This window comes from Streptomyces sp. NPDC005794 (assembly GCF_042871445.1).
Lineage (GTDB): Bacteria > Actinomycetota > Actinomycetes > Streptomycetales > Streptomycetaceae > Streptomyces.
On sequence record NZ_JBIAIN010000002.1, the window covers coordinates 219,688 to 277,358 of the forward strand.

Below are 57,671 nucleotides of genomic sequence, written 5' to 3' on the forward strand. Positions count from 1 at the left end.
TTGGACGCCGCGGTGGCCGCGATCGGACACGATGTGACCGGTGTGGTCGGTGACGTCGGCGAGGTCGCCCACGTGGTCCGCCTGGCCGATGTCGTGGCGGCCGAACTGGGCCGGGTGGACGTCCTCGTCGCGAGTGCCGGGGCCTGGACGTGGAACGAGCGCATCGGCGACGTGACCGAGGAGTCGTTCGACGCCGTGTTCGGCGTGAACGTGCGCGGGACGTTTTTCACCGTGCAGAAACTCCTGCCATTGCTGTCCGACGGCGCCTCGATCGTGCTCATCGGGTCGGGCGCCTCGGAGAAAGGTGATCCGGGAACCACGGTCTACGCAGCGAGCAAGGCTGCGCTGCGGTCGTTCGCGCGAACCTGGACCACCGGCCTGAAGGAGCGGGGGATTCGCGTCAACGTCCTCAGTCCCGCCGCGATCGACACCCCGGCGTTCGCGAACCTTCCGCCGGGATTCAGGGACCGGATCGCCTCGCTGGTGCCCCTCGGTCGCCTTGGCGCCGAACAGGAGATCGCCACCGCGGCGCTCTTCCTTGCGTCCGCGGACTCGAGCTTCGTCAGCGGAATTGACCTTCCTGTCGACGGGGGGATCGGCCAGGTCTGACACCACACCGGCTCACGGCCGTCATTCAGCGCGGAGTCCGCACCGGGCCCTCTCCAACCTGTCGTCTACGACCATCAGGAGTGCGACGTTATTATCACCGCTGTGGCGTTGGCTGGATCGATGGTCGAGGTGGCTGGATCCGGCAGTATCGGTTCATTGACCAAGCGAAGCATCCTTCCTGGAACTCTGCCGGTGCGTCTGCTCCAGAGGTCGGTGAGCGTCTTCGTGTCGTTGTCCTGGACGACTCGCGAACGCCTCCACGTCTCAGTGCACTTCAGCAAGATATCGAGATCGCAAGGGTTCTGCGGGAACGTGAGGCTCGCGACTGACGGCCTCGCGCATGGTTGGTGGAGATGTCAAGGCGTCGGTGGCGCTCCGCATTCACCTCGCTCCGGGTTGAAGACCCAGGTATGTCGGCCAGGGAGAGGCTGACGGATTCGAAGGTCCGCGCGCGGCACCGGACCTCGACGTACGCGAAGGTCGCGGAATCGCCGCTTCGTGCGCGGTGACCCAGGCCCAGACCCTCCGTGCGCAGTCGTTCCCGGTGGCGGTCGCCATGGTCGCGTCCATGCCTCTCCGAAAGTTTCGGAAGCCGCGCACATGCTTGCGTTCCGCCCCTCCGGGATTCCGTTCCATCCTTGACGCCGGTTCGTGTGAATGGTGGCTTGACCAGCAAAGAAGCACTCGGTAAGGCTTCTTCTGGTAAGGAAAGATTTCCGAAAGATTGCCGAAAGTGTTGACAGGGTCATGAGGAGCTACGAAAACTGTGGCCACTGAACGACAGGGGTCCGTCGTTCCCTTCGCGTCATGTGACCGGGGACGGCGGTCGGTTCGTTACCGCACGACGACGGGCGACCCCCGTCGTGTCCATGCAAGGCCTGGGCAGCAGAAGCCGCCCGGTCCCCATCAGCCTTCATCGGGAGGATGCATGCAGCAGGACGGCACGCAGCAGGACCAGATCCAGCAGAACCCCGCTCCCCTCAACGGCTGGAGCCGACGAGGCTTCCTCGGCGGCGCCGGCACCGTCGCGCTCGCTACCGCGTCCGGGCTGCTGCTGCCCGGCACCGCCCACGCCGCCACCACCATCACCACCAACCAGACCGGCACCGACGGCATGTACTACTCGTTCTGGACTGACGGCGGCGGCTCCGTCTCCATGACGCTCAACGGCGGCGGCAGCTACAGCACCAACTGGACCAACTGCGGCAACTTCGTCGCCGGCAAGGGCTGGAGCACCGGCGGACGCAGGACGGTCCGCTACACCGGCTACTTCAACCCGTCGGGCAACGGCTACGGCTGCCTCTACGGCTGGACCTCGAACCCGCTGGTGGAGTACTACATCGTCGACAACTGGGGCAGCTACCGGCCCACCGGCACCTACAAGGGCACCGTCTCCAGTGACGGCGGCACGTACGACATCTACCAGACGACCCGGTACAACGCCCCCTCCGTGGAAGGCACCAAGACCTTCCAGCAGTACTGGAGTGTCCGGCAGTCGAAGGTGACCAGCGGCTCCGGCACCATCACCACCGGCAACCACTTCGACGCCTGGGCCCGCGTGGGCATGAACATGGGCCAGTTCAAGTACTACATGATCATGGCTACCGAGGGTTACCAGAGCAGCGGAAGCTCGAACATCACGGTCAGCGGCTGACCTCTGTCCGGCGAACAACCGGCTGCGGGCCCCGTCCTCGTGGCGGGTCCCGCAGCCGTGGTCGTTGCGGACGGCGGGGTGGGTGCATGGCGGCCGCGAACTACGGCGAAGCGGACTTCGCCGTCTGCCTGAGCAGACCCCGCTGTGCGTCAGGGTGTGCGTCAGGTCCCCGGTGTTCGCGCGGCTCGTCGAAAGCGGGGTCCCGACCGAGACCGAGCAGGGCTTGTTCACGCAGCCGTGGCCGCAGGCCGAGCCGCCGTGGCCTGCCCGCTCACCCAGGACGAAGTGGCGAATCGGATATCACGTCTCGTACCGCCCTCCGACAGCCGTCCCGCTGGGTGCCCGGCCTGCCTCCGCGAGGCCCGGCAGGGGGCCCGGTCGCTCCCCCTCGTGTGGGTGATCGGGCCCCCTGCCGCGCGGCCGCACTGCGGCGTCTTTGGTGCCGGTCTAGTCGGAACCGATTCCCAGTCCGAATGTTTCGAGCACCCCGTACACGCCGAGGAAGGCGATGGCGGCGCTGCTGATCACCAGGGCTGCGGTCAGCCACGGGTTGGCGCGGAAGCGGGGGTCGACGCCGGTGGTGCGCAGGCGCCAGACGGCGACGACTACAGCGAGCAGGAAAATGCCGCCACCGATGCCGCCGATCTGGACCATGAGGACCGGGGACTGCACGAAGAGGAAGAAAACGGCCCAGATCGGTGGGAGTAGGCAGGTGAGGACACGGATGGTGCGCGTCCTGGTGCGGAGGTCGGTCCAGTCGATGACGCCGAGCAGGCCGAGGGTGGAGGTCCACAGGCGGGGCACGCTGGCGGTGGAGCCGATCAGGGTGGAGTAGAGGACGGCGATGGCGCCGACCAGGAAGGCGTACTCGGCCCAGGGGCCCATGGTGTCCGTGTAGATCCGTGACAGGGTGGTGATCATGTCGTTGCCCTCGGGAACCAGCTTCTGCGGGTGCAGGACCGCGGCTCCGATGACGTAGAACGAGAGCGTGCACAGGGTGCAGATGACCCAGCCGGCGGCGATGTCCAGGCGCATCACCTTGAGCCACCCCTCCGCACGGCGGGCGCGGGCCTCGGTACCGTCGTCCGTGCCGGCCCAGCGTGCGTAGCCCTTTTCGACGCACCAGTAGGTGTACGTGGTCATCTCGTCGGCGCCGACGCCGGTGATGCCGAACATGGCGAGCGCGATGCCGATGGTGCCGACAGGGATCTCGAAGGAGAGTCCTTGGACGAGATCCTGGCCGCCGTATCCGAAGTCGGTGAAGGGCAGGCCGAGAGCGAGCGCGACGGTGGCAAGGGTGAAGACGAGCACCGACAGGCCGCAGGCTCGCTCGATCAGGCTGTACTTGCCGCCGTAGAGCAGTGCGACGGCGCTGAGGGTCACCAGCGCGGTCCACAGCGCGAGCGAGGAGAAGGAGAGGGCTTCTCCGGTGATCGGCCAGAGGATGGAGAAGGCGGCCGCGGTGCCGCCGATGATGCCGCCGCGCTGGAACATCTTGGCGAAGTCCATGCCGATCCAGAGCCAGTTGATCCAGCTCACGCGGCCGACACGGGGGCCGACCTCACGGTAACCCTCAAGTGCTGGGCGGCCGTTGAGGATCGTCCAGCGGGCGAGTTCCATCTGCACCCAGACCTTGACGCCGGTGGAGATGATCACCAGCCAGAGCAGGGCGAAACCGGCCTGGGCTCCCATCGAGGTGGTGACGATCAGCTCGCCGGACCCGACGACGGCGGCCGACAGGATGAAGCCGGGGCCCAGGTAGCGCAGGCGTCCGCGCAGGGTGGTGGGCGCTTCGCGAACGTCCTCGATGCGCAGTGCGTAAGGGTCGGTGGGCGCGGCGGGCACCGTGCTCACCCCGGTCTCGGTGGTGGTTTCGGGCATGGCGGTTCCTCGGACTTGTCCGGCACCGTCGCCGGATGAGCGGAAGGGGAGGAAAAGCGGTGGCTCGGGCGTCAGTCCGCCCGGTGGACGGGCGGCTGTCCGGTCAGGACACGTACGACGTCCTGTGCGACCTGGACTCCCATGGCGTGGTTGGCCTGGGGGGTGCAGGCGGCCATGTGGGAGGTGAGCAGGGTCCGGGGTGCGGTGCGCAGGGGTGAGGCGCCGTCGAGGGGCTCCACGGCGTAGGCGTCGAAGGCGGCGCCGCCGAGCCGGCCGGAGTGGAGTAGGCCGGCCAGTGTGTGCTCGTCGACCAGTCCGCCGCGGGCGGCGTTGACCAGGAGCGCGCCGGACTTCATGGAGCTCAGGCGGGCGTGGTCGAGGAGGGGACCTGCCGTGGGGTCTCCGGGCAGGTGCAGGCTGACGACGTCGGAGCGTACGAGGAGGTCGTCGAGGCCGACGGGAGTGGCGTTCTCGCGTTCCACGGCAGCAGGGTCCAGGTGGGGATCGTGGGCCAGGACGGTCATGCCGAAGGCACGGGCGTAGCCGGCCAGGAGACGTCCGATGCGGCCGAGTCCGATGATGCCGAGGGTCTGCCCGGCGAGTTCGGGGCCGAAGATCTTGGGCCAGCCGCCGTCGGCGACCGCCTGGTGGGAGGCGGTGATGGAGCGGCGGGCGGAAAGGATGAGCCCGAAGGTGTACTCGGCGACCGCACGGGAGTTGCTGCCGGGGGCGAAGACGACGGGGATGTCCCGGCGGCGTGCGGCGTCGAGGTCGATGGTGTCGGTGCCGACGCCGTGCTTGGCGATCACCTTGAGTCGTGGTGCGGCGTCCATGACGTCGGCGGTGATCGGGTCCATGCCGACGATCAGCGCGTCCGCTTCGCCGATTCGCTCGAGGAGTTCGCCGTGCGGCAGCGCGGCATTCTCCTCGGGGCGAAGAGGGCCGGCGTCCGCGCGCAGGAGGATGTCCCAGGGTTCGCTCGAGTGCCGGGCGAAGGTGGGAGTGGTGATCAGCGTGGTGGTCATACGCCCGGCTCCCGGTTCTGACCGTGGCGCGCGGCCGTGAGGTGGGCGGTGGCGACCTGCTGGAGGTGCACGATGTCGCACGCGACGGTGGCGAAGGTGAAGCCTTCGGCGAGGCGCTTGGCGGCGCTCGCGCCGTCGGCGTTGTGGATGCCCGCGGCGATGCCGGCCTCGGCGGCGGCTTCACGGATGCGCGTGACGGCCGCCTCGAAGGCGTCGCTGACGGTGGGGTCCTGGGTGGTGCTGCCCCCGATGGCAAGGCGCAGGTCGGAGGGACCGATGTAGACGCCGTCGAGACCGGGGGTGGCGCAGATCCGCTCGACGTCGGCGAGCCCTTCGGCCGTCTCGATCATGGCGAGGACGACCGTCTGCTCGTGGGCGGCGGCGGGGTCCGGGCCGATCCTGAGCTGGGAGCGCATCGGCCCGTACGAGCGCTTGCCGAGCGGAGGGTAGCGCACCGAGGCGACCGCATCGGCGGCGTCCTGGGCGTTGTCGATCAGGGGGACGATGACGCCGGTGGCGCCCGCGTCCAGGGCCCGGCCGATCGCCGCGGGGTCGTTGGCCCCGACGCGGACCAGGCCGACGGCGGTGGATCCCTTGGTGTCCGTGGCCATCAGGTTGTTCAGCATGCCCTCGTAGCCGAAGAGTCCGTGCTGGGCGTCGAAGGCCAGATAGTCGTAGCCGAGGCGGGCCAAGCGCTCGGCGGCGATGGGCGAGTCGAGCAGCGACCAGTAGCCGATGAGGTGCTGGCGGGTTCGCAGGGCGGTGGCGAAGTCGGCTGAGTTCATTGGAAAGTCGGTCCTCACAGGTTGGGGCTCATCGGTTGTATGCGGGCATCGGGCCGCGCAGGGCGGCGCCGGTCCGGTCGCAGGCGATGGTGACGTCGGTGGGCAGCGGGCCGGCCGCCACGGCCCCGATGTTGGCCAGCAGGTGCTCGGTGCGGGAGCCGCCGAGCAGCAGCGCATGGGTGGAGGGCCGGTCCAGCAGCCAGCGCAGGGCGAGTTCGGTCAGCGAAATGCCGGCGCCCTCGGCGATGCGGGCGAGGTCACTCACGGCGGCGAAGAGCTGCTCGTCCCAGTAACGCTGCTTGTACATGGCGGCGAGCTTGGAGTCTCCGAAGCGGCCGGTGGCCGGGTCCTGCCCGAAGCGGTGGCGGCCGGTGAGCAGTCCACCGCCGAGCGGGTTGTAGACCATGGTCGCCAGGCCGGTGGAGGCCGCGAACTCCACGTACTCCTCCTCGATCCGGCGGGCCAGGAGGTTGTGCAGCTGCTGAGCGACGACTGGGCGGGGAGCGCCCACCTGCTCGGCGGTGTGCTGGATCTCGGCGATCTGCCAGGCCGCGAAGTTGGAGACGCCGAGGGCGCGTACCTTGCCTTCCTGGACGAACTCGGCCACGGCGGTGAGTGTCTCGGTGATCGGCGTGGCGCGGTCCGGCTGGTGCAGATAGAAGAGGTCCACATGGTCGGTGCAGAGCCGCTTGAGGCTGCCATCGAGGGCAGCACGCATGCCGGTGGCCGACAGCGGAGCGTGGTCGCCCTGGTCGGGGTGAGGGATGCCGGCCTTGGTGGCGAGTACGACTCGGTCGCGGCGGTCGGGAAGCAGCTCGCCGAGGATGCGCTCGCTCTCGCCGCCCGCGTAACCGTTGGCTGTGTCGACACCGGTGATCCCCGCGTCCAGAGCGGCATCCAGCATGGCCGCGGCGCCGACGCGGTCGACGGTGTCGCCGAAGGTCATGGTGCCCAGGACCAATCGGGAGAGCGGAACGGGGGCTCCGGGAAGCGGAATGCCGGTGGTCACGAGTGGTCCTTCCCTAGGGACGGCAGGGCGTCGGTGCGTGCCGTCGAAGGATGCAGGACCCGCGCCCGGCCACCGTGCGGCCGGGCCGTTGCGGCCGCGCCCGTCGGCGGGTCGCTGCGGACACGTCGCAGGGACGCACCACGACGAACACCTCGCCGCGGACGGGGAAGGGGTGCGGGCGAGCCGCCGCCGTTCCTCGCCGCTCCTTCGCGGCTTCGCACAAGGTGGCATGGTGTGCGCGTTTTACGCAAGGGGTCTCGCGCAGATCGCGCAATCCATGTCATGCTCTGGCATCGAGGCGGTCCGACCGGGCTGCCCGAGGAATTTTCCGTCCTGCTGCACGAGGAGGTGCCCGTGACACCTGGTGCGTACGTCCCACACGTCACGCCCCAGCGCGTACTCGCCCTGGCCGACGACCTGTCCGGCGCGGCCGAGACAGCGATCGCACTGCGGGTGCCCGGCCGGCTGTCCCTTGGTGTTCCGACGTCCCCCGGCCCTGCGGACGCGTCCCTCGTCATGGATCTCGACACCCGGCAGGCCGGGCCGGACACGGCGGCCGAAGCCGTCCGCGACGCTCTCGCGCTCACCGCCGGACATCGGCTGCTCTTCAAGAAGGTGGACTCGCTGCTGCGCGGGAATGTGGCGTCGGAGGCTGCGGCGTTCGCCGTCGGCGCGCGAGCAGTGGTCACCGCGACGGCACTGCCCGTGCTGGGGCGAACGGTCCGGGACGGCATCGTTCACCTGCGGGGCGCCGCGCTGCACACCACCGACGCCTGGCGGGCCGAACACCGGCCCCCGCCGCAGTCGGTCGCCGCGGTGCTGACCGGCCTGCACACCGCGGGTGTCCCGCTGTGCACGGTACGTTCGGGAGTCGGCCACCTCTCCTCCCACCTGCGGGATCTGGCCGAGCAAGGCCGGCACGCGGTGTGTGACGCCGAGACGGACGACGACCTGGACGCCGTCGCCGCAGCCACGCTCGCCCTGGGGCCAGGCTTCCGGGCACTGGGCTGCGGCGGTCTCGCGGCGGCCTTCGGGCGGCTGCTCGTTCAACGGGCCCCTGAAGCCGACGTTCCGTCAACTCCGCGTTCCCACAGCCCGAAACGCCCGCTGCTCATGGTGGTAGGAACAGCCGAACCCACCGCTGTTGCGCAGATCGCGCAACTCACCGCCCTGGGTGCACATCATTTCGTGCTACCGACGCGCGACCTCCTCGACGGCACCTGTACCCTGCCCGCCACCCTCGCCCCGAACGGGATCACCGTCCTCAGTATCGGCAACACCCCCGCGGTCACGCCCTCTTCGTCCCGGCGTCTGGCCGACGCCCTGGCCCGCACCGCCGCCCGGCTGTCCGCCGAAGGGCCCGCACCCGACCTCGTACTCACCGGCGGCGAGACGGCCCGCCGCACGCTCGACGCTCTCGGCGTCGCCGAACTGACCCCGCTGGGCCAGGTTCACCACGGCGCCGTGCTCTCCCGGACCGCCGACGGCCGCTCGGTTGTCACCCGGCCGGGCAGCTTCGGCGACACGCGTTCCCTGCTCCGTATCGCCCACGCCCTGCGCCCGGCCGCCACCGCCCACCTCGAAGGAGAACACCTGTGACCACCGCCCCCGCCCCGCTCCCGCTGATCGCCCTCACCATGGGCGACGGCGCCGGCATCGGCCCCGAGGTCATCGTCCCCGCCGTACTCCACCCGGACACCCTCGCCCGCTGCCGCCCGGTCGTCATCGGCGACGCGGAACGACTGCGACAGGCCGCCCGCATCCTCGGCGTCGACTGCGCCGTCGTCTCCGTTCCGACGCCGACCGAAGCCGAGTTCACCCCCGGCCGCATCAACGTCGTGGACCTGGGTCTGCTCCCCGCCGACCTGCCGTGGGGCGCACTGTCCCCGGCGGCCGGGAACGCCGCGTACGCCTACGTCGAGCGGGCCGCCGGCCTCGCCGTGAACGGCGAGGTCCAGGCCATCTGCACCGCCCCCCTCAACAAGGAGGCCCTGCATGCGGCCGGCCACCTCTACCCCGGGCACACCGAACTCCTGGCCCACCTCACCGGAGTCGAGGAGGTGTCGATGATGCTCTCCACCCCGAAGGTGAAGGTCATCCACGTCACCACCCACATCGGCCTGATCGACGCGGTGAACCGCATCGAACCCGGCCTGGTCGAGCGCACCGTCCGCCGTGGCCACCAGGCCATGGTGCGGGCCGGAGTCCCCGAGCCCGTCATCGGGGTCTGCGGCATCAACCCGCACGCCGGTGAGAACGGACTCTTCGGATACGGCGAGGAGGAAGAGAAGATCGTCCCCGCCCTCGAGGTGCTGCGCCGCGACGGAATCGACGCCCGGGGCCCGCTCCCCGCCGACACCGCCTTCTTCCTGGCAGCCCGCGGGGACTACGACCTCGTCGTCGCGATGTACCACGACCAGGGCCACGGGCCCGTGAAGGTCCTCGGCATCGAAGCCGGCGTCAACCTCACGGTCGGACTCCCCGTGATCCGCACCTCGGTGGACCACGGCACCGCCTTCGACATCGCCGGAACCGGCAAGGCCGAGGCCGGTAGCATGATCGAAGCTCTGCGCCAGGCCTCCGAGATGGCGACGGCCCCGGTCAACTGACCACCCACCCCTCACACTTCCCGACTCCCACCACCCACTTCCCGTACGACGCGTAAGGACGTACTCGAGATGGCAGTCCTGGGATCCCAGGCCCGGCGTGACCGTATCGAAGAGCTCGCCACCACCACCGGCCTGGCCAGCGTCGAGGAGCTCTCCAACCTTTTCGACGTCACCGCCTCCACGATCCGCCGAGACCTCGCCAAACTCACCGCGGACGGCCGACTGGCCCGCACCTACGGCGGTGCGATGGCGCTCACCGCGCACCCGGAGGCATCGCTTCGCCAGCGCACCGGCGAGGGCTTCGAGGCCAAGCGCGCCATCGCCCGATGGGCCGCGGCCCGGGTACGGGCCGGCGAGACCCTGCTGCTCGACGCAGGGTCGACGGTCGGCGCCCTCGCACACGAGCTGCGGACCGCGAAAGACCTCACCATCGCCACCACCGGCCTCACCGCACTCCAGGAACTCTCCGACATCGAAACCCTCCACGTGGAGTGCCTCGGCGGCACCCTGCGCCCACTGAGTCAGGGCTTCGTGGGCCCCCTCACCGAGGCGGCCCTGGAACGCATGACCTTCGACCGGGTCTTCCTGGGCACCGACGGTATCTCCCCGGAGCACGGCATCTGCGAGGCCGACCTGCGTCAGACCCGCCTCAAGGAGCTGATGGCCCGCCGGGCCGAACACGTCTATGTGCTCGCACACGCCGCGAAGCTCGGGCGCCGCCCCTTCCACGCCTGGGCGAAGCTGCCACCAGGCTGGACCCTCGTGACCGACGCCGAGGCCGATCCGGACCTGGTATCCGCGCTGCGGGCGCGCTCGATCGACGTGGAGACCGTCACGGGCGGCGAGCAGTGAGTACGCGTTTCGCGGGCTCCTTGCCGTAGAGCCCTGACAGCAGGATGAACAGCCTTCCCTGTCCTGGACCGGTGGAATTCCCTGCGCCTGACCTGGACATCGGCGACGGGGTCCAGCCGCGGCGGCTGCTCGGAGAGCTCAGCGTGTCCGTCGTCGGGTTCGCCACCGGTTCGGCCTCGACGCCCCGGTCACCGAAGTGATCACGCCGGCTCCTGACCATTACTCAATGGTGGCTCGGTACCATCGGGTTGTCCTCACGGAGTCCGGTGGATACGACCGTCGATCATGCCGGACATGCGAGCCCGCTCCCCGCGCGCCGGTGCGCGTCACCGCCCGCCGGTCTCCCCGTGCACGTACGTCTCCTTCGGCAGTGCCCGCAGGGTGGTCCGGGCCTTGAGGAGCATTTCCTCGTACTCGGCCTCCGGGTCGGAGTCGAGCACGATGGCGCCGCCCGCGCCGATGGTCAGTCCGCCGTCGTGGCGGACCGCGGTGCGGATGGTGATGCTCAGGTCCGCCGTGCCCGCGTAGCCGACGAAGCCGATGGCGCCGGAGTAGACGCCGCGGGCCTCGCCCTCGAGTTCGTCGATGATCTCCATGGTGCGCAGTTTCGGCGCCCCCGTCATGGAACCGCCGGGGAAGCAGGCCCGGACCGCGTCCACGGCGGAACTGCCCTCGCGCAGTGTGCCGGTGACGGTGGAGACGAGCTGGTGCACGGTGGCGTAGGACTCCAGCGCCATGAGCGAGGGGACGGTGACGGTGCCGATCTCGCAGATCTTCCCGAGGTCGTTGCGGAGCAGGTCCACGATCATCAGGTTCTCGGCGCGCGTCTTGGGGTCCGTGCGCAGGGCGCGGCGCGTGGCCTCGTCGGTGTCCGGGTCCGGATGCCTCGGCGCCGTGCCCTTGATCGGCTTGGCCTCCACCGTACGGGCGGCGTCCACCTTGAGGAACCGCTCGGGCGAGGAGCTGAACACCGCGAGGTCGCCGAGGCGCAGCAGCGCCGCGTAGGGGGCGGGGTTGAGCCGCCGCAGACGCCGGTAGTAGGCGAGGTCGTCGGCCGGTGCGGGCAGGTGCAGGTTGGTGGTGAGGCAGATCTCGTAGCTCACGCCCTCGCGCAGCTTGCGGTCGCACTCCTGGATGTCCGCCAGGTACCGTGCGCGCGGGCGGGCCAGCCACGCCGAGGCGTCGTGCTGCGTGGGGAGCGGCGGGGCGGAGGCGTCCCGGTGCGCGGCGGGGAGCTCGGCCAGGACCGGGACGACCGTTCTGATCCACTTCTGCGCGGCGTCGGAGTCCTGCTGCTCGCAGACGGCTACGACGTACGTGCGGTTCTCGGCGTGGTCCACGGCGACGAAGCGGTCCGCCTGGAGCCACACGGCGTCCGGGGTCGTCGACCGGTGGGCGCGCCGCCCGCCGAGGTCGGCCTTCAGCTCGTAGCCGAAGTAGCCGACGTAACCGCCGGTGAAGTCGAAGGGCAGCTCCCCGGCCCCCTCGACCACGCGGCCGGTGCGGCGGTCGAGCGCGTCGAAGACGCTGCCGTCCTCCCTGCGCGAGGCGCCGTCGGGGTGGTCCACGACGGTGTGCCCGTCCTCGACGCGGTAGGTCAGCATCTCCGCGCCCGGCTCCTCGGCGGCACCGAAGAACGAGAAGCGGGCCAGACCGGGTTCCACGCGCGAGCTGTCGAGCCAGAAGGCGCGGGTGCTCGTCCCGTACAGCGCCAGGTACGCGGCCTCCGCGTCCACGGCCTGGTCCAGGACGTCGTACTCCGCGCGCAGCCGCGACGGTGACGTGTGCGACGCCGCGACCGGGACGGGCACGGCGTCGGCCCGGCCCTCGTACGGACCCGTGACGCAGCCGCGCCCCGCCAGCGCCAGGTCCCGGAAGTTGGCCACGAGCCGGGCGCCGTGCTCCGTGCAGATCGACTCCGGGTGGAACTGCACGCCCCACCACGGCCGTTCGCGGTGGGCCAGGCCCATGATCACGCCGTCCTCGGCGCGCGCGGTGACCTCCAGGTGCGCGGGCACGGGTTCGGCGACGCTCAGCGAGTGGTAGCGCACGGCGGTGAAGTCCTGCGGGACGCCGGCGAAGAGACCCGTGCCACTGTGCCGGATCGTGGACAGGTAGCCGTGCCGGGGCTCCGGCGCGGGTACGACCGGCGCGCCCGCCAGCAGACCCACCCCCTGGTGCCCCAGGCACACCCCCAGGACCGGCAGCCCGGAGTTCTCCAGGACATCGCGGGAGCGGCCGAAGTCGCGGGGGAGTGCCGGGTGGCCGGGGCCCGGGGAGATGACCGCGGCGTCGAAGGCGTGCGGGTCGAACCGGTCCCGGTCCTCGGCGTCGTTGCGTACGACGACGGGGGCGACGCCGTACACCTTCGCCAGCAACTGGTACAGGTTGTAGGTGTAGGAGTCGTAGTTGTCGATGAGCAGGACGCGCATGGGTCAGCACCTTGGGTGGGGTGGTGGTCAGGGGGTTCGGGTCGACACCGTTGACCAGTCGAAGGGGAGGGTGTCCAGGACGTCCAACTCTTGGCAGAGCTGCCGCAACCCGCTGAAGTCCTGGAGGAGCCGCTTGCCGCCGGAGGCGCTGCTGATGTCCCGCAGCATCTCCCCGCCCCCCTCCACGCCGAGCAGGTCCAGGATCCTGGCCCAGGTCGTGAAGTCGTGTGCCGCGAAGGCCTCCATCCCATCGGCCAGCGCGGCGAGGAAGTAGTCGCGCTGCCCGGGGGAGAAGTGCTTCCACGCCTCCTGGGCGAGGGTGTCCGCGATCGAGGCGTGGCAGTACTCGTCGCGGTTGTGCAGGACGGCCGTCATACGGTTCACGGGCTGGATCTCGCGGTTCTCGGCGATGAGGTCCAGGTGGGCGTTGACCGAGATCTCCGCGACCGTGGTGAAGGCGAGCGATACCAGGGCCCGCTCCTCGTCCGTCCCGGCCGTGGCGAGCCGGTGCGCCTGCCTGCGCGCCTTGTACGCCAGGGGCAGCGCCCTCTCCGCCATCTGCCAGCCGCGCTTTCGGCGCGTCAAGGCGCTCGCGTTGAGATGCATCAGCGTGTGGTACTGCTCGTCGACCATGGCCTGGGTGACCGCGAGCGTCATGGACTCGCTGTCGATGCCCGTGTCGAAGACGTCCTGCGTGACCAGGGCGAAGCCCGGGTTCACCACGTGCTGCTCGATGTCCATGATGTTCTTGTTGAACGAGATCCAGCCCCACGCGAGAATCCGCGCCTTCATCCCGTCGTCGAGCGCGAGGTAGGTGGGGTGGCCGCGGAAGGGCAGCAGGGCATCGGGGAAGTCCGGCCGGTCCAGTTCGAAGACGTCATCCAGGTTCGGCTCCTCCTGCTTGACCGTGGCACGCCGGTGCCAGTTGCCCGCGAGCCTGCTGAGGACGGCGTTCTCCACCGCGTCGTGCGGGTCGTGCTCCGGGAGCGACCGCAGTCGCCGCGCCACGGTGGCGCAGGGATCCGCCTCGTTGGGTATGTCGTTCATGGTGACCTCGGTCCAGGTCAGAGCCGTCCGGCGCGCACGGCACCGGCCTTGGGCCTGAGGGATTCGATCGCGTCCGGTTCCAGCGCGACGCAGAAGACCTTCTCCGGGGCGGAGAGGACCTCTTCCACGCCGAGCTCGCGGTGGGACGCCACACCGGCCCGGATCTCGGTGAGGATGTTCCCGATGGGCATGTGCCGCACCGCCGACTGTGTGCGCTGGAGGGCCGGCCGGTGGTGGAAGGGCGAGCGGGGGTGGCGCAGGCGGAAGTGGTCGGGGAGCTCGAAGTCCGCGGGACAGCGGTTGTCCAGAAACGAGGTACGCATCACGGACCGCCCAAGAGCTTCTGGAGTGTCCGGATGTCGCCCGGTTCCAACGTGATCCCGAAGATCTCCTCAGGAGCGGAGAGCAACTCGTCCTTGTCGAGTTCCCGGAAGGTCGCCGGCCTCGCGGGACGTATTTCCGTGAGAGTGCTGCCGGCGAGGAGGTGCCTCACTTCGGGCTGTGTGCGCTGGAGGACCATCTGGTGGTTGAACGGTGAGCGCGGATGCGTGAGGCAGAAGTGGTTGAGGAGTTCGAAGTCCGAGGGATAGCGCACGTCCGTGGTGAAGCCGTAGAGCTCGGCCGGTCCCTCCGGCCTCAGGAACCGCAGCACGTGTTCACCGGACGGCTCCCGTACGAGGTCGAACGGCCAGTCGCCGTCCAGCCGCGCGTTCTCCGCGAGTCGGATCGGCTCGTGCGGTCCGTAGGCACCGAAACTCACGTCGTGGAGCCAGCGTTCGCCGTCGAGCTCCACACACAGGGCCACGTGCAGGGCCGGACCGAACCTGCTCCCGGTGCGGATACGCGTTCGGCCTGCGAACGCCGTGAACGCGAACCCGATGCGGTCGAGGACGGCCGCCATCAGTACGACGTGTTCCAGACACCAGCCGCCGCGGCCCTGCCGCACGAGCTTGTCCTGGACGCTGTCCAGGTCGAGCGGTACCGCGGTGCGGCCGAACAGCGCGTCGAGGTTGTCGAAGGCGATCGCGTCGACGTGGGCGGCGTGCAGGCCGCGCAGTGTGGAGAGGTCCGCGGCCACGTCGCCCTGGTGGCCCACGCGGGCCAGGTAGGCGTCCAGGTCGACGCCACTGCCCTGCCACATCGAATCCGTCATACGTAGCGCACCCTTCATGTGAACTGCCCGGCGACCATGGCCGCGAGAATGAGCCAGCCGAAGTAGGTGTTGGAAACGAAGGCGTCCCAGCACGATTTCGGGTCGTCCAGGTCCACACGAACGATCAGGTAGGACAAGAAGACTCCCGCGAGTGCGACGATCAGGTAGAACGCCCACCCCAACGACGTCTGGGAACCCGCCCACAGCACGCCGCCGACACTGATCACGGCGAACGTCGCCAGCCACGCCTTGGTGGCCTTGCCGAACAGCAGAGCGGAGGACTTGACACCGATTTCGCGGTCGTACTCCTTGTCCTGATGGGAGTAGATCGCGTCGTGAATCAGGGTCCAGAAGGCTCCTCCGGCGTACAGGCCGCACACCGCGAGCGGGTAGTCGGCGCTTCCGGTCGCCGCTGTCCAGCCGATCAGCGCGTAGACACTCATCACCAGCGCCAGGAACGCCGAGGGCCAGAAGAAGACGCGCTTCATGTAGGGGTACGCGACGATCAGCGGGTACGAGGCCGCGGCGACCAGGGGTGTCTCCACGTTCACCACCGCCAGGACCAGCAGCGCGACCACGGCCTGTGCGGCGGCGAACAGGAGGGCGTCCTTGACGCCGACCGTCCCCGACGCGACAGGTCGCGACACGGTGCGGGCGACTTGGGCGTCCACGTCCCTGTCGATCACGTCGTTGACCGCGCAGGCAGCGCCGCGCACCAGCACCGCAGCGATGGCGAGAAGCACCACCGTCAGCGGGTCCGGTCGCTGCCCGGAGGCGAGGGCGACGGCCCACAGTCCTGGGAGCAGGTAGAGCACGTACCCCGTGGGCCTGTCCAGCCGCATCAACAGGAGATACGGGCGGACTGACGCGGGGCTCTTCGTGACTACACCACTGGATATTCCGTGCAGCATCAGGATCCAATCACCATGTCACCGGAAGGTGGATCAACCCGCCGATCAGCGTGTTGAGGCGCAGCCTCAGCTCGTCCACACCGACAGCCAGGCGCATGGTCGGGAATCGCGCGACGAGCTGGGTGAGCACCACCTGCAGCTGCATCCGGGCCAGCGTCGCGCCGACACAGTGATACGCACCGTGCCCGAACGCGAGACTGCCCGTGGTGTCGCGAGTGATATCGATGCGGTCGGGGCCGGCGAAGGCCGCCTCGTCGTGGTTGGCCGCGATGATGTTCAACAGCATGAAGTCGCCGGTCCGGATGGTGACCCCGTCGATCTCGAAGTCCGTCAGTGCGTATCGGGGCATGCCGCCGCTGTGCGGATTCGGCATCGACATCCGCAGTGTTTCCTCGACCGCGCCAGGGATGAGACCCGGGTCGCGCAGCAACGCCTGCCACTGCTCGGGGTTGGCCAGCAACAGCGACACACAGGTGCCGATACGGGCCACCGTGGTCTCGTAACCACCGAACAGCAAGAACGCCGTCAGGCCGATGATCTCGTTGTCGCTGATCCCCTCGGTCGCGCAGATCCTGGAGACCGCGTCATCGCCCGGGTTCCGCCGCTTGTCAGCGACGAGTTGCTTGCAATAGGCGAACAACTCACCCAGCCCCTGCTTGGACCTGACCGGGTCCCCCACGCCGGCGGCGTCCTGGATCCAGCCGCCGAACCGGTCCTTGTCCTCCTGGGGCACGCCCAGCCACTCGCACATCACCTGGATCGGCAGCGACAGCGCCAACGCCTCGCGCAGGTCCACCGGTGGCTTCCGGCCGGCGACTCCGTCCAGGAGTTGCCCGGTCACTTCTTCGACGTAGGGCCGCAGCGCCAGCATCCGCTCGGGTGAGAAGTGCGGATCCAACAGCGCGCGCAACCGGGCGTGGTCGGTCGCCAGATCGCCCAGCAGGCCCGCGAGAATCGCAGAACCGCTGTCCTTCGCCGCAGCTCGCGGATCGGGATTCGAGCGGCTGAGCCGGTCGTCGTCGAGCAACTGCGCCACCCAGGCGTGACCGGTGACCAGCCACGCCTCGGCGCCCTCGGCAGTACGAACCCGATGGACCGCGCCCTGGGACTGGAGCGTGCGAAGCCCTGGCGCGAGGTGCAGCACATTCGTCTGCTCGAAAGGCAATTGAACTGGGGTACTCACTGACGGCCTCCGCCGGAATCGAGGTTCGGACCACTGCGTCGGAGACGGTCACGACGTACTGGAGTTCGGCGTCCCGGTGTCCGCGTACAGGATGTATTCGGGCGCTCCGGCAACGCAGCGCGGTGCTACAGCTGGCGTCGTGCGCCCGCCAGGGATTACGGGACAGCTGCGCGGCCGCGCGCCGGCCGCCGGATTCCACGACGAGGCCGGCCATGTCCTGCAGGTGCGTCGTGGCGGCGCCGTCGCCGCGCCACAGCCGGCGCAGTCGTTCGCCGACCGGGCCGCCGGCGGACACGGCCGCCGGTCCGGCCGCAGGCCGACTTCCTCAGCTACCGCCATCATGAGGGCGGGGCGAGTCAGCTTGTCGCTCATCTCACCGTCGGCGTCACCGTGTTCATCGATGAAGCGGGGGTGGTAGTAGCAGGCCCGGGCCAGGGGCGGCTCCATCGCGGAGACCCGCCGCCGCACCACGGGCAGTACCGTGGAGCGCGCCGTGTTCGGCGAAACGAGGGTGCGGGGCTTGGTCGACGAGGTGCCGAGTGCGCTCATCGGGATTCTCCTCCGGTCGTGCTCCTTCCCTCTTACCGGTCAGAAGCCACGCGCATGGGGTTCGCGAATTGCACCACTGAAAATTGTTGTGCTGGATATGCTGCGCAAATATCCTTTCAGCCCTTACCTCATCTCGCCGTGCGGTGAAACCCCGGCGAACTGTTGATGGATGAACGCTGACCTGAAGCTTGTGATCACCTGGAATCGCTACAGGCCGATACGTAGGCAACTCCCGCGTCTACGCGCAAGGTGAACCCAGGTGACGCGCCGGAATTTTCGTGATCGTTCTGATTGCTATCCTGGTGGGCAGCCCTGGACGTGTCAACGATGCGGGGTGCGCATCTTCGGGTTTAGGAAAAACCCCAAAGAAGGCGGCTCGGGGCAGGATTTGGACTACTCTGCGGATTGGTAGCCGCTCAGCGGCACCCAAGGACGTACTTCGAGTCCGGCCGTTAAGCCGGCGTCCAACGGCGGATAAGACTTCCTGAGAAGGGATCGGTTTCCACCGGCCGGCGTGGGTGTCCTGTCCGGCGTCACGAGCCAGGCGTTCCGGCGCGGACGTCGCCCGCGGCGGGCGGGCGGCTGCTGCTGACCGGCCACGCGGACCACGAGGAGGTCGAGGGCGCCTACGGGCGCGCTCACGACCGGACGGTCATCGTCGAAACGGTCGCAGGGGCGGAGGCACGGCACCTCCCTCGAAGTGCCACGGAGACGGAACGGCGAAGAACTGCCGCGCTTCGGCCGGGCCGGCCATGCCGAGGCCGCTGAACAGCTCCCAGGCCGAGGGGAATCACACAATGCCACTGATCATTGCCGGGAATGGCTCACGGAAAGCCTGAGAGGCGGAATGGCCGATGTCTATTGATTCGGGGCAATTGCAAGAGGACAGGTCGTTCGATCCGTATGGCGCGCATCGCGACGACCCGTATTCATTTCTGGCCGACATCGGAGAGACGGAACCGGTGTTCTACGCCCCTTTGCTCGACGCGTGGTGCGTCACCCGGCGCGAGGACATGGTTGCCGTGCTGCGGGACGATCAGAACTTCTCGGCGCGTGACCACAATCCCCGTTCCGCGGTCTCTTTGCCCGAGGACGTGAGCCGGATGCTGCGCACGTGGCGCGGTGCTGATGCGCTGGCCGTCGGCTCGCTCGACCCTCCCGAGCACACCAGGATCAGGGAAGTGCTCAACGTCGGGTTCACGCCTGCCAGGGTCAGAGCCTTCGAACCCACGATCCGCGCTGTCGCCACCGGTCTCGTCGAGCGGGTCGCTGTCGCGGAGGAGTTCGACTTCATCACGGAGTTCGCGGTTCCGTACTCCCTTGAGGTGATCGGCCGGCGCCTTGGGATTCCGGACGAGTACCTCGACCGTTGCCGCACGTGGTCCGAGCAACGCATCGAACTCATGATGGTGCGGGGCCACACCGATCTCGACGGGCTGCGTGAATACGCCCGCGGGCTGATGGATTTCGGAGCGTTCTGCCGGTCACTCGTGCAGGAGCGGCTCGCCTCGCCGCAGGACGACTTGATCAGTGAACTGCTCCACGAGGGCAAGGCCGGCCGCACGCTCACCGCCGACGAGGCTTCCGTCATGATCCCCACACTGATCTTCGCGGGACACATGACCTGTGCCGAGGCGCTCGGCACCATCCTCTTCCAGCAGTTCCAGGCACCCGGCGGCTGGGCCGAGGTGGCCGACGGGACGATCGCCGCACGGGATCTCGTCGAGGAGGGGCTGCGGTTCGACAGTCCGCTGGCGGGCATGTACCGGACCGCGGTCGATGACGTCGTGGTCGGGGACGTCCACCTGGCCGCGGGGAGCCGACTGCTTCTGCTGTACGGAGCGGCCGGCCGGGACAGCCAATCCTCCGTGTGTCCGGCCGCGTTCAGTCCGGGCAGCGGGTCCGCCTCGCACCTCGCGTTCGGGCACGGCATCCATTTCTGCCTCGGAGCCGGATTCGCCCGCTCGGAACTGGAGATCGCGATACAGGCCCTGGCCACCAGGATGCCAGGTCTGACTCTGGCGCCAGGGCCGCTGCCGCGTCACCGGCCGGTGTTTCCGCTTCGGGCGTTGACCGAGCTGCGGGTGCGGCAGCGGTGACACGGGTATCCGGGCGGTCGTCGGGAGATCCGGAGGACACGCCGCCTCTGCTGAGCTCACCTGTCCGTAGGCGCCGAAGGGGAAAACCCTGGCTTCCACAGATCAGGACGCGGAGGGTCAAGACAGCCGTTCCCCGTCTGTCGGACTGTGGCAGGGGGATCACGGCGTCGGAGCTGTCCCGGACAGACCGTCTTCTCGGGACGACGGTGACGGCTCTGCGACGGGAGGGTGTGGAAGCGGTCCGCAAGGGGCCGGCCGGGGAGCTCCGCTGGAGGACCGTGCACAGCTGGTCGCGGCCTGCCGGCACAAGGACCTGACTGTGCGGCAACTGGCTGCGTCGTTCGGCTGATCCGGTGGGTACGAGCGACGGTCGGACCGTGGGCGCGGCCCGGCAGGGCGGGGACCACAGCGGCCGGCCGCTGGCGTCCGTGATGACCTGCGCGTTCACCCCGTGGCAGTGGTATGGGTCGGCTCGTTCGTCGCCGACCCGGCCGCATCGGGCGAGAATACCGCCGAGCAGGACGACCTCGGGTTCGTGCGCGCTCGGCGTCGCCCGTGGACCCGCCGCACGCTCGGCGGGCAGGTGGATGACTGCGGTGGCGCCGGCATGGGCGGTGAAGTCGGCGCTCCCGAACCCGCCGGCGATCTTCGCCGAGGTGGTGTGTTCGCGCGGGTACAGCGGTGCCCCTCGCGTGTCGGGACGAGCGGAGCTTGCAGCGCCGGCCGCCCTCACCGATGGCGACGAGCGGGGTGGCTGATTCCACGCGCGCGTGGGGCGGGCCGAGCGCGTCAGGGACGGAAACCGAAGAGGCCCCCGAGCAGAGTGAGGGAGACGTCGGACATCTCGGTCAACAGCTCGGGAGCCTCGCTCGTCGCGCCTCATCGGCCGTCACTTGACCGGTGGCCGGCTCGAAGCAGATCACGTGTCCATGAAGCGACAGAAAGTACCTCGGCCTCAGCCTTACGCCATGGGACGCCGGGGGGCGGCCCTCGCGGTCAGGCGCGGACCGCGGTCAGGAAGAGGTAGCCGCTCTCCGGGACGGACCCGAACTTACGCATGAAGTCGAGGAGCGAGGTGGCCTGTTCCTCGCCGACCAGTTCGGCCAGCTTGTCGCGGACCGTCTCCACGGCGTCGGCCATGAGCCCAAGGGTGCGGATGACGTTGTCCGTGATGTCGGTGATCTCCACATCGACGAAACCGTTGTCTCCCAGCGCCGTCCGATATTCGTCCACAGTGCCCAAGGAGCGCACCCCGTAGTGCTTGACGACGTGGTCCAGGACCACGCGGCCCTCAGGGCTGATCGGGTCGCGCTGGATGACGTCGGCGACGGCGAGGCGGCCGCCGGGGCGCAGGACGCGGGCGGCCTCGGAGATCACCTGGCCGCGGTCGGGCATGTGCCACATCGACTCGAACGCCCAGGCCGCGTCGAACGAGCCGTCGGGGAAGGGCATGTCCATCGCGTCCCCGAACTGGAACGTGGCCCGGTCGGCGAGCCCGGCCTCGGCCGCGAGCTTCGTGGCATCCGTCACCTGGATCCGGCTGATGGTGATGCCCACCACGTCCACGTCGGAAGTGCGGACGAGCCGCTGTGCGGGGTAGCCGATGCCGCAACCGATGTCCAGGACCCGCTGGCCGGGCTGTGCGGCGAGACCTGAGATCATCAGGTCGGTCAGGCGGTCCGTGGCCGTTTCGACGGAGCTGTCGTCGGCGTCGTTCTCCCAGTAGCCGTAGTGGATGTTGGGGCCCCATGCGGAACCGTAGATCCGGCCGAACCCGTCGTACACGTTGAGGACTTCGCTGTGAGCGGGAGACTGTTCGAGTGTCATGAAGAACTCCGTATCCTTGTCAAGGCGGCGGGAATCCGGCGGAGGTTCCGCTCTACCGGCGCTGAGCCCGCGAATGATCGTGCCGGTGCGCCACCGCAAATCCTGCCCGTCGTCACCAGGGCTCTCGTGGTACGGCGACTCGCAGCCCTACCGGCGGGCTGCTGCCGTTCACTTCGACGGTGGGCTTGTCCGCGATGCCTTTCGTGCATCAGCGGCTGATCACGAACTGGTCCATGCCGGCCCCCTGTGGCGAAAAGCCTGGTAAACCACCCTGGAATTCGGCGGGCATGTGGAAAGGCGGGCGGAAACCCGCTGGGGGCTGGGCTGCCCTGGACAACGCCAGCCCAGCGCCTGCTTGATCTCCTGCCAACCACGTAAGCCATCAGGCGTCGTGAAGGCCCCGGCGGGGTGCGGATTGCGGCGGATTTCTCGTTCCTGGCTTGGAGGTCGCGCGGACAGGTGGGGCGGCGTCGCGTTGCCGATGGGCGGCGCCCGTCGGCGTTGTCGTCACTCGACGACGCTCCGCGTCGCCTCCTCCGCCTTGCCGGACTTGCCCCTCGCCCCGTTCCTTCCTCCACCCCACCTATCCGCGCGACCTCTTACTTCAGTTCGAAGCGCAGGAAACCCAGCCGCACGCCCCCGGCTTGCCATTCAGTACCAAGCGCCTGATTCGCCAGCAGAGATATCCTCAGCTGCCTGCGGTCAACCGGTGAGAGGCTGCTGTCACTGTCCAGTACCGCCTTCGTCCAGGCGGCACTCTCCTCCCAGAACGGTGCGGTTTCTGACGTGGCGTCGACGTCATCGACCAATTCAAAGCCCGCGGCCTGTGCGGCCTTTACGTAGTCGAGCACCGTAGCCGGTTTTGTGTAGAAGTATTCGGCCCACACATCGGCCCCGTGAGGGCGTGTGATGAATACTTCCTCGATGCACACACTCGCGCCAGGACGTAGCGCACGCGCCAGACGCTCGAACCACAGTGGACGGTCGAAATATCCGCTGCTCTCGATTGCTACCGCTGCGTCGTAAGGGCCGCCGTCCAGGGGAAGACGCTTCGCATCGCTGACGAGCGTGTGGACCCTCTCGCCCACACCGCATTCCCGCGCGAACCCGTCGACCACCGGGGCGTGTTCCGGCGCGTTGGTGACCGCCGTGACGTCGGCGCCGTATTCCTGCGCCCAGAAGAGCGAGCCCCCGCCGAGACCGCAGCCGACATCCAGGATCCTGCCCGACAGTCGCTGTTCGGCGTCCCAGATCTTGGCCGCATACCGCAGCAAACCTTCTTGATGCAGCCGTATGCTGCTGCGAATGGCATCCGGTGTCACATCGTCAGCACGCAGCGGCGCTTCGGAGGAAGGGTAGTGACCCACATGATAGTGAATCCTGGGCCCAGGCCCGTATTTGCGAACAAGCCTGTCTGTCTTGTCATCGTAGTATTGGCCAACTATTTTCACCTCATCCTGAGGGTCCAGCGCTGTTTGAGGTGAACTTGTAAGCTCATCCAGATTCGACACGGGTCACTCCTCCAGAGCTCGGATGCCGACGGCGTTGGCGAATGGCCTGCTGTGAACACTCCGTTCCGCGCTCGCCGCTATTTCTGCGAGGAAACCTGGTTCGGTAGGGATCCCGGACCGGATCCATTTTCATCAACTGTGCCGGCACCTTTCACATGTGCGAGAGTCGCCCGGCACTGCGGCAAGTAGGCGATCCATGAAGCCGCCTGCCTGATCCGGAATCCTGAGCGGTGCCGAAATCGAGTGGCAGCCATTGGTTTCCATCCTGAAGGGCAGTCCTGGTCGTGTCAACGATGTGGCGTGCGCATACTCGGGTTTGGGAAAAACCCCAAAGAAGGCGGCGTGGCACTGTATTTGGACTATTCTGTGGATTGGTGGCCGATGGGCGGCACCCGAGGCCGTACATCGTGTCCGGTTGTTAAGCCGGCGTCCAGCGGCGGATAAGGCTTCCCGAGGAGGGCTCGGTTTCCACCGACCGGCCTCGACGCCCTACCGGCGTCGGCGGGCATCGACGACCCCGGCACATGCACGGTTCACCAGAGAGGGAGGAGCATTGACGACCGCCGATGCGGGAATGCTTGCCGCGCGAGGACGAGGCCCTGCTCTCCGTGGCCGCGTGCCGGACCTCCCGTCAGGTCATGGCGGGCACGGTGCCGTTCGGCGGCGTCGCGCCGGTGTCGGTGCGGTCGACGACCACAATGTCCACCGCCTACATCGACGCGACGCCGCAGCAGATCGCCGAACTCGCCGCGGTGGGCTGCCGGATCGTGCGGGTCGCCGCGCTGTCGGCGAGCGCCCGCAAGTGTTAATCCACAGTTTCCCAGGCGATGCGCGGGGGCCACGCATCTGTTCGCAGAATCTGGAGGACGAACGCCCTTGAAACTAACGCGACACGATTCGGCGCCTGAAGCTTGTCGGACATGACGCGGATGTGGTAGTCGATGGTCTTCGAGCTGAGGTACAACTCTCTCGAAAGCCTCCCGCTGGTGAAGCCGGCGGCAACACCTTCCAGGATTCTGACCTGGATCGAGCTGGGTACCCAGCCACCGGCCGGCTGGGACACTTCGCAGCCATTCTGATCAATATCCATGGCACTCATCCATTCCGTACAGCCCGGCTGGGCCGTGTCCTTCGGATGACCTGATCGTTGGTTGATGTGTGTCGTCGGGTGATGCGCGACGGGCGAGCACCGAGTGGTTATCGCCGGGCCTGACACCGAGGTGGGGGCCGGTGGTGTGATCACCGGCAGGTGATCGACATGATCGCGGTCAAGTACCGCGCGGAGTCGCCATGGATGACCTCCACTGCCCTGCTCGCCCAAACCGACGCCGAGAAGGCCCTCGATTCCACCGCAGTCCGCTCGCGCTCGGCATCACGCATGGGGGCGCGTTGGCGCACCCGCATTCCGATCGGCCGTGGTCCCCGGCCGATCGGTCGGCCAGGGCCACACCGGACGTGGTCCGTAGCCACAAGGCGCACTCGTCCCGGGTGATCCGCGACCACCTGCGGCACGGTACCCGCGCGGTGATCCCGCAGCCGGTCGGCCAAGCAGCCCACCGCAAGCGTCTCGGCAGGCAGTCGTGGAGGCAGACCGCCGGCCTTCGGCTGCGGCACCTACGAGCAGCGCACCACCGTCGAGAGCTGCATCAACGATCTCAACACCCTTCTCCCTCACCACCTGCTCGTACGTCGCCGGCCCGGCGCCCAGACCCGGCCGGAGGGTGTGGTCGAGGGCCTGGCCGACGTGCACCAGAGCGAAAGCCTTGGCGAACGACTGGGCGATGTTCTTGATTCCGGGTGCGGAGTCGGCCACGGCCAGTTCCAGGGCGACCCCCAGGGATGCGTTTTCCGGTGTGAATCGCCGGACTCAGGCCGAATGCCCGCCACGCGGCCGGCCCCGCCCAAGGTCGTCGGAGTCCGCCATGTCGTCGTGCAGCGCCGCGTTGTGCGGCGGTTTGACCGCCGCCTGGACCCGTACGTCGTCAGGACGTATCCAGATTCCGACGGTGGCGGCCATCATGAGGCTTGCGCGGGTCATTTTCCCGGTGCTGGTGTTCTTCTCGATGAAAGCCGCCGTGGTGCGTGCTGTGTCAGCTGACATCAGGGCGGGCGATTTGGTGAGCGAGGCGATGCCCATACTCATCGCTGTTCGTCTCCAGCCGCGTGAGTGGTCCGTCCGCCTAGAATTCGCTGACGGAAGCATCAAGTAGTCGTCAATGTGATGAACATGTTGCAAGCGTGTCATGACACCTCATCACCTCCTGTCTGCTTCGCCGTGCAGTGGAATTCCGATGTGGAGGTGCGGGCAGTTTCCGGATGCCCGGCATCATCGCAGGTCATCCGGGTTCCTTTCCGGAATTCGGCTGGCTGCCGGAATTAGCCCTACCGGATGTGAGTCTCCGTGACCTGTCCCGGCCATGTCAACAACTTCGGCCAGCCTGGCGCGATCCATGCTCGGCAACCGGGCGTGCGGGCGTGGATACGGACGGTGCTGAACTCCTGTCTGATGCTCACGTTTTGGACTGTCTTGGGTGTTTTCGGAATCATGTAATTTCCATCCACGATTCGCCGGTATGACTCGGCGGGGTGGTGTGGATAGGTCGCCTATGCGATACCGGGGGTTGATATCTGTGCTGCTGGTCCCCTTCCCGTCGACTCGGCATGTGCATGCAGGGTGCGGGCCATTCGGGCGAGAAGCAAGCGGATGGGAATCGCGTTTCGGGCATCTATTGCGCCCGAACGGCAGGGCCTCTCTTTCGGTGGTGGCTGGAATTGTGTGTCTGCATCACTTCCGCGTGACGCCGCCTTCGCCGGGGTGCCTTTCGCGAAGGTCAACGCCCGATGTGCCGCGATGTACTGCACGAATGCGTCCGGTGAGCATTTTCAGCGCGCTGTCGGCTGTGACGCTCCGGGTTCGCGCACGCAGAGTTATGGGCCGAAAACTAGATCCTGCTGTCTCTTTGCGGGGATCGCTCAGGACGAACGACAGCAGTCGCAGGGCCAGTGCACAGCCTACGAAAAGCGAGCCCGGCGCCACCGATGCGCAAACTCGCCGTGATCAGCGTCCTCGTAGACCGACCCATTTCTGTAGTCAGGGCCTCCCTCGAGTAACGTGCAGACAAAACACGGCGGACGCGCTTCCTTGTAGTGGACACCGCCTGCACTCTGCCGCAGGTGGACGATATCCGCCCGGGTCGCGTCCGGCGGGCAGGTGCCTACGCGGTCACTCCGGGGGGCACATCGATCGGTCCTTGGCCCGTCTCCGGGGCCCGGGATGCACCTTGGAGCACGGGCATTGCCGTAGCGTGATCGCCTGCCGCATGGAATGTCCATGTGTCCGGTCGGCCCGTGCGAGGGATTCCGGTGGCGAGCGAGGAAACCGTGATGAGTGAACTGACGAAGCCCAGAATCGAGGTTCCGGAGGGGGCCGCGACCACCGAGTTGACGATCCGGGACCTCGTGGTCGGGGATGGACCCGAGGCGCAGCCGGGCAGGGTCGTCCAGGTGCACTACGTAGGGGTCACGTTCGCGTCCGGAAGGGAGTTCGACTCCTCCTGGGAGCGTGGCAAGGTCATCAAGGGCTGGGACCGGGGGGTAAGGGGGATGAAGGTCGGAGGTCGGCGCGAGATCGTCGTTCCCCCGCGTCTCGGTTACGGCAGGCAGTCACCCTCTCCGTTGATCCCGGCGGGCTCGACGCTGATCTTCGTCGTGGACCTGCTCACTGTGGTGGGCGGGCCCGCCGGATCGAGGCCCGGCTTGACCGGCTAGGACTGAGCCTGGCGCTCCTGAGGGAGTAGGGGCCGCCGTGTCGCTCCCACGTAAGGACTGACGCACCAGGGACCGGGCGGCCCTGTGACCTGGGACGCTGGGCGGGTTCACGTCGCTGACCTGCGTAAATGGCCTTTCGGCTGTTTCACGCTCGTGCTCGTTGGCGCGGCCGGAAGTCCCGGAACGTCCCAGAGGGCTCCCAGCCCGAGGCTCTTTCGGCTCTGGTCAGGGTGAGACAGCGCGGTGAGGGGGATCAGCCGCTGGGCGGGAAGCTGAGGAGTGGCTGGCTGCGCAATTGTCCTGACGGGAGCTGGCTGGCGATACGGGCGATACGGGCGATGCCGACGCCCTCGTCGTACAGGGGGTCGGCCTTGAGGAGCACGCGCCGTGTTTCCGGTTCGGCCTCAGTCATGGCTGCGGCGATGGGCGACATCGACCCGTAGCTGGGCACAGGCGAGCAATATGGGTCGCTCGTGCCAGGTCAGGTCGGTGTGGGCCCGACGGTTCAGTTCGACGCGAGTGCGCGCTGGTGACGGTCAGCGCCGGCCGGTGGTCAGGACGACGAGGAACTGGCCGCCGCCCGGCTCGATGTCGGCGGTCACCGGCAGCCCCGGTACGAGTCGGGAGAACCGGTCGACCAGCCAATCCGCCGCCTCTTGGGCGTCCCGCTTGGTCGGACAACGGCCCACCATCTCGCGGCCCCCCTTGCGTTCCAGCCTCCCGGCAACGGTGATCAGCGGCGCGGGTTCGACCACGTACAGTCGGTCCGGCCAGGCGATGACCACCTTGACCGCGCCCTTGCGGGTGTTGCATCCGCGGTGTGCGAGCCGCTCGGCGACCTTGGCCTTCCGGTCGGCAGTCCGGCTGTCGACGCTGGGCCCCCGCGGGTCGTTCACCGACTCGTCGGGGTCGACCGCTTCGTCACACACCCAGCACCGCCAGCCGTCGCGCTCGGCTACATCATCAAGGAGACTCATCCGAGCAAACTAGCCTGCCCGGCCGCCACCCCGCGCACCAGGGCCCCGGCGCAAGGTCTCACCACCGGCCAACAATGGTGCAATGCCTGGCAACCAGCGTCACCGATGCTCTGAACTGTGTGAATGCCGATACTTGATGGCCCATCAAGGCATCGTGGGCCGGGGCGCGGGTGAGGCAGAGTCGTCGGCGGCGCTGGTGGCGTCGGAGTACGGCAGCCGGTTGAAGTTGTCGACGTTCAGGCCGATGTGGCGTCCGGTGGTGGTGGCCTGGTTGCCCGGGCTGGTCGCGCAGCCCAGACGTTCGGCGGGCCAGCGACCGGTCGCACCGGCTACGGACGTCGTCGAAGGTGTCGAATATCTGAGTGGTGCGCACAGTCGCCTGTCCGTTCGCAGGTCACTGAGCTTCGCTTCACGGGAAGTAGGAAAAGATTCCACCGTCGCGGCAGTGAGTTCCTCCACCTCTCGCAGATCGCGGCGAGTTGCCGCAGCAGCGCGAGAGTTTGCAGCCCCATGGCCCGCTCGACCTGGGGCAGGTGTCTCATCTGCTGGAGCCGGAAGGCTTCGCGGAGGCGGTCGGCTTCGGCGTCGATGCCACGCTTACGGCCGGCCTTCTTCACCGGTGACCGCAGCTGGGTGCGGGTGAGTCTGGCGGCGCACGCCAGGTTCCCGAGGTGGTGGGAGCGCGGGCCTTCTGGCTGCGGGGTGGGTCACCCGATGCAGGGCTCCTCCAGCGTCACCACGACCAGCACCGGAAGATCGGCGTCCTGCTGGATCACACCGGCGGTCATGATCCGGTCGTGGAGGTTCCACTTCTTCACCCTGATGAACTCGTCCTTGTCAGCCGCCGTTTGCTCGGCCTCGGCGAGGTGGCCTGCGAGGGGGGATTCCTCGATCACGGGCAGAAAGTCGGCCAGCGCCTGCTCCCCCTGCTCGTAGACGGTTTCCAGGTCGTCGAAGTAGCCCGACTCGTCGACGTCGCGGATCCACACGGCGAACGAGACGCTGACCGCCCCACCGCCGAGCGTCTGGATCCAGCCCCCGACGCCGTCCTTGTCCCACGACGTCTCCACGCCCTCGCGGGGCTTGCCCCCGGGCGTCCACTCCTGAGCCGAGAACCGTGCCGCCGCCCCTTCGGCGGTCAGCGGGGCGAGGCCCCTGAGCTCTTCCAGCATTGCGATCACTGCAGCCATGAACTCATTCCGCTTGCTTCAGTGCCCGCAGAGGGAGAATTCTCGTTCGTAGGGTTGCTCGTTGTGCTCGTCGACGAAGAACTTGCGTTCCTGCATGAGTTGTTCGCGATAGTGATTGGCCTGTTCAAGCGTCATGGTCGGGGTGCCGGACCATGGTTGTTGCGGTGGCACATCGGATGTCGAGACGATCCTTTCCGTTTGGTCCACCAGAAAGAACGCGAGAATTTTGCGATAGCCCGGGCGGGTGGGGTCCGTGAGGCGGAATGATTCGACGCGGTGTTGCAGGATGTTCGGGAACGCCAGGCGGCGGCCGGCTGGGGTCGATGCCGATCCCAGCGTCTGGTTCAGTGCGTCTTCGTCCTCCAGGCCGTAGACCTCACGCAGACCGTTGTCATCGTTCTGTTCGTAGTGCGGGTCGTCGAGTGCCGCCCGTAGCCGCACATCACCATCGCCCGGCCCGGCTACGGGCCACTGAGGTCCGCGCAGCCGGGTGACCCCATCCGTACGCCCACACCCGGGGGTTGGAGCGAGACCGCGATGCTGTTCCTGCCGCGGTCACGCTCCTGTACAGCAACGGCCCCCGACCACGGGCGCCGAGCACCACCGGGTGGAGTCAGCCCTGTTCGGCGCCGAGCCACACCGGCAGAGACTTCAGCCCGCGCAGTGCCGTTCCCGGCTGCCAACGGAGGTCGGCCGGGTCTGCTGCCAGCCGGATGTGCGGGAACCGGTCGATGAGCCGGTCAAAGGCTATCTGTGCCTCCAGCCGGGCCAGCTGCGCTCCGACGCAGTAGTGGATGCCGTGACCGAAGGACAAGTTGGCGCCCGCCGGACGATGTATGTCCAGGCTGCTGCCATCGGGGAACTGGGACTCGTCCCGGTTGGCCGACGTGAGAGCGACCACCACCAGTTCGCCCTCCGGTATGACGACTCCGTCCACTTCGATCGGCTCGGTCGTGAACCGCAGCGACGACGTATTGACCGGGCTCTCGTAGCGAAGAAACTCATCGACCGCCCCGGGCAGCAAGGAGCGGTCCGCGCGCAGCGCGGCGAACTGGTCGGGATGGCGGAGCAGCGCGAACGCACCGTTGCCGATCAGGTTGACCGTCGTCTCGTTGCCCGCGACCAGCAGCAGGAACGCCATCGACACCAGTTCCTGGGTGTTCAGCTTGCCGTCGTCACTGGAGCGCACCAGACCGGTGAGCAGGTCGTCCGCCGGTTCGGACCGCTTGCTCTCGACCAACTCGTACAGGTACCCGAGCAGTGCCGTCGTGGCCTGCGCCATGCTCTCCGCATCCCCGCCGGAAAGCTGGCTGGGGACCCAGCCCTGGAAGCGTTCCTGGTCGTCGGCCGGAACGCCCAGCAGCTCGCAGATCACCGCCATGGGCAACGGGTAGGCGAAGGCGCGCATCAGGTCCACCTGATCCTTGCCCTCCATCGCGTCGAGCAGTTCAGTGGTGATCTCCTCGATCCGGGGACCCAGTTTCTCCACCGCTCGCTGCGTGAACACCTTGTTGACCTGCTTGCGCAGCCGGGTGTGGTCCGGCGGGTCGGCGTTCATCATGTGCGCTGCCAACTCGCTGGCGAACACCATGCCCGTCTCGCCGTCGGTCTTCCGCTGGATGACCTTCTGGCCGACCTCGATGTTCTTGGACAGGCGATTGTCGGTCAGCACGGACTTCGCGTCGTCGTAGCGCGTGACCAGCCAGACTTTGGTCCCGCCCGGCGCGATGACCTCACGGACCGGTGCCTCGGAGCGCAGGACGTCATACAAAGCATGCGGGTTATGCTCGAACTCCTTCTCGTCGATCTGGAGCGGAGCCGCGCCGTCAAGGCCGCTGGGCATGTTTCCTCCCGTATGTCAACCAAATCAGTAGTCACTAGTCAGTGCGCAATTACGAACGGGTCGTACGGGGAGCCGGTGCCGGTAGTCGATCACTAAACGCTGTGTCCCGCAAGACTTCCATGACGAGCGGAACCGGCCACGGGCCTTCACGAGAGATGCTGTCAGGCGACCGGTCGAGAAGGCGCAAAATGCCTCTGAGCTGCATCGAAAGGGCTTGCTGAGGGGTTTGTGCGGGGGAGCGGGAGAGGCGCTTCCCAGACATAAGTGAAGGCTTGCGGTTACCGCGCGCTCACGGCCTTCGTGGACCACGGTTCGTTGGTGCCGGCGAGCCCGGAGGCCGCGCTGCTGCGTCCGGGAGCGACGGCTCCGAACGCCTGACGACTGGACCGGGACGCCCGCACGGCCCCGGCCCAACTCTCCGAGCGCCACAGGCAGTTCCGCTCGTACCCGTCCGTACCCGTCCGCACCCGTCCGTACCGGTTCTCCCTCCGGCGTCGGGTCATCGGCCTGCCCGGCACGCGCCCGACCGGCTGCAACGCCGCTGGAAGAACCAGCGGTCCATCGAGGTTTCGCGACTGCGCCATAGGGTCCGGCCGGTCAAAAGCCCTGCGTGTGGCAGCAATGACTGAGTAACTACCTGAGCCGCTAAGGACCATTGACCCATGATCAGCTGTGTGTTAATTTTTTTGGGCGATCTGTGGCGATGATTGCTCTACCTGGGGGTCTGACAGTTGAGGGATTTACTGCAGGGGTGGCGCGAGGGGCAGGTAGTGATGTGCGATCCGGTGGGGTCCACAGTGGTCACTGCGCAGCATTCGTTGGAGTTAAACGGTGCGGCATTGCTCGACGCCGGGATCGCGCGCTATACATGCGAACCGCTGGACGAGAAGTTCTCCTTTCTCGGTACCCGCTTCGCAGGGGGAAACATGCGGGAGCTCGTCAATTGCCGACCGACCGTCATCGGCGATACCTCCCGCCACTTGGAGGACGGTGCCGCACCGCGCGCTCTGGTTCGTGAACCCGGTGCGGCACGTCATGCCCGATTCCTTCCTGACGTCGAGTCCTTCGATGCACGCCTGAGGGTCACAGGAGCGAAAACGCGGGGATTACACGCTTGACCTGGGGGGAAAGCGAGTCGTCGGTGGGTCCCGAAGGGGGCTCGGTTGTGTCCCTGGCGCGGCCGAGCCGAGGCTGCGCCGGCCCGGACATCTGGCCCCTACCTCTGCTGAACAGCCGCCCGGAACGCACCTCGAGCGGAAATAACCAGCTGTTGGCCGGGGCGTGACGACACGTCGACTGCATTTCGCCTGACGTCACCGAAGTGAGTGTCGACATGCCTTCGCGTCGCCACCGTTGCTGACCTCGGGCTTATGGGGCGACGTGGTCCCCGGCACACCTCCTGGCTTCTTTGGTCGCAATCGGGATGCGCGCACTGCGGTCTGTGAAAGTGCACGCAGCAGGGAAAGCAGCAGCCACCGTGGCCGCGCGGAGCTCGCGAATTCTGACAGCGGTACACCGGCTGCGGAGACCAACGGTCTGCCGCGGCGCGTCCAGGCAGCATTCACCGTTGGCAAAAGTTCATCAGGAGAAGGTCTGCCGGTTCGGCGTGCCCAGGTTCGGTAGTGGGCGGCCGTTGTGCTGCGCCGAAACATCGCGAACGATAAGGGGAGTCTCCACTGATGCCGCAGCATGTCCCCATTGCCGTCATTGGAATCGCGTGCCGGTTTCCCGGGGCGGACCATTACCGCCAGTTCTGGGACGTCATCAGGAATGGCCGGTCGCACATCGGCGAAGTGCCACAGGTCCGTTGGGACACAGGGAGAGGTGAGACGGCGGATGTCTCCGGCGGAGGTGCGGGGCGCCCGCGCACCGGCGGATGGGCCGGCCTGATCGACGATGTGGACGCCTTCGACGCGCAGTTCTTCCGCCTCTCCCCGCTGGAGGCGGAAAGCGCCGACCCGCAGCAGCGGATCATGCTGGAACTCGCCTGGTCCTGTGTCGAGGACGCGGCCATCGCGCCCAGCGCGTTGTCCGGACGTGACGTCGGGGTGTTCTTCGGCTCGTTCAGCCTGGACTACAAGGAGCTTCAGGAGAGGCAACTGCGCGAAGTCGCCGCGCACCACGCCACAGGAACGGTCGGGGCGGTCATCGCCAACCGGGTCTCCCACTTCTTCGATTTCCACGGGCCCAGTGTGGTCGTCGACACGGCGTCGTCCGCCTCCCTGCACGCCCTCCACCTCGCGGTCCAGTCCCTTCAACAGGGTGAGTGCGATCTCGCGCTCGCCGGCGGGATCAACCTCGTGCTGACCCCGGCCCGGCACACCTCGTTCGCCAAGACCGGCATGCTGTCGCCCACCGGCTCCTGCCATCCCTTCGACGAGCGGGCCGACGGTTATGTGCGGGGGGAGGGCGGTGGCACCGTCCTGCTCAAGCCCCTCGCCGACGCCGTGCGCGACGGTGACCACATCTACGGCGTCATCAAGGGCAGCGCCGTGAACCACAGCGGCAGGACACGCACCCTGACTTACCCCAGCGACGAGGCGCAGGCGCAGGTTGTCGCGGACGCCATCGTCCGGGCGGGCGTCTCCCCGGACACCATCGGGTACGTGGAGACGCACGGCACGGGGACGCCGACCGGCGATCCGGTCGAAATCGACGGACTGGTCGAGGGGTTCCGCAGAGCGCGCGGCGAGAAGACGGACCTGGGGGAGCACAATTTCTGCGGGTTGGGCTCGGTCAAGCCCAACATCGGCCACCTCGAAGCCGCCGCTGGGATCGCCGGCTTGCTCAAGGTCCTGCTCGCGATGGAGCACAAGCAATTACCCGGTCTGCGGGACTTCCAGCGGCTGAACCCGCGAATCGACCTGGACGGCACGCCCTTCTACATCGTGGACCGGCTGCGTGACTGGGAGCCTCTGCGGTCGCAGGCCGACGAACCGCTCCCTCGTCGCGCGAGTGTCAGCTCGTTCGGCATCGGCGGCACGAACGCCCACGTCGTGCTCGAAGAGGCGCCGGCCACCGCATCGGCCGCTCCGCAGGACCGCCACGCCTACCTCGTCTGTCTGTCCGCCAGAACCGGTACGGCGCTCACGCGGCGGATCCGCGACCTGCGGGAATGGCTCGACAGTGACGGTTCCCATGCCGACCTGACCGACCTCAGTGCCACGCTGCTCCTGGGGCGCGAACACCTCGATCGCCGGACCGCGTTGGTCGTGCGCGACCGTGACGACCTTCGGGCGAAGCTGACACTGCTGCTGGACACCGGGCGAGCCGACGACTGCTTCCATGAGCCCGCGGACACACCCCCGGGCGGTGCGCCGACCGGAGTACCGCGGCCCGCTGCCGAGGGTGCGTTCGACCTCGGCACCGCTCTCTCTGCCGCCGACTACCGGGAGCGGCTGCTGGACCTGGCGGAGTCTTTTGCCGGGGGACGCAGCTACCGGTGGGCGGACCTGTTCACGTCGGCCCCGGGACGGCGGCTCCGACTGCCGACCTACGCATTTGACCGGCACCGTTTCTGGATCACACCGGACGCCGCCGACGAGACCATCCCCACCGGGACGCCGGCATCCGTGCAGAGCGAAGAGTCAGATCCCGCAATCGAGCAGGAAGAACTCGTGTCGGACATGACCGCGCACACACGCCGCAGGGAATGGGCGGGCACCGACGTCCAGGAATGTGTCGGGGAGGATCTCCGGAGCCTCGTCAGCGGCGTGCTGAAGCTCGCGGCCGACGAGATCCATCTGCAGGACCGGCTGTCCGACCTCGGCTGTGACTCGGTCGGCAACACGCTGCTGTCCCTCCGGCTGAGCGAGCACTACGGCATCGACATCGCGCCGTCGCTCTTCTACACGTACTTCACCCTGGAGATGCTCAGGGACCATCTGCTCGAGGAGCAGTACGTCGACGCCGTGGCGGGGAAGTACGCGGCTGCCGACGAGACGGCCCCCGACGAGACCGCCCCCGACGAGGGGGAAGCGTCCGCAGCGGTGCGTGAGGAACCCGCCACCGGGCCCCGACCCGCGGCGACTCCCGGAGGCGATGCCGACGATGACGGCGACCACCGCATAGCCGTCATCGGCATGAGCGGCCGCTTTCCGCAGGCCCGCACGGTCGAGGAGTTCTGGCAGTTGCTCGCCGAGGGCCGGGAGGTGGTGGCGCCGATCCCCGCGCACCGGCTGGGCAACTGGGCCGGTGTCGCGGGCGCGTCAGAGGTCAGGGGCGGATGGTTGCCGGGCGAAGCCGAGTTCGACCCGCTCTTCTTCGAGATCTCCCCCAAGGAAGCCGAGCACATGGACCCGCGGCAGCGTCTGCTGCTACAGGAGGCATGGCGGGCCCTGGAGGACGCCGGATACGGGGCGAAGCAGCTCAGCGACAACACCATGGGCATGTTCGTCGGCGCCGAACAGAGCGACTACCAGGGTCTTGTCGGGCACGAACAGACGTTGACCTCCGGTCACGACGGGATCCTGGCCGCTCGGCTCAGCTACTTCCTGAACTTCTCCGGGCCGGTGCTGACCGTCAACACGGCCTGCTCGGCCGGCCTGGCAGCCGTGCACCAGGCGTGCCTGAGTCTTCGCAGCGGTGAGTGCGACACCGCAGTTGCCGCGGGTGTCAGCCTGTTGGCCGGGTCCCAGTTCTACGAGCACGCCACCCAGGCCGGGATGCTGTCGCCCGACGGGGTCTGCTATGCCTTCGACAAGCGGGCCAACGGCATGGTCATGGGCGAGGCGATCGCCGCCGTCGTGCTGAAGCCGCTGGCCAAGGCTCTCGCGGACGGTGACCGGGTGCATGCCGTGATCACGGCAAGCGGCCTCAACCACGATGGCCGAACCAACGGCATCACCGCGCCCAGCCAGCCCGCCCAGGTCGCCCTGCTCGACTCCGTGTACCAGCGGTTCGGCGTCGAACCGGCCGACATCGAGCACGTGATCGCCCACGGCACGGGTACCCGGCTGGGTGACCCCATCGAGGTGAACGCGCTGACCGAGACGTTCGGCCGGTACACCGACAAGACCCAGTACTGCGCACTGACCTCGGTCAAGACGAACATCGGGCACACCCTGGCAGCCTCGGGCGTGGTCAGCCTGATCGCCCTGGTGCAGGCCCTGCGCCATCGGACGGTGCCCGCGAGCCTGCACTCCGAGCAGGAGAGCGAGTACATCGACTGGACGCGCAGCCCGTTCCACGTCAACAAGGAGGCCCGGCCCTGGCCGGCCCGACCGGGGCGCGAGCGGCTGGGTGCCGTCAGCTCCTTCGGCATCAGCGGGACGAACGTCCACGTCGTGGTGGAGAGCCACGGCGACGGATCGGCCACGCTTCCGGCTGTGTCCCGGCCCTCGTACGTGCTCGCGCTGTCGGCGAAGACCGACGAGGCGCTACGGGCGCGGGTGGCGGACCTGCTCGCCTTCCTCCAGGCCGGTGGAGCCGATGATGTGGGGCTCGGGCGGATCAGCAGCACGCTGCTCGCGGGGCGGCACCACTTCGCGCACCGCTGTGCGCTGGTCGCGGCCACCCCCGAGGACGCCGAGCTGCTGCTGCAGAAGGTTCTCGGCGGCACGAAGGACCCCCAGGTGTTCCGCGGGCTGTCCGGGAGGGACTTCCGCGCGCAGAACGCGCTCACCGAGTACGGGAACGAGCTGATAGGGCGCGCCCGCACGGGGGACCAGGACGCCCGGTACCGGGACGCGGTCCGAGCCCTGGCCGAACTCTACTGCCAGGGTTACGAGCTGGCCTGGGAGAACCTGTTCGGCGACCGGCCGCTCCCGTGCGTGTCGCTGCCCGGCTATCCCTTCGCCCGCGAGACCTACTGGGCCGACACGGCGACGTCCGGCCGCGCAGCGCTGCCGCACGCCCTGCCCGCGTCCGCCGGGCTGCACCCGCTGTTGGACAGCAACGACTCCACACTCCGATCGCAGCGTTTCAGCAAGCGCCTGTCGGCGAGCGAGTTCTTCCTGCGCGACCACGTTGTGGACGGGAAGATCCTGCTGCCCGGCGTTGCCCACATGGAGATGGCGTACACCGCCTCCCGTCTGGCCACCGACTCCGACAGCGTCACCCTGCGCGGCATCATCTGGGGCCGTCCGATCGTCATGGACGGAGCATCCCGGACGGTGCACATCGAGCTGACCCCGCTCGAACAGGATGTGCTGGAGTTCGTCATCCATGACGGGACCGAAGGAGAACGCACCGTCTTCTCCCAGGGCCGGGCCGGCTACGCCGCCGACCGGCCCCCGCGGGCGCGAGGCGCGATCGACATCCCCGCGATCAAGGCGCGGTGCACCGGCCGCCGCGAGAACGCCGAGATCTTCGCGAGCCTCCGGGAGCTGAGCTTCGGGTACGGCGAGACCTTCCAAGCCATGGAGACGCTGTACTGCGGCGAGACCGAGGCGCTGGCCCGGATCGTGCTGGGCGACGGCCTGGAAGAGGAGTACCCCCGTTTCACCCTGCATCCGTCGCTGTTCGACGCCGCGCTCAACACCCTGCGCGGCATCGGGGAGCAGGACGGCGTGCTGCGCATTCCGTTCAGCCTCGAAGAGCTGGTGGTGTTCGCGCCGATTCCGCGCCGGTCCTACTGCCATGCCACCATCCACCGGATCGCCCGTGACGGCGCGATGAGCGTCGACCTGGCGATCTGCGACGACAGCGGCACCGAGTGCGTTCGGCTCACCGGCCTGGTGTTCAAGGAGTTCACGGCCGACAAGAGCGAGAAGTTGCACTATTACGTGCCGCGTTGGACCGATGCCGACGCCGGCTTCGACCGGGACGCGGAGTCCCTCGGCGCCGGGCGTACCCTGCTCCTCCTCGACGACGAGGACACGCGCCGAACCCGACTCGGGACGGTGTATGCGGGCCGCGTCGTGCGGGTGCGGAACGGGAGCGCGTTCCAGGAGTCGGGACCGGATCTGTTCAGCGTGGACCGCCGCAGCGCCGAAGACTTCGACCGGCTCCTGCGGACTCTGGGCGAACGGGACCTGCTACCGCAGGCGATCGTCAACTTCTGGCCGCTGAACCGGAACCCGTCCGACCTCACGATCGAGCTGCAGGGCCTGCTGCACCTGTTCCGGGCCGTGCAACGGACCGGCGCCGAGCAGGAGGTCCAGTACCTGTCCGTGCTGCCGGACCGGCCGGGGCCGCAGCGGGCGGCAGCGGAGGCACTCTCGGGCTTCGGCCGTGCCATGACGGCGGTCGACCACCTGTTCCTGGTGAAGAGCCTCCAGGTCGCCGACGCGGGGGACGCGGACGCCGCTGTCGGCAGCGTGCTGCGTGAACTCGGCAGGGCGGAGGGCGCCGTCCCCCGGGGCTGGCACGAGATCCGGCACGCCGACGGCATCCGCTCGGAGCGGGTGCTGCGGCCGTGGACCGGGGGTACGCGCCGCGCCTCCTCGGAGCTGCCTCTGAAGGAGGGCGGCGTCTACCTGATCAGCGGTGGAGCCGGAGCCCTGGGACTGCACCTCGGCAGGTACCTCGCCCAGCAGTGCCGGGCGAAGCTCGTCCTGCTCGGCCGCCGGGAGCCGGACGCCTCGCTGCGGGAGAAGATCGCCGCGCTGGAGGCCGCCGGGGCCGAGGTCCTCTACCTCGCCTGCGATGTGGCCGACCGCGACGGCGTGGGCGCGGCGCTCGCCGCGGCGCGGGAACGGTTCGGCACACTGGACGGCGTCTTCCACGGTGCGGGTGTCATCGGCGGCACGGGTGTCATGGAGGTGGACTGGGCCGGTTTCGAGGCGGTGCTGGCGCCGAAGACGCACGGGACCGTCCATCTGGACGAACTGACCGCCGCGGACCCGCTCGACTTCTTCTTCATGTTCTCGTCCATTGCCGCCTACGTCGGCGACTTCGGGCAGGGAAGCTACGCCGCTGCCAACCGGTTTCTCGACGGCTACGTCCGGCATCGGGAGGAGCTGCGGGCGCAGGGCCTGCGGCACGGCCGGAGCATATCGGTCAACTGGCCGTACTGGGACGAGGGCGGCATGCTCGGCGAGCTCGCCGAGGACGGCCCCGCGAAGACCCTCTACCGCGACCACTCGGGTCTGCGAGGACTGCGGACCGAGGAGGGCATCGGGGCGTTGCTGCAGATCCTGATGTCCGACGAGACCCAGGTTGTCGTGACGAAGGGCGAGCGTCAGAAGATCGAGAAGGTGCTGCGCGTCGCAGGGTCCGAGCGATCGGGTGCCGAGCCGGCCGGGGTCGCGGTGGAGCCGGAGCCGGTGGCCGTGGAGGAGCCCGCGGCCGTCACGAGTGCGGGGGAACCAGTGCCCGTGGAGGGCTCGGGCGAATTGTTCACACGGACGGTCGAGTACCTGAGGGACCGGCTGTCGCAGGTCTTCCGCATTCCGAAGGGGCGGATCGACGCTGCCGCGGAGTTGGGGGAGTACGGCATCGAGTCGATCCAGATCATGGAGTTGATGCGGCTGCTGACGAAGGACTTCGACTCCATTCCGGGGACGCTGTTCTTCGAGTACCGCACGATCCAGGAGCTGGCGGAGTACTTCACCGAGCACCAGGCGGCGCGTCTGGCCGAACTGCTGGGGCTGGAGCGGTCCGCCGCGGTGGTTCCGGAGGTGGTGGCCGAGAGCGCGCCCGCAGCCGCCGTGCCTGCTCGGCCGGTCGCGCCGCAGGGTCGGTTCGCGGAGTTCCGGCCCGGCGCTCCGGGTCCCGACGAGGTGTCGTCGGCGAAAGGGGTGCGTGGCCGGTCCGCAGGCCGCCCGCGCGACGTGGCAGTCATCGGCATCAGCGGCCGGTACCCGAAGGCGCGGAACCTCGACGAGTTCTGGAAGGTGCTGGAGCGCGGCCAGGACTGCATCGAGGAGATCCCGCCGCACCGGTGGGACAAGGACGTGTACTACGCGGCCGAGAAGACACCCGGCAAGAGCAGCAGCAAGTGGGGCGGCTTCATCGACGGTGCCGAGAACTTCGACGCACTGTTCTTCAACATGTCGGCGAACCAGGCCGCCCTGACCGATCCCCAGAGCCGGCTGTTCCTCCAGGCCGCCTGGGAAGCCATGGAGGACGCAGGGTACACGCGGCAGTCCCTGAGCCCCGACAAGGCCCGCAAGGTCGGTGTCTACCTGGGCATGATGTGGAACGAGTACCAGTTGTACAGCGGACAGGACGTCGTCCTGTCCGACCGTGCCGCCGCCTCCAACGCCGTCTCCTATTTCTTCAACCTGCACGGGCCGAGCCTGACCGTCGACACCGCGTGCTCCTCGTCGCTCTACGCGATCGCCATGGCGGTCGAAAGCATCCGGAACGGCTCCTCGTCGCTGGCGTTCGCCGGCGGCGCGAACCTGTCGCTGCACCCCAACAAGTACGTCTCGCTCAGCCAGATGAACTTCTTCGCCGAGGACGGACGCTGCCACTCGTTCGGTGAGGGCGGCACCGGCTACGTGCCGGGCGAGGGCGTCGGCTGTGTCCTGCTCAAGCCGTTCGACAAAGCGGTCGAGGACGGGGACCACATCCACGGTGTGATCCGCGGCGTCGCCACGGTGCACGGCGGCAAGACGAACGGCATGACCGTGCCCAACCCACTGGCGCAGGCGGACATGGTCGCCGCCGCGCTGGAGGATGCCGGGCTCTCCGCCGAGGACATCACCTACGTGGAGGGCCACGGCACGGGCACCGCCCTCGGCGACCCGATCGAGATCAGCGGTCTGACCCGGGCGTTCCGCAAGCACACCGACAAGAAGCAGTACTGCCCGATCGGTTCGGTGAAGTCGAACATCGGTCACCTGGAGGGTGCGGCCGGTGTCGTCGCCGTCACCAAGGTCCTGCTGCAGATGCGGCACGGGATGCTCGTGCCCTCCCTCCATTCCGAGCAGCTGAACGCGTACATCGACTTTCCGAACTCGCCCTTCTACGTACAGCACCGGCTGGAGCCGTGGGAGCGGCCCACCCGGACGGTCGACGGGGTGCCGCGGACCCTGCCCCGGATCGCCGGCGTCTCGTCGTTCGGCGCACACGGCGCCATCGCGCACGTGATCATCGAGGAGTACCCGCCCGGGCAGGAGCGGCCGGTGCGCCCCGTCCGGACCCCGCGTCCGGAACTGCTGGTGCTGTCGGCGAAGGACGACGAGCGGCTGCGGGAGAAGGCCCGGACGCTGCTCACGTGGCTGGCCGGGGCCGGCCGCGACGCCGATCTGGCGGACGTCGCCTACACCCTCCAAGTCGGCCGCGAGGCCATGGAGGAACGCCTGGCCCTGGTCGTCGAGGGGCAGGACGCGCTGCGCGAGCAACTGCGCGCGTTCCTCGACGGCGAGCAGGAGACTGCGAACGCCTTCCGTGGTGGCGTGCGACAGCACAAGGACGCCGTCGCTCTCCTCGAAGCCGACGAGGAGATGCGGGAACTGGTACAGCAGTGGCTCGTACAGGGCCGGTACGACAAGCTGGCCAACGTCTGGGTGAAGGGCTTGGTCCTCGACTGGGCTTCCCTCGCCCGCGGCGCCGGGCCGCGTCGAATCCCCCTGCCGACGTACCCGTTCGTCCAGGAGCGCCACTGGCTCGACGCGCCCCCCGCGCTCGCGCTCCAGCCGCCGCGGACGGCGGCTCCGGCCGGCACCGCAGCGCCCACATCCCGGCCCACCGCCGGGGAACAGGCCCGGCCGCTCGCCTTCGTGGAGGACTGGGAGCCTGCGGCTCTGGATGAGAGCGCGACGCGTGCGCTGCGCGGCATCGTCTTCCTGTGCACCGGAGCGGAGCGTCAGGCGGCGGTCGCGCAGGCCGCACGGGCACTCGACCCCGGCCTCCACACGGTCTTCATCGGACACGGGGACACCTTCCGGAAGCCGGACCCCCACTGCTACCAGGTCCGCCGCGGTGCGGCTCAGGACTACCTGGACGCTTTCCGGGACATCGCGGCGGGACCGGTCCCCATCGACGCGGTCGTGAGTATGGAGGCGCTCGAACGCGGCGCAGCGACCAGCGACTTCAGTGATGTCGTCCTGACGGTCCAGGCAGTCGCCGACGCGGGGATCGACGCACGGCGCTTCGTGGTGGCAGGGCAGTATCGCGACGGCCTCGAGCGCGCGCTGCTCGAGGCGCATCTCGGCTTCGAGCGCTCGTTGGGCATGGTGATGCCGAAGTTGTCCGTGGTGGCCGTGCTCCAGGACACCGCCGATCCGCTGCGGCCGGCGGACACCGCCGCCTGGCTGGCGAGGCTGATGGCCGAGTTGGGTCAGGAGCGGGCGGTCAGTGCGCTGTACCACTCGGGCGGCCGCTTCGTGAGCCGCGTCCGAGAGACCACGCTCGCCGAGAACGGTCCCGGCGCCCTCAGGCACGGGGGTACCTACCTGATCACCGGCGGCTGTGGTGGGCTGGGGCTGATCGTTGCCCGGCACCTCGCGGAGCATTTCGCGGCGAATCTCGTCCTGACCGGCCGTTCCCCGCTGGACGAGGCACGCCAGGAGGCGCTGCGCGGCCTCGCCGACGGACACCGGATTCTGTACGTCCAGGCGGACAGCCGCGATGCCGACGCGATGAAGCAGGCCGTGACACAGGCGCACGAGCGCTTCGGGGCACTGCACGGCGTCGTCCACGCCGCCGGTGTCCAGGGGCAGGGCAGCATCCTGGAGAAGGATCTGCGTTCCTTCGAGGACGTCCTGGGCCCCAAGATCCGGGGAACGATGGCACTGGACGAGGCGTTGGCAGGCGAAGAGCTGGACTTCGTCTGCTACTTCTCCTCCACCGCCGCCGTCATCGGCGACTTCGGCACCTGCGACTACGCGGTCGGGAACCGCTTCCAGATGTCCTACGCACGACATCGTGACGCCCAGGTGCGGGCGGGCCGCCTGTCCGGCCGGACCGTGGTCGTCAACTGGCCGCTGTGGCGCGAGGGCGGCATGGGCTTCGACCACGACACCACCACGATGCTGCTGAAGTCGAGCGGCCAGGACTTCCTGGAGACACCGGACGGCATCGCCCTGTTCGAGCGGCTGCTGTCCCAGGAGGCCACTCAGCACATGATCCTGGTCGGCGGGCCGAGCCGGGTGTCGCGCTTCCTGGGACTGACGCCCGCCGACATCCCGGCACGGCCGGTGGCGACCGCGACCGTGGCCCGGCCGGCCGTCCCCACGGTCGTGGGCGGCCCAGACGCGGCGCCGACCCCCGGCGTCGAGGAACGCCTGGCACACGACCTGCGGCAGATCGTCAGCGGCACGGTCAGCCTGTCCTCGGACCGGCTCTACGAGGACGACAATCTCGCCGACTACGGCTTCGACTCGGTGAGTCTGGCCGGACTGGCCACCGCACTGGGCAAGCACTTCGGTGTGGAAGTCACGCCCGCCCTCTTCTACAGCCGCTCCACGCTGCGCAAACTGAGGGATTACTTCGCCACCGAGCACAAGGACCTCCTGACGACGTTCTACAGCGACCGCGGCGTCGGCGACGCCGTCTCCGAACCTGCCGCTGCGGAGCCCGCACCGCCGCAGGACGGGCCGAGCCCGGCCGGCCGGCCCCGGCCCGGCGCCGAGCCGGGCCGTGACGCCGGCGGCACCCCGGACACAGGCGCGGACCACGGCGTCCGGAAGCCGCGTACGGACGACGACGAGGCCATCGCCGTCATCGGCATGAGCGGGCGTTTCCCCGGCGCCGACAACCCCTCCGAGCTGTGGTCCGTCCTCGCGGAGGGCCGCGACGTCGTCAGCCCCGTCGCCCGCGAGCGCCTCGACCTGTGGGGCGAGCCGCACGACAGTTCCTTCGCGGCGTTCCGCGTCGGCCAGGTGTCCGGTCCGGACGAGTTCGACCCGCTGTTCTTCGAGATATCCCCCAACGAGGCGCGGAGCCTGGACCCGCGTCAGCGGCTGCTGCTCCAGGAGTCATGGCGCGCCCTCGAGGACGCGGGCTGGACGCCTGCGGCGACCCGCAGGATCGGCATGTTCGTGGGGGTCGAGCAGGGCGACTACGACACCCCGGACCCCGAGGCGGGCAGCGTCACCGCCAATCACGACGGCATCCTCGCCGCACGTCTGTCGTACCTGCTGGACCTGAGCGGTCCCGTGATGGCCATCAACACGGCGTGTTCGTCGGGGCTGGTGGCCGTTCACCAGGCATGTGCGAGCATCCGCAACGGCGAGTCCGACGCCGCTCTGGCCGCGGGGGTCAGCCTGATCACGACCTCGCAGCTGCTGACCCGTACCCGGCAGGCCGGCATGCTGTCCGAGGACGGCGTCACCTACGCCTTCGACAAGCGCGCGAACGGGATGGTGCTCAGCGAGGCCGTCGCCGTCGTGGTGCTGAAGCGACTGTCGACGGCTGTGGCCGACGGCGACCGGATCCACGGCGTCATCCGCGCCAGCGGCATCAACTACGACGGCAGGTCCAACGGCATCACCGCCCCGAACGGCGATGCCCAGATCGCGTTGCTCCGCGACACCTACCGGCGGCACGGCATCGACCCGGCCGACATCGAGTACGTGGTCGCCCACGGCACCGGCACGCGGCTCGGCGACCCCGTCGAGGTCAACGCGCTCAACGACGTCTTCCGGAGCTTCACCGACAAGCGGCGGTACTGCGCACTGACGTCCGTGAAGCCGAACGTCGGGCACACGCTCGCGGCCTCCGGGCTCGTCAGCCTCATCGGGGTCCTGCAGGCCATGCGCCACGAGACGATCCCGGGGTCCCTGCACTGCGTGCAGGAGAACGAGTACATCGACTGGAAGAACAGCCCGTTCTTCGTCAACAAGGCGAACCGGGCGTGGCCCGAGGCCGCCGGGCGCAGAAGGATCGCCGCCATCAGCTCCTTCGGCATGAGCGGCACCAACGCGCACATGGTGGTGGAGAGTTGTCCGGCACGCGGAGAGGACGAGGTCACGGAGATGCCCGCCCACCTGCTGGCCCTGTCGGCCAAGTCCGAGGAGTCGCTGCGCCGGCGTGTCGCCGATCTGATCGACTTCCTGGAGGACACCCGGCACCCGCACAGCCTGCGTGACGTCGGCGCGACCCTGCTGGACGGGAGGCCCCATTTCCGGCACCGTTGCGCGGTCGTGGCCCGCGACGACGCCGAGGCGGTGCGCCTGCTGCGCTTGCGGGCCGCGGACCGTCGGGACCCCGACGTCTTCACCGGGGAAGTGCCCAAGGACTTCGTGCCGAGCGACGAGGCCCGGCAGGCCGGCGACCGGCTGCTGGAGGAGGCGGCCGGACCGCACCACGACGGCACCGATCTCCGGGACGCGTTGCGCGCCGCGGCGAGGGCCTACTGCCAGGGGTACGACCTGGCGTGGCGTCGGCTGTCCGGCGGCCGGCGCACCGCGCCGGTCGCGCTGCCCGGCTACCCCTTCGCCAGGAAGCGCCTGTGGCGGCAGCGCACGGCGCGGCCGGTGCCGGACGGGCTGTTCGCGGCCGCACCCGGCCGTGCCGACGCCGCGGGACGCCGGTTCGACACGGTGCTCACCGGATCGGAGTCCTTCCTGCGCGACCATGTCGTGGCCGGGGAGAAGATCCTGCCGGGCGTCGCTCACCTGGAGCTGGCCCGCGCCGCCCATGCCGAGCTCCCCGCACATCGGAACGCACCGACGGAAGGCGTCACGCTCCGCGACGTCGTGTGGTTGCGGCCGGTGAGGGTCGGGGACACCCCGCTCGACATCCACGTCGAACTGGAGCCGGACGGCGTCTCGGGGACCCGCTACCGCATTCTGGCGCCCGGCGCCGACGGCCCCGTCGTGCACAGCCAGGGGCGCATCGAGCCCGGTGGCGGACCGGCGGCGCGGCCACGGCTCGATCTCGAGGGACTGCGGGCCGAGTGCGGCCGCTACGAGATGGCCGCGACGGAGGTGTACCTCGTCTACCGGCGTCAGGGCATCGTGTACGGGTCCTCCTTCCAGGGACTGAGGCGACTCCTTGTGGGAGATGCCCAGGTCCTCGCCGAACTCGCGCTGCCCGAGGTGCCCGAGTACGGCCCGGGGACGCAGGTGCTGCCCCCGGGGCTGCTGGACGCCGCACTGCAGTCCTCCATCGGCCTGAGGCACGGCGGCGACGGCCTCCACCTTCCGTACGCCGTGGAGGCGGTGGAGATCCTGGGCCCCTGCGAGCCGGTCATGTGGGCGTGGCTCAGGCGCGCCACGGAGAACGGCGACAAGTTCGACGTCGACCTGTGCGATGTGCGGGGCGAGGTCCGCGTGCGGTTCAGGGCCTTCAGCACCCGGCCCCTGCGCACCGTGACCGGGATGCGGCCCGCGTCGGAGCAGCCCACCGCCGACGGGCGCCTGGTGCTGCTGGAGCCGCGCTGGGAGCCGGCACAGACCGGACTGCCGGCGGACGGCGACGGGCCGCGGGGGCGGACGCTGCTGGTCGGTGCGGACCCGGAGGAACTGGCCTCCGTCCTCACCGGGCGCGGGGAGGACGTGACCGTACTGCTGCTGCGGGCCGACGACACCGTCGACGGTCTGCGGGAGCGGCTCGCGCGCGGTGGGCACTACGGCAGCGTCGTCTGGGTCGCGAGCGGCGGTCCTGCGGTGCTGCCGGAGAGCGAGGACTTGATCACCCGCCAGGAGGAGGGCGTGTACGCCGGCTTTCGGCTGGCCAAGGCGCTGCTGGCACTCGGTTACGACAAGCAGGACCTGGACTGGACCGCCCTCACGGTCCGCAGCCAGGGTGTCGTCGACAGCGACCGCATCGACCCGACCCACGCAGGCGTGCACGGCCTGCTGGGGTCGTTGTCCAAGGAGAACCCGCGCTGGCGGGTGCGCCTGGCCGATGTGGAGGCGTTGCGTGACGACGTACTGAGAGAGGCGTTGCGCCTGCCGGCGGAGCCGTCCGACGGCAGCTGGGCTCACCGTGGTGGGCGCTGGTTCCGGCAGACCCTGGCACCGGTAGCGTTCGACGCGCTCCCCGCGGAGGCGGTGCCGTACCGGCGCGGCCGGGTCTACGTGGTCATCGGCGGCGCCGGCGGCCTCGGCGCGGTCTGGACCGAGCACGTCGTACGCACCTACGGGGCGCAGGTGGTCTGGATCGGCCGTCGCGCCGAGGACGAGTCCATCCGGGCCAGGATCGACGAACTGTCCCGACTGGGACCGGCGCCCTGGTACCTGCAGGCCGATGCCACGGACAGAGAGGCGCTGGCGGCCGCTGTCGCGCGGATCAGGGCTCGCTTCCCCGAGATCAACGGCGTCGTCCACTCGGCGCTCGCGCTGCTCGACCAGACTGTGGCCAGGATGCCGGAGGATCGTTTCCGGGCCGCCGTGCGCGCGAAGGTGGACATCAGCGTCCGCGTCGCGCAGGTCTTCGCGGACGAGCCGCTGGACTTCGTGCTGTTCTTCTCCTCGATCAACTCGTTCCAGCGATCCGCGGGACAGAGCAACTACGTGTGCGGCTGTGTCTTCAAGGACGCGTTCGCCCGGCTGTGGCAGCAGAGCCGTCCCACCACCGTGAAGGTGATGAACTGGGGCTACTGGGGGAGTGTCGGAGTCGTCGCCTCGTCCGCGTACCAACAGCGGATGGAGCAGAGCGGTATCGGCTCCATCGAACCCGCCGAAGGTATGGCGGCGCTGGACCTCCTGCTCTCCGGGCCGTACCACCAGCTCGCCCTGGAGAAGTCCACTGCCCCGCGGCAGGCCGGTGACGACACCGGGCCCACCGATGCCGGCGGCCCGGACGACCGGCGGCTGCGGAGGGTGCTCGCGGACTCCGGTGGTGCCCGGGGCTTCGACGACGCCCTGCTCTGCGAACTGCTGTTGCTGCAGTTGCAGACGCTGGGGATGAACCGCGCCGGTGGGTCTGTCGCCGACCTGAGAGCCGCCCTGAATCCGGGGGGCGGCTATGACCGCTGGCTCACCGAGAGCCTGCGCACCCTGGCCGAGCACGGCTACCTGGAGCACGGCCCCGAGCGCTACACCCTGACCGACAGGGCGCGTCTCGACGGCGCCGACGTGTGGCGGCGCTGGGAGGCGGTGTGCCGGGAGAGTGAAGGCACCAATGCCTACGTCAACTTGCTGGAACCGGTGATTCGCGAGTTGCCCGAGGTTCTTGCGGGCCGACGTCCCGCGACCGACGTGATCTTCCCCGGGTCGTCGATGAGCCTGGTACGAGGTGTGTACCGGGACTGCGACAGCGCCACGGCGCTGAACGAGCTCGTGGCGGAGCTGGTGGCGGCCCGCGTCGAGGTCCTGCTCGAACGCGACCCCGCCCACCGTGTCCGCATCTTCGAGATCGGTTCCGGCACCGGCGGCACCAGCGAGAAGGTGCTGCGCCGACTGTCGGCGTACAGCGACAGCGTGGCGGAGTACTGCTACACCGACGTCTCCCAGTACTTCCTGCGCAACGGGCGGCAGGAGTTCGGCGCAGACCACCCGTATCTGCGGTTCGAGCTGTTCGACGTGGAGCGCGCCCCCGCGGAGCAGGGGCTGGGCGAGGGCGGCTACGACATCGTCCTCGCCACCAACGTCCTGCACGCGACCCATGACGTCCGGGCGGCAGCGCGGCACGCGCGGGCGCTGCTGGGCGCGGACGGCGCACTCGTCCTCAACGAACTGGCGACGCGGACCCCGTTCCTGCACCTGACCTTCGGGCTGCTCGACGGCTGGTGGCGTTACCAGGACGCCGAACTGCGCATACCGGGCTGCCCGGGGCTGGCTCCCGAAACCTGGCAGCGGGTGCTGCAGGAGGAGGGCTTCACCGCCGTGTCCTTCCCCGCCGCCCCCGTGCACGAAGCCGGTCACCAGATCGTGGTGGCCGGCACCGGCGAGCGGACCGGAGTGCCCGACACCGCACCGCAGGGTGCGGACGACGTGCAGGAGCGGGTGCGGTCCGTGATCGTCGGGCGGCTCCAGACGTCGCTGGGCCTGGATCGCCGGGAGATATCCGAGGAGGACTCCTTCGCCGACTACGGCGTGGATTCCATCCTCGGTGTCGAGCTCACGCAGCAACTGAGCACCGACCTGGGCATCTCGCTCTCCGTCACGGACCTCTTCGACCACAGCTCGGTGCGCTCGCTGGCGGACTACGTGGCGGAGCACCACCTCGACGCGTCGTCGCCGCTCCCGGCCTCGGCCCTGACTCCTGAAGCCGCCCCGACGGCCGTTCCCGGGCCGTCGGCCGTTCCCGGGCCGCCGGCCCTGCCCGCCGCAGTGACCGCGCCCGCCGTGACCAGCACGCTGCGGCCCGCCGTGTCCGCGGCCGTCCCCGGCCCTGCCGGCGAGCCGGTCGCCATCATCGGCATGAGCGGGAGGTTCGGCACGGCCAAGGACGCCGACCAGCTGTGGCAGCACCTCGCCGACGGCCGCAGCCTGGTCGGCGAGATCTCCCGCTGGGACATGTCGGCCTTCGTGGCGCCGGGCGCGCCCCACCCCCGGTATGCCTCGCTGATGGACGACATCGACCGGTTCGACCCGATGTTCTTCCAGATATCCGGCCTCGAAGCCACCTACATGGACCCCCAGCAGCGGATCGTGCTGGAGGAGGCGTGGAAGGCACTGGAGGACGCCGGTTACGCGGGCGACGCCATCCGCGGCCGGTCCTGCGGCGTCTACATCGGCACCCAGGTCAGTGACTACCTGACCGGCTCCAGCGAGGACGCCCCCGCCCAGGCCATGTGGGGCAACGCCGAGGCGATCATCCCGGCCCGCCTCTCCTACCTCCTCGATCTTCAGGGACCCGCCATCGCCGTCGAGACGGCATGTTCCGGATCTCTCGTCGCCCTCCACCTCGCCTGCCAGGCACTGCGTGCGGGCGAGGTCGAGACGGCCCTGGTCGGGGGAGTGTCCGTGCAGTGCGCACCCGACTACTACCTGAACGCCCACAAAGCCGGGATGCTGTCGGAGACCGGCCAGTGCCACACCTTCGCGGAGGGCGCGGACGGCTTCGTCCCCGGCGAGGGCGTCGGCGTCGTCATGCTCAAACCGCTGCGCGACGCCCTCGCCGACGGTGACCACATCCACGGCGTGGTCCGCGGGTCGGGCATCAACCAGGACGGGACCTCCAACGGCATCACGGCGCCGAGCGCCAAGTCGCAGGAACGGCTGGAGCGCCAGGTGTACGACACCTTCGGCATCGACCCCGCCGGCATTCAGCTGGTCGAGGCGCACGGCACCGGCACCCAGCTCGGCGACCCCATCGAGTTCCAGGCGCTGACCCGCGCGTTCCGTCACTACACCGACAAACGTGAATACTGCGCCATCGGTTCGGTCAAGACCAACATCGGGCATGCCGCGCCGGCTTCGGGGATGGCGGGGCTCATCAAGATCCTGCTCGCCCTGCGCCACCGCGAGCTGCCGCGCAGCCTCCACTTCGAACAGGGCAACGCTCACATCGAGTTCGCGGGCAGCCCGTTCTACGTGAACACGGCGCACCGCTCCTGGACGGCCGAGCCGGGCCGACCGCGGCGCGCGGCGCTCAGCTCCTTCGGGTTCAGCGGTACCAACGCCCATGTGGTGGTCGAGGAAGCCCCCGACCTGCCGCGCCGGGACACCACGCCCGTCCAGGACCACCTCGTGGTGCTGTCCGCCCTGTCCCCGGAGCAACTGCGGATTCAGGCGGAACGGCTGGTGGAGCACCTGCACCGCCACCCGGACACCGACCTGGGCGACATCAGCGCGACCCTGGTACTGGGCCGGCGGCACTGCCCCGTCCGGCTGGCATGTGTGGCCCGCGACACCGCCCAACTGGTGACGCTTCTGGGCCGGTGGCTCACGGACGGACGGGCGCAGGAGGTGCGCACTGCCGACCTCACGGAGAACGCGGTGAGCCCTCAGACCGCCCTGGAGCAGTTCGGCGACAGCTGTCTGCGCAAGTGCGCCGAAGGCGCGACCGGGACGGCCCGTCGGGAGCACCTGGAAGCCGTCTGCGCCCTCTACCTGCAGGGTTACCAGCTCCGGTACGAGCGGCTCTTCGAGAGCGGCACATACCGTCGCGTCCCCCTGCCGACGTACCCGTTCCTACGGCAGCGCCACTGGCTGCCGGAGGACGGCTCTCGCCACACCGCGCCCGCCCGGCCCACCGACCGCACGCCCACGCCGGGCCCGCAGGCGGCCGGCGCCAACCATATGGCGCTGGCGCCGCTGTGGGTCGAGGCACAGGCCCCGGAGCCGGGCGCCGGCCCGGACGTCCGGAGCGGCATCGTCGTCGTGGGCGGCAGTGTCGCGGAGCGCGCCGCTCTGGCGGCCGAGCGCCCCGACGCGCACTTCCTCGCCGACGGCTCGGCGAACACCGAGTCGCTCACCGAGCAGTTGCGGGGCGTGGGCAGGGTCCACACCCTCGTGTGGATCTCCCCGGCGGACGCAGGCGCCGAGCCCGGCGTGCTGCTGAGGCGCACCGCCGTCGGAGTGATCGCGTTCTTCCGGCTGGTCAAGGCGCTGTTCGAGCTGGGCTACGGCGGCGAGGAGCTGACGTGGACCGTGGTGACGCGTCAGACCCAGCCCGTGCGGCAGGGCGAGCCGGTGCTGCCCGCCGACGCGGCCGTGCTGGGCCTGGCCGAGGTCATGGCAAAGGAACTGCCCCACTGGAGCGTCGGATCCTTCGACCTGGGCGTGTCCGACGAGCTCCCCGCCCGCACCCTGCTCGCAGCCCCGGCCACGACCGTGCGGGCGCTGCGCAACGGCCAGTGGTTCCGCCGCGGCCTGTACCGGGTGGAGCTGCCGGCACCGGCCCGCTCCCCGTACAAGGAGGGCGGGGTCTACGTCGTCCTGGGCGGGGCCGGCGGCATCGGCCGGCTCTGGAGCGAAGATCTGATCCGGCGCTACCGGGCACAGGTCGTCTGGATCGGCCGCCGGGAGAAGGACACCGGCATCCAGGCGGAGATCGACCGACTGGCCGCGCTCGGGCCGGCGCCGTGGTACGTCCGGGCCGACGCCGCCGACATGGACTCCCTGCGGGGCGCGTACGCCCGGATCCAGGAGCGGTTCGGCACCGTCCACGGCGTGGTGCAGTCCGCCTTCGGCCTGGTGGACCAGAGCCTGCCCCACACGACCGAGCAGCAGTTCAGGCAGGGCCTGAGCGCGAAGATCGACGCCAGCGTGTGCATGGCGGAGGTCTTCGACGCCGACGGACTCGACTTCATGCTCTTCTTCTCCTCGATCGCGTCGGTCAACCCGACCATGGGCTACTGCAGTTACGTGGCCGGCAACGCCTTCGAGGACGCCCTGGCCCGTCGGCTCTCCGGAGTACGCCCGTACGCCGTGAAGGTGGTCAACTGGGGCTTCTGGGGCGCCGTCGGCAGCGGACTCGATGTGCCGGAGCACGTCCGTGAGCGCATCTACCGGCGTGAGGGACTCGGCGACATCGACCCCGCGCTGGCGATGGACGCGGTCGAGCGGCTGCTGGCCGCTCCGCTCGGGCAGGTGGCCTACCTCAACACCGGCGAGCCCGAGCGGTTCGAGGGCTACACCGATCGCGAGGCGATCCGTGTGCTGGACCCGGCGGAGCGCCGGAGCGGGCGGCTCGCCCCGCTGCTCCCCGCGCGCGGGGAGCAGGTGCGGACCGTGGAGGCACAGGCCAAGTCCAAGCTGCGGACGCTGGACGAGCTGCTCCTGCGACTGCTGTGGTGCGCGCTGCACGGCCGCGGCTGGATCGGTACGGGCACCGTCGACGCGGACTCCTTCCGGCAGGCCGGCGGGATTCCCGAAAAGTACGACCGCTGGGCGTCGGAGACCCTGAAGCTGTTCGCGCGGCAGGGCTGGCTCGCGGCGAGCGGCTCCCCGGGCTGCTACCGGGCCACTGCGTCCCACCCCGTCGATCCGGACGCCACCGCTGCAGAGTGGGAACGCAGCAGGCGCGAGTGGCTCGCGGACCCCGAACTGCGCGCGTCCGTCGACCTGGTCGACACGACGCTGCGCGCCCTGCCGGACGTCCTCACCGGCACCGTCCCTGCCGTCGACGTGATCTTCCCCGGCTCCTCGCTGGATCTCGTCGAGGGAATCTACAAGCGGAACATGATCGCCGACTACTTCAACGACGTTGTCGGTGACTGTGTGGTCGCACTGGTCGAGAGCAGGCTTGCGCAGGATCCCGAAGCCCGGATACGCATCCTGGAGATCGGTGCCGGAACGGGCGGCACCACCGCCACGGTCATGCGCCGGCTCCAGCCGTACCAGCGGCACATCGACGAGTACTGCTACACCGATCTCTCCCAGGCGTTCCTCCTTCACGGCCGACGGGAGTTCGGCGCGCGGAATCCGTTCCTGCGCTGCGAGATCTTCGACGCCGGCCGGCCCGTCGCCGAGCAGGGATTCGACGAGGGCGGGTACGACCTGGTCATCGCGACCAACGTGCTGCACGCCACCGAGGACATCCGCGTGTCACTGCGCAACAGCAAAGCGCTGCTGAGGTCCGGTGGTGGTGTGGTCGTCAACGAGATCGACGGCTACACCGTCTTCGGCATGCTGACGTTCGCGCTGTTGGACGGCTGGTGGCCGCACGACACCGATCTGCGCGAAACCGGGGGGCCCGGCCTGCGGCCCGAGACGTGGCAGTCGGTGCTGGAGTGGGAGGGCTTCGAAGGCGTCGAGTTCCCCGCGCGGGACGCGCACCCGCTCGGCCAGCAAGTAGTGGTCGGCTTCAGTGACGGGGTGATCCGCCGGCCCCGCGGCGCACAGTCGCGGTCCGTGGCCGAGCCGCTCTCCGGGCCGGTCTCCGGACCGCCGTCGGCCGGCCCGCAGCCGGTGCCGCCGGCCGATGCGGCCCGGGTGGACGGGGCGCTGCTCGGCGACGTCGTGCGCACCTATCTGAAGGAGCTGGTCGCGCGGACGCTGCTGATCCCGGCCGAATCCATCGACGCCCGCGAGCAGCTGTCCGCCTACGGCATCGACTCCATCCTCATCCTTCAGCTGCTGACCAGCCTCAAGAAGGATCTGGGGGAGACGAGCAGCACCCTGTTCTTCGAGTACCGCACGATCGAGGCGCTGACCGAGCACTTCGTCACCGAGCGGGGTGCGGCCGTGGCCCGTGCCCTCGGAGTCGGCCACGAACCGGCCGCCGAACAGGGGGCGGTGGCAGCAGCGGCGCGGACCGTCGTCCCCGACGCGCAGGCGCCGGCAGAGGCCGCCGCGCGGCCCGGGCCCGGCCGCGCGGCGGCTCGTCCCGCACCGCCGTCCGGGCGCACCGGTGGCGTCGCGATCGTGGGAATGAGCGCGCGCTTCCCCCAGGCCGAGACACTCGACGCCTTCTGGTCAGTGCTGCGCGAGGGCCGGAACACCGTCACGGAGATCCCCGCCGACCGGTGGGCGCTCGACGGCTTCTACGAGCCCGACAAGGAGGATGCCGCCGCGAAGGGCAGGAGCTACAGCAAGTGGGGCGCCTTCCTCGAAGGATTCGCCGACTTCGACCCGTTGTTCTTCGAGATGACGCCGAACGACGCCACGGAGATCGACCCGCAGGAACGACTGTTCCTCCAGGAGGCGTGGCGGGCATTCGAGAACGCCGGTTACACGCGGGCCCGCCTCGAGCGGGAACACCGGTCCAGTGTCGGCGTCTTCGTGGGCATCACCCGCGCCGGACACAACCTCTACGGCCCCGAGCGATGGCGCCGCGGCGACACCGCCCAGCCCTACACCTCCTTCGGGTCGGCAGCCAACCGCGTCTCGTTCAAGCTGAACCTCAACGGTCCGAGCATGCCCGTCGACACGCTGTGCTCCTCCTCGATGACAGCGCTCCACGAGGCGTGCGAGCACCTGCTCCACGGCGACTGCGAACTGGCGGTGGCCGGCGGTGTGAACCTCTACCTGCATCCGTCGAGCTACATCGGTCTGTGCGGTCTGCAGATGCTTGCCGACGAGGACAAGTGCCGCAGTTTCGGTGCCGGCGGCAACGGCTTCGTCCCCGGTGAGGGCGTCGGCGCGCTCGTCCTCAAGCGGCTGGAGGACGCCGAGCGGGACGGCGACCACATCCATGCCGTCATCCGCGGCACCAGCATCAACCACGGCGGCACGACGAACGGTTACACCGTGCCGAATCCGGTCGCACAGGGCCGGGTCGTGCGGGACGCGCTCGACCGGGCGGGCATCGACGCGCGCACGATCAGCTACGTCGAGGCGCACGGCACCGGTACCGCCCTGGGCGACCCGATCGAGATCAACGGCCTGACCCGGGCGTTCTCCCACGACACCCAGGATGTGCGGTACTGCGCGATCGGTTCTGTCAAGAGCAACATCGGCCATGCCGAGGCCGCCGCCGGTATCGCGGGCGTGTTCAAGACCGTGCTGCAGATGCAGCACGGTGAACTCGCCCCCAGCCTGCACGTCGACGAGCTCAACCCGCACATCAACTTCGACGCGACGCCGTTCGTCGTCCAGCGCAAGGGCACGGAATGGAAGCGGCCGGTCGTCACGGTCGACGGTGTCAGCTCCGAGGTGCCGCGCCGGGCCGGCGTCTCGTCCTTCGGCGCGGGCGGTTCCAACGCCCATGTGGTGATCGAGGAGTACGTCCGCGACCAGCCGGCTCCCGGGGCTGTCCGGGCCGGCGAGCCGGCCGTGGTCGTCCTGTCCGCCAAGGACGAGGAACGGCTGCGGGAACAGGCAAGCGCTCTGCTGGGCTCGCTCCTGGAAACGGAGCGGACCGGGGCGGCACTGGCCGATGTCGCGTACACCCTGCAGGTCGGACGCGAGGCCATGCGTGAGCGACTGGGAACGGTCGTACGCTCGTTCGCCGAGTTGCGGGACCGGCTGCAGACCTTCCTGGACCAGCCCGGGGGTGGTGGCGCCGGGCTGCACCGTGGCCGCGCCGCACGAGCCGACCGCGCGCTGACGGCGTTGACCGCCGACGCGGACATGAGCGCGGTCGTCGGGACGTGGCTGGCCAAGGGCATGTACGCCAAGGTGCTCGACCTGTGGGTGAACGGCTTCGAGCTGGACTGGGGCAGCCTCCACCCGGCGGGAGCGGCGCGCATCGTCCCCCTGCCCACGTACCCCTTCGCCAGGGAGCGGTACTGGATCGCGGAGCGGCCGGTCGACGGCCGTCTCCCCGACAGCCACCCCGTCACCGCGGGCGGGGAACCGGAGGACGGCCTGCCGGATTCGCTGATCGACGACGTCCTGGACGAGGTGGTGAGCGGATCTCTCGGCGTCGAAGCCGCCGCCGAGCACATCCGGCGGTCCGTCCTCGACGGCACCGGTCGGAACACCGACAACGAGGGGCGCTGATCATGGACAGCCAGTTGGAACAGCTTCTGCTGGATCTCAAGGCCGATCGCGTCTCCAAGGAGCACGTCAAGCGGTTCCTGAAGGACCGTCAGGACCGGATGGGATCGCCCGCGAAGGCCATGGACACAGCGACGTCGCCCGAGCTGGTGCGGTGCCACCCGGTCTGGCGGGCGGCCGACGGCCCCGCGACCGGGCGGAAGCCGGGACATGTGGTGCTCCTCGCCGGGCCGCCGGCACTGGAACACGCACTGCGTGAGCAGGATGCGGCGATCGACGTGCGCCTCCTGCGGACCGGGGCCACCGGGCTGGCGGACCGCTACGCCGATCTCGCGGGCCAGGTGCTCACCTCGCTCCGCTCGCTGGCCGGCAACCCGGAACTGCCCTCCACGCTGGTTCAGCTCGTCTGCTCCCTGCAGGGAGAGGACACCCTTCTGTCGGGCCTGATCGGCATGGTCAGGAGTGCGGGCCTGGAGAACCCCGGGATCGTGCCCCAGCTGCTTCTCGTCGACCCGGCCGCCGGGGCGACGCACACCGCCGCCCGGATCCTGGCGAGTCGCGAGCGCAGCGATGACGGGGTCGTGCGGTTCCGCGACGACGTCCGTGAGGTGCTGACCTGGCACGAGCCGGCGAGCCCCGAGCACACGGTCCTGCCCTGGCGGGAAGGCGGTACGTACGTGGTCACCGGCGGCCTCGGCGGGCTCGGACTGATCTTCGCCCGGGATCTGCTGCGGTCCGTACAACACACGTCCGTCCTGCTGAGCGGCCGCTCCGCACTCGACAGCAACCGGCGACAACTGCTTGAGGGCCTGTACCGTCCGCATGCGCGGGTGGAGTACACGCGGCTCGACGTGGCCGACGCGGACGGTGTCGAGGCGTACCTGGCCGGCGTGCGGCGTGAGCACGGTGCCATCCACGGCATCATCCACAGCGCCGGGGTGCTCCGGGACGGATTCGTGTCGCACAAGAGCGCCGAGGAACTGCGCGAGGTGCTCGCCCCGAAAACGGCCGGCACCCTCAACCTGGACGCCGCCAGCAAGGACGACGCACTGGACTTCTTCGCCCTGTTCTCCTCCACGGCGGCGGTCACGGGCAACGTCGGCCAGTCCGACTACGCCGCCGCCAACGCGTTCCTGGACGCGTTCGCTCACCACCGGGGCGGTCTGGTCGCGCAGGGCCTGCGTTCGGGGCGCAGCCTCTCGCTCAACTGGCCGCTGTGGGCCGAGGGCGGGATGCCGGTCGATGCGGAGACGGAGCAGGCACTGCGGGAGCAGACGGGCATGCACGCCTTGCGCACCGAGTCGGGCATCAGGGTCTTCCACGAGTCCCTCGGGTCGGACCACTGCCAGGTGATGGCGGTGGAGGGCGACGGCCCGCGCATCCGCCGGACGCTTCTCCGGCAGCCGGCGACCGCCGCCGGATCCACCCCGGTCCCCGCACCCGCACCCGCAGTTCCCGAGGGCATCGGCGAGGAGGCGCTGCGCGACAGGATCGTCCGCAGGCTCGGGCAGATGCTCAGCGGTGTCATCGGCCTCCCGGTCGCGAAGATCGACGCCCAGGTGCCGCTGGCGGATTACGGCATCGACTCCATCGTCGTCACCCGGCTCAACCGGAAGCTCGCCGACGTCTTCCCGGATCTGCCCAAGACGCTGCTGTACGAGTTCAATTCGCTGGATGCCCTCGCACACTATTTCCTTCGGGCGCG

General features: G+C 69.1%; 30 protein-coding genes and 1 pseudogene (2 of these 31 only partly in view). 12 read left to right on the forward strand and 19 right to left on the reverse strand.

The genetic code is table 11. The annotated features are described in order from the left end of the window. Window positions 1–609, forward strand: partial view of an SDR family oxidoreductase gene (locus ACFYQ5_RS03675; RefSeq protein WP_389192546.1) — the 3' portion only. The gene continues 126 nt to the left of window position 1, outside the view; 609 of the gene's 735 nt are visible here — the last part of the coding sequence; the start codon falls outside the window, past its left edge; it ends in the stop codon at window positions 607–609. Window positions 610–1,537: 928 nt separating this feature from the next. Beyond that, window positions 1,538–2,263, forward strand: coding sequence for a glycoside hydrolase family 11 protein (locus ACFYQ5_RS03680; RefSeq protein WP_389192549.1), 726 nt, complete (start codon window positions 1,538–1,540; stop codon window positions 2,261–2,263). Between the two features lie 447 nt (window positions 2,264–2,710). On the opposite strand, the gene ACFYQ5_RS03685 is transcribed toward ACFYQ5_RS03680, so the two are convergent. The 4 genes from ACFYQ5_RS03685 to ACFYQ5_RS03700 form a co-directional block, all read right to left on the reverse strand. Further along, window positions 2,711–4,144 (reverse strand): Nramp family divalent metal transporter, encoded by a 1,434-nt coding sequence (locus ACFYQ5_RS03685; RefSeq protein ID WP_389192552.1) that lies wholly within the window; start codon window positions 4,142–4,144, stop codon window positions 2,711–2,713. Between the two features lie 71 nt (window positions 4,145–4,215). Beyond that, window positions 4,216–5,169 carry a phosphoglycerate dehydrogenase gene (locus ACFYQ5_RS03690; RefSeq protein WP_389192555.1) on the reverse strand — a complete coding sequence of 318 codons (954 nt, stop codon included), beginning with the start codon at window positions 5,167–5,169 and terminating at the stop codon, window positions 4,216–4,218. Beyond that, window positions 5,166–5,954 carry an HpcH/HpaI aldolase/citrate lyase family protein gene (locus ACFYQ5_RS03695; RefSeq protein WP_389192558.1) on the reverse strand — a complete coding sequence of 263 codons (789 nt, stop codon included), beginning with the start codon at window positions 5,952–5,954 and terminating at the stop codon, window positions 5,166–5,168. Before ACFYQ5_RS03695 ends, ACFYQ5_RS03690 begins: the two co-directional genes overlap by 4 nt. A 28-nt stretch (window positions 5,955–5,982) precedes the next feature. Continuing rightward, on the reverse strand, window positions 5,983–6,963 hold the full coding sequence (locus tag ACFYQ5_RS03700; RefSeq protein ID WP_389192560.1) for an aldo/keto reductase: 981 nt from the start codon (window positions 6,961–6,963) through the stop codon (window positions 5,983–5,985). A 282-nt stretch (window positions 6,964–7,245) separates the two neighbouring features. On the opposite strand from ACFYQ5_RS03700, the gene ACFYQ5_RS03705 reads away from it, so the two are divergent. From ACFYQ5_RS03705 to ACFYQ5_RS03720, 4 genes are all read left to right on the forward strand, one after another. After that, on the forward strand, window positions 7,246–8,562 hold the full coding sequence (locus ACFYQ5_RS03705) for a four-carbon acid sugar kinase family protein (RefSeq protein WP_389192562.1): 1,317 nt from the start codon (window positions 7,246–7,248) through the stop codon (window positions 8,560–8,562). Next, complete coding sequence (gene pdxA, locus ACFYQ5_RS03710; RefSeq protein WP_389192565.1) at window positions 8,559–9,572, forward strand: 4-hydroxythreonine-4-phosphate dehydrogenase PdxA; 1,014 nt, start codon at window positions 8,559–8,561, stop codon at window positions 9,570–9,572. Before ACFYQ5_RS03705 ends, pdxA begins: the two co-directional genes overlap by 4 nt. Window positions 9,573–9,641: 69 nt before the next feature. Further along, window positions 9,642–10,424 (forward strand): DeoR/GlpR family DNA-binding transcription regulator, encoded by a 783-nt coding sequence (locus ACFYQ5_RS03715; RefSeq protein WP_389192568.1) that lies wholly within the window; start codon window positions 9,642–9,644, stop codon window positions 10,422–10,424. 71 nt (window positions 10,425–10,495) lie between these two features. Then, complete coding sequence (locus ACFYQ5_RS03720) at window positions 10,496–10,624, forward strand: hypothetical protein (protein WP_389192571.1); 129 nt, start codon at window positions 10,496–10,498, stop codon at window positions 10,622–10,624. A gap of 126 nt (window positions 10,625–10,750) precedes the next feature. Here ACFYQ5_RS03720 and pabB read toward each other — a convergent pair whose 3' ends face one another. The 6 genes from pabB to ACFYQ5_RS03750 form a co-directional block, all read right to left on the reverse strand. Beyond that, on the reverse strand, window positions 10,751–12,856 hold the full coding sequence (gene pabB / locus ACFYQ5_RS03725) for an aminodeoxychorismate synthase component I (protein WP_389192573.1): 2,106 nt from the start codon (window positions 12,854–12,856) through the stop codon (window positions 10,751–10,753). Between the two features lie 27 nt (window positions 12,857–12,883). Next, entirely contained in the window at window positions 12,884–13,903 is a 1,020-nt protein-coding gene (locus ACFYQ5_RS03730) for a diiron oxygenase (RefSeq protein ID WP_389192576.1), read from the reverse strand. A 17-nt stretch (window positions 13,904–13,920) separates the two neighbouring features. Further along, window positions 13,921–14,226, reverse strand: a complete 306-nt coding sequence (locus tag ACFYQ5_RS03735; RefSeq protein ID WP_389192579.1) for a hypothetical protein — start codon at window positions 14,224–14,226, stop codon at window positions 13,921–13,923. Beyond that, a complete protein-coding gene (locus tag ACFYQ5_RS03740) occupies window positions 14,226–15,056 on the reverse strand; it encodes an arylamine N-acetyltransferase (protein ID WP_389192582.1) in 831 nt (276 codons plus the stop codon). Before ACFYQ5_RS03740 ends, ACFYQ5_RS03735 begins: the two co-directional genes overlap by 1 nt. Window positions 15,057–15,070: 14 nt before the next feature. After that, a complete protein-coding gene (locus ACFYQ5_RS03745; protein ID WP_389192585.1) occupies window positions 15,071–15,898 on the reverse strand; it encodes a 4-hydroxybenzoate octaprenyltransferase in 828 nt (275 codons plus the stop codon). A gap of 79 nt (window positions 15,899–15,977) precedes the next feature. Beyond that, window positions 15,978–17,111: a cytochrome P450 gene (locus tag ACFYQ5_RS03750; protein WP_389192588.1), complete on the reverse strand. Its 1,134-nt coding sequence runs from the start codon at window positions 17,109–17,111 to the stop codon at window positions 15,978–15,980. Window positions 17,112–18,553: 1,442 nt separating this feature from the next. On the opposite strand from ACFYQ5_RS03750, the gene ACFYQ5_RS03755 reads away from it, so the two are divergent. Further along, a complete protein-coding gene (locus tag ACFYQ5_RS03755) occupies window positions 18,554–19,798 on the forward strand; it encodes a cytochrome P450 (protein ID WP_389192591.1) in 1,245 nt (414 codons plus the stop codon). 996 nt (window positions 19,799–20,794) lie between these two features. On the opposite strand, the gene ACFYQ5_RS03760 is transcribed toward ACFYQ5_RS03755, so the two are convergent. Together ACFYQ5_RS03760 and ACFYQ5_RS03765 are read right to left on the reverse strand one after the other, a co-directional pair. Beyond that, a complete protein-coding gene (locus ACFYQ5_RS03760; RefSeq protein WP_389192594.1) occupies window positions 20,795–21,625 on the reverse strand; it encodes a methyltransferase domain-containing protein in 831 nt (276 codons plus the stop codon). A gap of 599 nt (window positions 21,626–22,224) precedes the next feature. Further along, complete coding sequence (locus ACFYQ5_RS03765; protein WP_389192597.1) at window positions 22,225–23,136, reverse strand: SAM-dependent methyltransferase; 912 nt, start codon at window positions 23,134–23,136, stop codon at window positions 22,225–22,227. A 566-nt stretch (window positions 23,137–23,702) separates the two neighbouring features. Here ACFYQ5_RS03765 and ACFYQ5_RS03770 point away from each other — a divergent pair. Beyond that, the gene (locus ACFYQ5_RS03770; protein ID WP_389192599.1) at window positions 23,703–23,945 is read left to right on the forward strand and encodes a flavodoxin-dependent (E)-4-hydroxy-3-methylbut-2-enyl-diphosphate synthase; all 243 of its coding nucleotides are present in this window, start codon (window positions 23,703–23,705) and stop codon (window positions 23,943–23,945) included. Here ACFYQ5_RS03770 and ACFYQ5_RS03775 read toward each other — a convergent pair. After that, window positions 23,942–24,226: a LuxR C-terminal-related transcriptional regulator gene (locus ACFYQ5_RS03775; protein ID WP_389192602.1), complete on the reverse strand. Its 285-nt coding sequence runs from the start codon at window positions 24,224–24,226 to the stop codon at window positions 23,942–23,944. The two genes, ACFYQ5_RS03770 and ACFYQ5_RS03775, sit on opposite strands and share 4 nt — an antisense overlap. 777 nt (window positions 24,227–25,003) lie before the next feature. After that, complete coding sequence (locus tag ACFYQ5_RS03780) at window positions 25,004–25,279, reverse strand: hypothetical protein (RefSeq protein WP_389192605.1); 276 nt, start codon at window positions 25,277–25,279, stop codon at window positions 25,004–25,006. 1,241 nt (window positions 25,280–26,520) lie between these two features. Here ACFYQ5_RS03780 and ACFYQ5_RS03785 point away from each other — a divergent pair. Next, complete coding sequence (locus ACFYQ5_RS03785) at window positions 26,521–26,904, forward strand: FKBP-type peptidyl-prolyl cis-trans isomerase (protein WP_389192608.1); 384 nt, start codon at window positions 26,521–26,523, stop codon at window positions 26,902–26,904. A 253-nt stretch (window positions 26,905–27,157) separates the two neighbouring features. On the opposite strand, the gene ACFYQ5_RS03790 is transcribed toward ACFYQ5_RS03785, so the two are convergent. The 5 genes and pseudogenes from ACFYQ5_RS03790 to ACFYQ5_RS03810 form a co-directional block, all read right to left on the reverse strand. Next, complete coding sequence (locus tag ACFYQ5_RS03790) at window positions 27,158–27,316, reverse strand: hypothetical protein (RefSeq protein ID WP_389192611.1); 159 nt, start codon at window positions 27,314–27,316, stop codon at window positions 27,158–27,160. 124 nt (window positions 27,317–27,440) lie between these two features. Continuing rightward, a complete protein-coding gene (locus tag ACFYQ5_RS03795; RefSeq protein WP_389192614.1) occupies window positions 27,441–27,881 on the reverse strand; it encodes a hypothetical protein in 441 nt (146 codons plus the stop codon). A 707-nt stretch (window positions 27,882–28,588) separates the two neighbouring features. After that, on the reverse strand, window positions 28,589–29,071 hold the full coding sequence (locus tag ACFYQ5_RS03800; RefSeq protein ID WP_389192617.1) for a hypothetical protein: 483 nt from the start codon (window positions 29,069–29,071) through the stop codon (window positions 28,589–28,591). 18 nt (window positions 29,072–29,089) lie between these two features. Further along, window positions 29,090–29,506 (reverse strand): annotated as a pseudogene (locus tag ACFYQ5_RS03805) (DUF4246 family protein); the annotation flags it as partial. Window positions 29,507–29,684: 178 nt separating this feature from the next. Continuing rightward, window positions 29,685–30,914: a cytochrome P450 gene (locus ACFYQ5_RS03810; RefSeq protein WP_389192619.1), complete on the reverse strand. Its 1,230-nt coding sequence runs from the start codon at window positions 30,912–30,914 to the stop codon at window positions 29,685–29,687. Window positions 30,915–31,687: 773 nt separating this feature from the next. Here ACFYQ5_RS03810 and ACFYQ5_RS03815 point away from each other — a divergent pair. The 3 genes from ACFYQ5_RS03815 to ACFYQ5_RS03825 all read left to right on the forward strand — a co-directional run. Beyond that, on the forward strand, window positions 31,688–32,032 hold the full coding sequence (locus ACFYQ5_RS03815; protein ID WP_389192622.1) for a DUF4180 domain-containing protein: 345 nt from the start codon (window positions 31,688–31,690) through the stop codon (window positions 32,030–32,032). Between the two features lie 561 nt (window positions 32,033–32,593). Beyond that, window positions 32,594–55,969 carry an SDR family NAD(P)-dependent oxidoreductase gene (locus ACFYQ5_RS03820; RefSeq protein WP_389192625.1) on the forward strand — a complete coding sequence of 7,792 codons (23,376 nt, stop codon included), beginning with the start codon at window positions 32,594–32,596 and terminating at the stop codon, window positions 55,967–55,969. A 2-nt stretch (window positions 55,970–55,971) separates the two neighbouring features. Further along, window positions 55,972–57,671, forward strand: the 5' portion of a protein-coding gene (locus ACFYQ5_RS03825) for an SDR family NAD(P)-dependent oxidoreductase (protein ID WP_389192628.1). Its footprint extends 12,064 nt past the window's final position; 1,700 of the gene's 13,764 nt are visible here — the first part of the coding sequence; its start codon is at window positions 55,972–55,974; its stop codon lies off the right edge, out of view.

Coding starts and splice junctions, on each gene's coding strand:
- ACFYQ5_RS03680 (WP_389192549.1), top strand. CDS start 1,538: ATGCAGCAGGACGGCACGCAGCAGGACCAGATCCAGCAGAACCCCGCT.
- ACFYQ5_RS03685 (WP_389192552.1), bottom strand. CDS start 4,144: ATGCCCGAAACCACCACCGAGACCGGGGTGAGCACGGTGCCCGCCGCG.
- ACFYQ5_RS03690 (WP_389192555.1), bottom strand. CDS start 5,169: ATGACCACCACGCTGATCACCACTCCCACCTTCGCCCGGCACTCGAGC.
- ACFYQ5_RS03695 (WP_389192558.1), bottom strand. CDS start 5,954: ATGAACTCAGCCGACTTCGCCACCGCCCTGCGAACCCGCCAGCACCTC.
- ACFYQ5_RS03705 (WP_389192562.1), top strand. CDS start 7,246: ATGCTCTGGCATCGAGGCGGTCCGACCGGGCTGCCCGAGGAATTTTCC.
- ACFYQ5_RS03715 (WP_389192568.1), top strand. CDS start 9,642: ATGGCAGTCCTGGGATCCCAGGCCCGGCGTGACCGTATCGAAGAGCTC.
- pabB (WP_389192573.1), bottom strand. CDS start 12,856: ATGCGCGTCCTGCTCATCGACAACTACGACTCCTACACCTACAACCTG.
- ACFYQ5_RS03730 (WP_389192576.1), bottom strand. CDS start 13,903: ATGAACGACATACCCAACGAGGCGGATCCCTGCGCCACCGTGGCGCGG.
- ACFYQ5_RS03735 (WP_389192579.1), bottom strand. CDS start 14,226: ATGCGTACCTCGTTTCTGGACAACCGCTGTCCCGCGGACTTCGAGCTC.
- ACFYQ5_RS03740 (WP_389192582.1), bottom strand. CDS start 15,056: ATGACGGATTCGATGTGGCAGGGCAGTGGCGTCGACCTGGACGCCTAC.
- ACFYQ5_RS03745 (WP_389192585.1), bottom strand. CDS start 15,898: ATGCGGCTGGACAGGCCCACGGGGTACGTGCTCTACCTGCTCCCAGGA.
- ACFYQ5_RS03755 (WP_389192591.1), top strand. CDS start 18,554: ATGTCTATTGATTCGGGGCAATTGCAAGAGGACAGGTCGTTCGATCCG.
- ACFYQ5_RS03760 (WP_389192594.1), bottom strand. CDS start 21,625: ATGACACTCGAACAGTCTCCCGCTCACAGCGAAGTCCTCAACGTGTAC.
- ACFYQ5_RS03770 (WP_389192599.1), top strand. CDS start 23,703: ATGCGGGAATGCTTGCCGCGCGAGGACGAGGCCCTGCTCTCCGTGGCC.
- ACFYQ5_RS03775 (WP_389192602.1), bottom strand. CDS start 24,226: ATGGATATTGATCAGAATGGCTGCGAAGTGTCCCAGCCGGCCGGTGGC.
- ACFYQ5_RS03780 (WP_389192605.1), bottom strand. CDS start 25,279: ATGAGTATGGGCATCGCCTCGCTCACCAAATCGCCCGCCCTGATGTCA.
- ACFYQ5_RS03785 (WP_389192608.1), top strand. CDS start 26,521: ATGAGTGAACTGACGAAGCCCAGAATCGAGGTTCCGGAGGGGGCCGCG.
- ACFYQ5_RS03790 (WP_389192611.1), bottom strand. CDS start 27,316: ATGACTGAGGCCGAACCGGAAACACGGCGCGTGCTCCTCAAGGCCGAC.
- ACFYQ5_RS03795 (WP_389192614.1), bottom strand. CDS start 27,881: ATGAGTCTCCTTGATGATGTAGCCGAGCGCGACGGCTGGCGGTGCTGG.
- ACFYQ5_RS03800 (WP_389192617.1), bottom strand. CDS start 29,071: ATGGCTGCAGTGATCGCAATGCTGGAAGAGCTCAGGGGCCTCGCCCCG.
- ACFYQ5_RS03810 (WP_389192619.1), bottom strand. CDS start 30,914: ATGCCCAGCGGCCTTGACGGCGCGGCTCCGCTCCAGATCGACGAGAAG.
- ACFYQ5_RS03815 (WP_389192622.1), top strand. CDS start 31,688: ATGTGCGATCCGGTGGGGTCCACAGTGGTCACTGCGCAGCATTCGTTG.
- ACFYQ5_RS03820 (WP_389192625.1), top strand. CDS start 32,594: ATGCCGCAGCATGTCCCCATTGCCGTCATTGGAATCGCGTGCCGGTTT.